A 56753-nucleotide genomic window follows, 5' to 3' on the forward strand; every position below is an offset into this window, starting at 1 on the left:
GACCGCTCAGCGTACAAAACTCTCTCCAGCGTGAAGGCCGTGTGCAAATCGATCACGATCACCGGAATGACCGGTCACGTTCGCCGGAATACGCACCACTGCCAGGAATGGGGTCGCCAACTTCAGGATTAGCTGCCAACCAGGCGAAAAATGCACTTCGCTCCTCCTCGGTCCAGATCTTTCTGGCATCCGCTTCGAATGTAAGGGTTTCGATGTTGTAAACATGAAAACAACTATACGTCATTGACGGAGTTTTGCAAGGTGAATGAGTGAAAGGGGTAACGCCGCCAGCACGCGCGGCGTTGTAGTGGAGGCGTAGCTGCAACGGAAAAGCCGTCGCCGTGCCCGGCCTTGATACTCATTGAGCCTTCTCCCCCAGCTCAGCCTGTTTGGCTAAGCTGAAAAGGCGACCAAACCTAACAGGAGAAGACTCAATGAATTTTTACAATAGCACTCATCGTCACTACATTTGATGAACAACGCTTTTTAACGAGTTAGTCACGCAGCAGGATGATGATCAACGTCTAACTGGATCATCATGGAGTGTGCTGAAACAGGGTGTCTGCTGACTGATCTTGAGATCTGAAACCCGACTTCTACACCCAACTCGAAGCCCGTCGCTTTGATTATCCATCCTGCTGGCGTGCATCAACACCCTGAGCGAGTGGGCTTACACCGGCGCTGAACCTGAAACTAACTGGGACTATAAAGTAACCCGCTGTTTGAATAGGACAGATGCTGGTTAACCGATGAATGTCTAGTGCCCCAGACTAACCTGCAAGGAGCAACCCGGTTTGGCAGTGGTGAACCACCACGTTAGAGAGCCTCAATAGGTGTTTGCTGTAAGCCACCAACAGCCAACGATGACAGATGAAGTAGGATCCCTGGCTCAAGGCCTTGATATTGGCCGATCACGCGGCCAATAAAAAACACTGCGGTCTATTGACAGAGAGAAGGCTCATAGGTGTTAGATTCATTTAAAATATACTGTATAGCGTCTCGACACCCAGCCTTGCTCAAGCGCTCCATCAATCTCCACTTCGACTAAAAGCCATGAACGGTGGGACTTATCTATTACCTCAAGCAACGAACCAATTGGCAAAGTCGTTATTATTTCAGATTTCATACTGGGGCCTTCTCTAAAATTAAGAGATTGTACTGTTGTGACACGAAACCTTTTTAACGAAGATCGCTCAAAATTATGATTAGGTGCGCGAGTAAATTGCCTGACCTCGGCAGGTGTAGATATCGACTCTAGCTCTTTTCTTGCTTCTATTGCGTTGGCCATCATGTAAGCAGATAAGCAGCTGAGTAAAATCGGCAAAAAATAATAGTGATATAAATAGAGTAAGATGCTCTTAGTTTTGTCAGATAGCGCATTAAAGTCTGTTTGTGAATATATCTCTGCGCTTAATTGAGCATCTATCTCTTTAAGAGATTCATCTATTATGTCGGTGTTACTCATTTCCGATGCGAAGGCCAAGACTGCACTTTGAGGAAATGGGCTGTTATCTAGACTAGCCAAAGCTTTAAATGACGCCAAGTTACTAATCTGAGATATTTGTTTAAATGCTTCAGATTGCTGCAAGGCAATTGATGCAAGCTGGCTTGTTTTTGCAAAACTTTGCAGCTGCTTCGCAGTTTCAGACTGCTGAAACGCTAGAGAGGATAGTCGAACCGATTCAGCTACAGCCTTAAAAGACCTCATAGCATCCGATTCTTGTATAGCTAACGTTGCCAGCCGACTTGATTCTGTCAAATGCCTAATAGACTTCATGGCATCCGATTCGTGGAAGGCAAGCGAAGCGAGTCTGCTACTGTCGGCTGCAATCCGAGCGGATTTCATTAATTCTGACTGGTTAAAAGCCAAGGATGCCAGCCTTGTGGTCTCACTGAGCTTTCTTATTGTTCGCAGTGTTTCAGGTTCCTGAAACACCGAAGCAGCAAGACTAAATTGCTTTTCCATCTTCCTTATTGACTCCAGCCAAGACGGATTGATGATATTTTCGATACTTTTATCCATGGTTCTATATGATCTTCCGTCTTAGCAGGAGCCTAGAAATCTAACGCCCGCAATAAACGGAGCGAGGAACGAGCGTCCGGCGACCGCAGGGAGCGAATTTAATTGCATTGTTAGTTCATTCACGACGAGCCAGTAAAAGCCCAACCCCAGCACTACCAAGTAGTCCAGCACAAATTCTATTGAATAGGCGACGCATAGAAGGGCGGGAGAACCAATGGCGCAGCGCTTTGCCAAAAAATGCATACCCGGCTATTGCTACCCACTCAAGCATTAAAAACAGCACACCTAATATCAAGAACTGGAATCCAACAGAGCCTGTAGGGTCAACAAACTGAGGCAGGAAAGCTGTAAAAATCAAAATAGCCTTGGGGTTCCCTGCCGCCAGAAAGAATTCTTGCCTTGCCAGTTGGAAAAGGCTTTTTCCACCCAGAGCTTCGTTCCCATCGTCGGTTGGGTCTGCAGTCCACAACTGAAAGGCCAGCCAAAGTAGATAGAGCCCTCCTACTACTTTTATAGCGAGAAATAATTTTTCAGACGTATACAGCACTGTTGCTAGCCCTGTAGCAGCAAGCGTGATCATGCCCACAAATGCGACCAAACGGCCTAAGCCAGCATAACAGGCGGCCTTAATGCCGTAGCGCTTTGCGTTCGCCATCGAAAGCAGGTTATTGGGACCAGGTGCCATGTTCAAAGCAAAACATGCTGGTATGAATAACAGGATGGTCATTAAAGTCACAACTGATTCTCCTTTAACGCTGCCAACACGCGCAGCTTTGTAGTGAAGGCGAAGCCACAACGAAAAAGCTGTCGCCGTGCTTGGCCTTGATACTCATTGAGCCTTCTCCCCCCAGCTCAGCCTGTTTGGCTAAGCTGAAAAGGCGACCAAACCTAACAGGAGAAGACTCAATGAACTTTTACAATAGCACTCATCGTCACTACTGTGGCATTGATCTGCATGCCCGTAGCCTGTATGTCTGCATCCTGGATCAGCAGGGCGAAACCCTTCTGCATAAAGAGATTCCAGCTAAACCAGAACCTCTGCTTCATCTGATCGAACCCTACCTGGACGATCTGATCATCGGCGTCGAATGCATGCACTGCTGGTACTGGATCGCCGATTTCTGTGAAGACCAGGGCATTGCTTTCATTCTCGGCCATGCCCTTTATATGAAGGCCATTCATGGCGGTAAAACCAAGAATGACCGCGTGGATTCTTACAAAATTGCGGCGCTTATTCGAGGCGGTAATTTTCCCCTCGCTTATGCCTACCCACGCAGCATGCGAGCTACCCGTGACCTACTTCGCCGCCGAACTGGGCTCGTTCGCCACGGCGCTGATCTCAAAGCCCATGTTGTCAACACAACGAGTCAGTACAACCTGCCACCCAACAAAGTCAATTTGAAAAATGTCAGTGCCAGAGAACAATTGGGCAGAACCTTTGATGACCCGCTCGTTCAGCGCAATATCGATCTAGATATGGCCGTTTTAGAGTGCTACCACCGGGAACTAAGCCAGGTGGAATGGCTATTGGAAAAGCAGGCCAAAAAGCATCAGCCGACCTACTACCACTTATTAATAACCATTCCCGGCGTTGGCCGTATTCTGGCCCTCACCATTCTGTATGAAGTGGGTGATATTCGACGTTTTGAATCTGTCCAGAAGTTTGCCTCCTATTCCCGACTGATCAAGTGCAAAGCCGAATCAGCCGGTAAGACCTATGGCACCCAGGGCAACAAGATTGGTAATGCCCATCTGAAGTGGGCTTTTTCTGAGGCTGCGGTGCTTTATCTGCGCGGCAATCCAGGTGCACAAAAGCTGTTGCAACGTTTACAGAAACGCATGAGTAAAGCCAAAGCTTTATCGGCTCTGGCCCACAAGCTGGGGCGTGCGGTCTATTTCATGTTAAAGCACGAAAAGGTATTTGATGAACAACGCTTTTTAACGAGTTAGTCACGCAGCAGGATGATGATCAACGTCTAACGGGATCATCATGAAGTGTGCTGAAACAGGGTGTCTGCTGACTGATCTTGAGATCTGAAACCCGACTTCTACACCCAACTCGAAGCCCGTCGCTTTGATTATCCATCCTGCTGGCGTGCATCAACACCCTGAGCGAGTGGGTTTACACCGGCGCTGAACCTGAAACTAACTGGGACTATAAAGTAACCCGCTGTTTGAATAGGACAGATGCTGGTTAACCGATGAATGTCTAGTGCCCCAGACCCACCTGCAAGGAGCAACCCGGTTTGGCAGTGGTGAACCACCACGTTAGAGAGCCTCAATAGGTGTTTGCTGTAAGCCACCAACAGCCAACGATGACAGATGAAGTAGGATCACTGGCTCAGGGACTTGATATTGGCCGCTCACGCGGCCAATAAAAACACTGCGGTCTATTGACAGAGAGAAGGCTCATAGGGGTTATGCATTTTGGACCGCGATGAACCACTTGGGATGCATCTCATTAAAGTCCGTTCGAATATTTGATGGCAGGTAACTTGCTGAGTCCAGCACATAATCCTTACCACCTACACGCTTGAAAACGACCCAGTGCCAGAAATTTTTCCCATCTTCTTGATGATGCTTGATAGAAAGCAATGCCAAGTCGGGTAATGCACCCCAAGACTCAAAAGGAGTTTCATCGGGAGACGTCTCGACTCCAGCATGAGACAGCATTTTCCTTACATATTGGGTATCAGACCAAAGCGATTTGTCTTCCGCTTGGATGCCCATAGCATTTGCTGTGGCTTTCATTTCCAAATAGGTCTTGCTCAGAATGTTGGCAACCGACGCGATTCCGCATCCTGTAGTTTCTTCCTGTATTACGGAATTCAGCACCTTGCCCTCCTTATGCATAACAGTGATTACACATCCAGTCGCATAACCTCAATGAACGAGACGACGCGTTCATTGAGGTTATGCGGCTAACCATATCGACCTTACCCATTGATTCCCTTGATAGCAAAGCCAATTTTGGCCACTTACCCAAAAGTCGCAGCTTGCGCGATTGACCATTTCCAATCATGACCTCTTGCATCTCCCCCACCCGCCTCCTACACTCCACCAACGAACAGCTTGACGGGGTGCCGGTGATATCCGGCTGAGATGGCGCAGGGTGGGCTTTTGGCTCCCAAGCGCTGGTCCCGCTGAACCTGATCCGGCTAATGCGTTGCTCATATAACGAGCGGCGCAGGTACCGGCGTAGGGATCAAGCGATGGCCATGGCTAGCTCTCTCTTATGATCGCACGCCACCTTCAGGGCCATTTCCTCGATCTTTTATACGCCTGCCCTCCGGATCATTATCACCGGAGGCATCATGGGCTACCGCTTTACTGATCTCACCACCGCCTGCCAGCAGGATTGGCGCGCCTATATTGCGCACGATTTTGTGCGTCAGCTAGGCACCGCCACACTGCCTGAAGCGTCGTTTCGCCACTACCTGAAGCAGGATTACCTGTTCTTGATTCACTTCGCCCGCGCCTATGCGTTGGCTGCCTATAAAAGCCCCACCCTCGCCGATCTTCGCCAGGCCCACGAAGGCCTAAAAGCCATTGTGGATGTGGAGTTGGGCCTGCACGTGGGCTTTTGTCAGGAGTGGGGGATTTCAGAACAAGAATTGGCAGAGCTTCCCGAAGCCAGGGCCACGCTGGCTTATACACGCTATGTGTTGGATACCGGCAACCGTGGCGACCTGCTGGATTTGCATGTGGCGCTGGCCCCCTGCCTAGTCGGCTATGGCGAAATCGCCAACTGGCTGAACGCCCAGCCTTCTACCCTGCGCGGTACACAAAACCCTTTTGATGCCTGGATTGCCATGTACGAAGGCGAGGAGTTTCAGGCCGCCATGCAGGCGGAGCTTGAATGGCTCAACGCTCGCCTTGCCGATGTGTCGTCCGCCCGCTTTGCTGAACTGAGCAAAATTTTCCGCGATGCCACCCGGCTGGAAATCGACTTCTGGCAGATGGGCCTCGACCTTACGACGTAATTCCCAACAACCATAAGGAAGCTAACCATGAGTAAAACCAGTCACTTTTTAGCCGAAACCGCCCAGGTCGATGCCGCCGCCATTCAGCCGCTGCCCGGCTCGCGGAAGGTGTATATCGAAGGCTCGCAGCCAGATATCCGCGTGCCGTTTCGGGAGATCACTCTGTCGCCGACCAAAACCACCGGCATTGATGAGGAGAACCCGCCGCTACTGGTGTACGACACCTCCGGCCCTTACACCGACCCCGATGCCCAGATTGATCTACGCCGGGGTCTGCCAGCACTGCGCCGCGCCTGGATTGAAGCGCGGGACGACACCGAGTTTCTATCAGGCCCCACGTCTGATTACGGCAACCGCCGCGCCAACGATCCGACCCTTGCCCAGCTACGCTTTGATTTAACCCGCACGCCACGCCGGGCGAAAGCGGGCAAAAACGTGACCCAACTGCACTACGCCCGCCTGGGCATCATCACGCCGGAAATGGAGTTTATTGCCATTCGCGAAAACCAGCGCCGCCAGGCGCTAGGTACCGCAGAAGTAGAGCGTATTCTGGGCCACCAGCATCCTGGCCAGAACTTTGGTGCCAGCCTGCCGGAAGAGATCACGCCGGAGTTTGTGCGCGACGAGGTAGCACGTGGGCGGGCAATTATTCCCAACAACATCAACCATCCGGAAAGCGAGCCGATGATTATTGGCCGTAACTTCCTGGTGAAGATCAACGGCAACCTGGGCAACTCGGCGGTCACCTCTTCCATTGAGGAAGAAGTGGACAAGATGACCTGGGGCATCCGCTGGGGCGCGGATACCATCATGGATCTCTCCACCGGCCAGAATATCCATGAAACCCGCGAGTGGATACTGCGCAACTCGCCGGTGCCGATTGGCACGGTGCCTATCTATCAGGCGCTGGAAAAGGTCAAAGGCGTGGCCGAAGACCTCACCTGGGAAGTGTTCCGCGATACACTGATCGAGCAGGCCGAACAAGGCGTGGACTACTTCACCATTCACGCGGGCGTGCTGCTGCGCTATGTGCCGCTCACCGCCAAGCGGGTCACCGGCATTGTCAGCCGCGGCGGCTCGATTATGGCCAAGTGGTGTTTGTACCATCACCAGGAGAGCTTCCTGTACACCCACTTCGAGGAGATCTGCGAGATCTGCAAGCAGTACGACGTGGCGTTCTCACTCGGCGATGGCCTGCGCCCCGGCTCAGTGGCGGATGCCAACGATGAAGCGCAAATGGCGGAGCTTAAAACCCTCGGTGAGCTTACCCATATCGCCTGGAAGCACGATGTACAGGTAATGATTGAAGGCCCCGGCCATGTGCCCATGCATCTGGTAAAAGAGAATATGGATAAGCAGCTGGAGTACTGCGACGAAGCACCCTTCTACACCCTCGGCCCGTTGGTGACGGATATCGCCCCCGGCTACGACCACATCACCTCAGGCATTGGGGCGGCGATGATCGGCTGGTTTGGCTGCGCGATGCTCTGCTATGTCACCCCCAAAGAACACCTGGGCTTGCCGAATAAAGACGACGTTAAAACCGGCATTATCACTTACAAGATTGCTGCACACGCAGCGGATTTAGCCAAAGGCCACCCGGCGGCACAACGGCGCGATAACGCACTCTCCAAGGCGCGCTTCGAGTTCCGCTGGGAAGACCAGTTCAACCTGGGCCTAGACCCGGATACCGCCCGTGAATACCACGACGAAACCCTGCCGAAGGACTCCGCCAAGGTGGCGCACTTCTGCTCGATGTGCGGGCCGAAGTTCTGCTCCATGAAGATCAGCCAAGAGGTGCGAGACTATGCAAATGAGCACGGCCTAAACGGCGATCAGGAAGCAGTAATGAAAGGCATGGAAGAGCAGGCGGAGAAGTTTCGCCAGAAAGGCAGCGAGCTATACCAGGAGGTGTAGCCCGCTGTCTGGGGTGGTTAAGAGACTTCAAGCGCCACTTTCAATACGCCATCGCGCTGGTGGGAGAAGAGGTCGTAGGCCTCGACGATATTCTCCAGCGCGTAGCGATGGGTAACCATGGGGCCAAGATCCAACCGGCCGGCGGCAATGATGCTCATCAGCCTGCGCATGCGCTCTTTGCCGCCGGGGCACAGCGAAGTAATGATCTTGTGGTCACCCAGGCCCGCACAGAAAGCACCCAGCGGAATCGTTAGGTCTTGGGAGTAAACACCAAGGCTAGATAGCGTTCCGCCGGGTTTTAGTACCCGCAAAGCGGACTCAAAGGTCTGCTGTAGGCCGAGCGCTTCAATGGCGCAATCGACACCACGCCCACCAGTCAGCTTGAGGATTTCCTCGACCACATCAACCTTGCGAAAATCCAGCATTACATCCGCGCCCATCTGCTTGGCCATGGTCAGACGCTCATCAACGCCGTCTACCGCAATAATCATCCCTGCCCCGCGCAGCTTTGCCCCTGCGGTCGCGCATAAACCAATCGGGCCTTGGGCAAATACCACGACGATATCGCCGATTTTGATACCAGCAGCTTCGGCACCGGCAAAGCCCGTCGACATAATATCTGGGCACATCAGCACTTGTTCGTCGGTTAGGCCGTCTGGCACTGGCGAGAGGTTGGCCTGGGCATCGGGCACCAAAAGGTATTCCGCCTGGGCGCCGTCAATGGTATTGCCAAAGCGCCAGCCGCCCATCGGTTTGTAACCGTGGCCGTGGTGGCCGCCATCTTGCGAGCAGCAGTCATCCTGGCAGGCGTAGGAGGTAAAACTGGGGCAGATCGCACCGGCGATGACCCGCTGCCCCTCTTGGTAACCCTTAACGTTGGCACCTAGTTTTTCAATAACGCCCACCGGCTCGTGGCCGATGGTTAAGCCGCGCTCTACTGGGTATTCGCCTTTTAGGATATGGATATCGGTGCCGCAGATCGTTGTCGTGGTCACGCGCATCAGGGCATCGTTGGGGCCGATCTCGGGAATGGGTTTGTCGTCAATCTCGATACGGCCGGGTTCAACGAAGATGGCCGCTTTCATCATGGTAGGCATGGGACGCTTCCTCGGTGAGGGGAGTCATGACACATCACCATTAAGGCATAGCTGATAACGGGGAAGATTGCGCTAAATCAAGCTTTCGATAGGCAGGAAAAGCCTGCCCTTCAATTTATTGATATCAGCTCGCCAGCACTTTTAGATATTGAGCTCGCGGGGGATTGATCTGCTCACTTTGTTGAACAGCAAGGCTATATCGCCCAGTGGGTTGATGGTGAAGATACTGTTGAGTGGCGAGTTAACACAATCACTGCGCTTAACCGAACCATACTCGATGGATGGCCATTGGAACGATCCGCGCCCTCGTATCGATTGGCGGGAGATAACATCGTCGTAACAGATCCAGCAACAGAAACACTGCATTTCGTAAATACAGAGCTTTGAGAAAGTTGATCAGATGGCGCTGGAAGGAAAACCGTTCAATATTGTCGCCGTTGGCGGTAGCGGCATGACTCATGATCACTGATGGCTAAGCCACTGGCTCTACCTGCACAAACGTTATCATCGAATTGCGTTATAGATTAGGAAGGCTACAACGCATACAGGAGCCCAAAGGCCCCTGTATTACCGCTAACAAAACTAGATTACTTTTTCTTCAGTTGTTCTTTGGCTTCACCTTTGCCTTTCTGCAGTTCGCCTTTCGCCTGCTGGGCTTTACCGTTAGCTTCTGTTTTAGTGCTGCCAGTCGCTTTGCCTGCAGCTTCTTTTACTTTGCCAGATGCTTTGTTAGCTGTACCTTTTGCTTTATCAGTTTTGCTATCAGTCATGACGAACACCTCTAATCCGTTAGTAGGGAAAACGTCGTGTATGAAAGTGTGCGTTGCACTACGAATCACACGTCGACACTCACTCAGAGTAGCTTTTATTCAAAAAGTTGCGCTAATTTTTTATAAAAGGTTTATTTTTAATAGCGCGTAGGCGCCCAAAGATTCAAGAATACATGCAGGCAAGCTATCACCAGCAGTGTGAGCGTCAAGGCCACACTCATGGATGAAAAACGATACAGCGCGCTGTAAACCAGGTCTTGCTGCGGTCCTAGCGACTGCCCAAACAGAATCCCCAACGTCGTCAGGCCACCAAACCCCACGCCAGACCCAGCGCCTTCATATACATGCTCCCGGGCGAAGAGCATCAAGCCCAGCCAGTAAAGCCATATCACCAGTAAGAAGTGGTGGCTCTGGGTATAGAGTAATAGCTGCATCAGTAGCGCTAAATTACACCCTAATAGTGTTCCTATGGCACGCTTAGTAGCGGAGATTTTTGCGCCGGAGTAGCCCAACGCGAAAAGCACAAGGATGGTCGCCATCTGCGCAGAAAGTGAGCCTTGCAAGTCAAATACCTGAAACACGACAAAAGAGAGCGTGGCGGTTATGCCACCCATCAGGGTTTCATGGCGAATTTGTGCCAATGACTTGCTCGGCCTTGGTGGTGGCTTACGTGCTTCAACGTCGGGAAAGAGCGTATGCATCAGCATGGCGATAAACACTGCCAAACCGCTGGCCGCGAGGTTGCTGGCCAATAAATCACTTAAGTCCACATTCGGGTAACTAGCAAAGTGGAGCAGAATGCTTAACGTCAGCACGCCATTGGCACCAAATAAAAACAGCGCCCCTTTTGCCATCAAGTTAAAGCGGAACAAGAAAATACCCAGCACCACCAGTGTCATCACCACCGGCATATGCTTGAGCAGCCCAACCACCAGGCTAACTTCAAGCACGTTCAGCGAAACGTTAGCTAAAAACTGGCGAATAATACTACCATTAAGAATCGGCACCATACCCAGTAAGAACATGGGGAAAACGGTAAAAAACACCCCATAGTTCCAGCCCATTAGCTGGCTAACAATAAATCCCAGTGCCCCGCCCCCTGCTACGCGCAGGCACTGCCGCAAGCCATTTTGGGTCAACGCTGAGCGTGAAGCCCGCTGAGTGTTTGGCACCACCCGCGGCCCTCTGCCACTTTTAATCAACATATTAAGAAACATATTAATAGACATATTAATAGACATAGTGCAGCAGGCTGATCAGGTGGGCCTGCAGCCATACAAACGGCTTGGCCAAGGCGGCATCGCCGGGGTGAAGCTGAACCGTGGCGCGTGCGCCACTGGGTAGTAAGTGGGCAGTCGGCTCTGTTAGCGCTACATGGACACGCAACCGTTGAGCATCGCGTACCCAGCGATCAGTGGTGGGAATGTCAGCCAGTTGTCCATCTGCCTCCAACTGCCCTTCGCGCACCCCGGCATCCATAGCCACCACCCGTGCATCAAATACGCGGCCTGGCCAGGCATCGAACACAATTCGCGCCACGTCTCCCGGGGCAACATGGCGCAGACTCTTTTCACGAAAATCGGCAATGATGTCTATCTCATCTGCCACCAACGCGACGGCTGGTTGGCCCGCCTGTACGTAGTCGCCTACTTCCAGTTGTAGATTAGCAACACTTCCCGCTTGGGCAGCGCGCACCTGAGTATGAGCCAAATCCAACTGTGCCTGGGCTAGCGCATTGTCCGCTTGGCGCAGCCGCAGGTTCGTCTCACCTGCGTCACCCAACTGCACTTCCAGGCTGACTATTTTTGCTCTGGCCGCCGCCACACTAGCCTGTGCGGTGCGCTCAGTAGCAACCTGCTGCTCATACTGCTGGCGGGATACACTCTGTCGCGCCATCAATGTTTCCGCGCGGCGAAGCTCCCCCTGGCGTTCGGTAGCCGTCGCTTGAGCGGAAGCCAGTTCAGCCTGAGCGGAGGTTAGCTCAGCTTCCAAGCGCGCATTCTCACGCTCTGCCTGCTCCCGGTTCAGCTGCGCTTGGTCAACGGCAAGTTGAAAAGGGGCTGGGTCTAACTGAAACAGCACATCGCCTTGTTCGACATGCTGGTGATCACTCACCAACACGGCACTCACCGGGCCGCTGAGTTCCGGCGCAATGCGCGTAACCGGGCGCATCACCCTGGCCTCCGGGGTCATGGGCATAAAGCTGTCAGCAAGTAAAAAATAGATAAATAGCAGCACGAAAGCGGCAATCGCCACCTTCACCCAGCGGGCAAATGTTTGATCAGGGGTCATGCGAAGCTCACTTGTTAGGCACAGATCAATGCATAGACGTTAGTCTAACGATTAATTAGCGTGCTAACAATGTTACTGTGAAATTGTCTGCTTTTTATAATTGCGCTAACGCTTACCAGCGAGACCAGGGTTAAGCTGGGAAGCCGCAATATTTCGCGAGATGAACCCGGTGGGTATATTTTCCAGCTTCTAAGGTAAAGGCTGTCGTCTTCAGGGCTGCCGGTGGGTGTGGGATTTCATTGCCCATAGAAAACGCCCTCGTTGCATATCACGACGCTTTAACCATGCGCCACCTATTGAATTTCATCAAGCGCTGCGTCAATAGCACGCTTAGGATCGCTAGTAATTACATCCTGGGGCAACTCTCCGCCGAGGAAACTATTATGAGCTTTCCCACGGCCTTCGTGATCATGCCAATATTGCCTGCTAACTGCTCGAAATCTTCAGGCGCGTAATGATCAGCTTGCGCCACAAATAAATTTTCAGCGGTGGAATTGTTGAGCTGATTCATAACGTCTTGACGGCTACAGTGAAGCATTGTCAACTCATTAGCGTCTATAACAGCACTCATGGTCAATCCTCTTACGGTGATACAGGTTATTAAAGTAATATCACCACCTTTATCACCGTAAAGAGAGGTGTGCCTTGGCGACAGTTCATTAACTGTTTAATTAATAGGCTAATGGCATTGACATAAAAAACCCTCATGGCTTTTGGGCCATAAGGGTTCTGCATTTAGGGTTTTATTTAGGCAGTAATATCAGAACCGGTAGCGCAAACCAACGCTGGCAGCATCAAAGGTGTAAGCAGATTTATCCAGGTAGCGCATGTAATCCGCACCTAATGATAGGTTAGGAGCTACATCGAACTCTGCGCCGCCGCCATAAGAGAAGCCACTCTCGCGGGAACGGTCAAAATCTACTTCCGTGAAGCCCGCCAAGCCATAGAGGCGCACTTCCGGCGCGACGGGGATAATACCCTTGGCATAGGCACCTGCTAAGTAATCCAGCTCAGCGTCACCGTCGGAGCCGCCGGTACCTAGGTGGCCTTCCACAGCGAAGAATTCATTAAATTGGGCGCCACCACGTAGACGTAAACCTACATCATCGCGGGAAGAGCCTCTGTCTGGATCAAGACTCCAGAACATCGCGTCACCGCCTACATATCCTTGTGGGTAGGTGAAGGATTGTTGTGCTTGAGCAGACGTTGCAAACGCGCCTGCGCCAACCAGGAGCGCCGCCGATGTGAGTGATAATACGGACATCTTCATAGGTTGTACCTCAGTTAAAAAACAGTGTTTCCTTACTCAGATGTATTGTGGTTCATTCCTATGGATAACGCAAATATTACCGACCTTTGGATAAACTGAGCACTACTATTCCGCCCACCACCACGGCGCCGCCCACTAGCTGGCCGGGGCTAAGCATTTGTCCTAGCACGAAATAACCAAGCACCAAAGAAGCCACTGGTTCTATATTCATCACCGGCGCGTTGCGCGCCATATCAAGCCGGGGCACAAAAATAAACAGCGTCGAAAAAGCCGAACCATATAGCAACCCGAGCAGCGCGAGCCCTAACCAGCCAGCGCTATTTTCAGGCAGGCTCATGCCCCCTGGCACGACACCTGCAATACCGCCAATGATCATGACGATAAATACCGTTTGCATGGTCAGCAGGCTACGCAGCGTACTGCCTACCCCGGCCAAGCGGTGTTCGGTGATCCAAAGCGCACAGGCAAACACAAAAGCGGCCATTAATCCAAAACCAATACCCGCTATCCAGCCCGGCCCCATGCCATCGGCACTGGCAACCCACGAAGGAATATCCAGCACCACCAGCAACCCAATTAAAATAGTGCCCATAATCAGGCAGCTACGCAGCGTTGGCCGGGGGCCGCCTAATGCCCAACTAAGCAGCGCCAGCTGAATAGGAAAGGTATTAACTAATAGCAGCGCAATCACCACTGGCAGCCTCGCCACGGCCGAGTAAAGGCTAACGCTTTGAACTGCAATCAGTAGCCCCACGATTAGCTGCCACGGCCAAGTACCGGCAGGCAGCCATAGGCGCTTTCTTTGAACGATAACCAGCGCTACCAAAATCAGACACGCGACACCCGAACGAGTCAATACCGCTAGCAGTAGCCCTGTGCCATTATCAAACGCCAGCCGCGCTGAAACGTGATTGGCAGCGAACATAGTGGCCACGGTCATCATTAATAGAATGGCCAAATGGCGCGGTAATAAATTGGGCAAAGGGGACGCTGACATAGTTACGGAACGGCTCATTAAAGGAGTAAGTGGTGTAAAGTGAGTAGCTGGCGTAACGCCCGTGAGACCACAGCATGCCTGGCTTTTACATAGAAGGCTAACGAAATGCAGACACTGCTTTTCCGCACTGCAGCATGTTAAACTAAAGTCTATCTCTTTGCTCTCTAACCTTCTAGCGAAAAGGTCTTTATGAACGCTCCGGTGCTGGTAATTAACTGTGGTTCTTCATCAATTAAATACGCGTTGATTGATTCAGACCCCGAGGCACCGCGCCTGGCTGGCCTAGCCGAACGCTTGGGCAGCCCGGATGCGCGCTTAAAAGGCAACAACAGCGCGGGGGAAAGCTTCACTCAGCCCCTGCCGGATGCCGATCACACTCAGGCACTTAACGCGATTCTTGAGCGCATGGAAGGTCGAGTTCCCAGTGCGGTTGGCCATCGCATCGTACATGGAGGTGAACACTTCACCCAGGCAGCGTTAATTGATGATAGCGTTATTAATGCTATCGAAACCACCGCCGCCCTGGCGCCACTCCATAACCCAGCCAATTTGGCCGGTGTTGCGGCAACCCAAAGCGTTTTTCCTACGCTGCCTCAAGTAGCGGTATTTGATACTGCCTTTCACCAAACCATGCCGCCCCGTGCCTATCGCTACGCGCTGCCGGAAAGTCTTTACGCTGAGCATGGCATTCGCCGTTATGGTTTTCACGGCACCAGCCATGCCTTTGTTAGCCAGCGCGCGGGGGAATTAAGCACCCGCGGTGCCGGTGGTTGGCTAACCGCTCACTTAGGCAACGGCTGCTCAACCAGCGCGGTATGCAATAACCAGAGCCAGGATACCAGCATGGGCCTTACCCCACTGGAAGGTTTGGTAATGGGCACCCGCAGCGGCGATGTGGACCCAGGCCTGCACGCTCACCTGCACCGCCAATTGGGCTGGTCGTTGGACAAAATTGACAACGTGCTTAACAAAGAGAGCGGCTTGCTGGGGCTGTCAGGTTTGACCAACGACATGCGCGAAATTGAAGAAGCCGCCGAGCAGGGCCACCCCACCGCACAGCTGGCTATGGAGGTGTTCTGCTACCGTATCGCTAAATCACTAGCCGCGCTCTCCTGCGCGCTGCCTCAGTTGGATGGAGTGATTTTTACCGGTGGCATCGGCGAAAACTCGCCTGTCGTGCGTCGTAATGTGCTTGCCCTGCTGCCTCATTTTGGGTTTGCATTAGATGTCAGCGCTAACGAAACCACCATTCGTGGCAAAGAGGGCTGCCTGGATAGCGCTGGCCACCAAGGCCCGCAGGTGTGGGTCATTCCTACCGATGAAGAGGGCCGCATTGCCATGGAAACCCGCCACTGCTTAGAGGCACGCGTATGACCCCACATCCCGATCAACCACAGGCTATTCTGTTAGTACCGACCAGCGTGGGCGCTGGCCTTACTTCCGCCTGCCTGGGGTTAATTCAAGCGCTAGATACCATCGGCCTGAAAGCCGGTTTTCTAAAGCCGTTTATGCAGAACGAGCTGAACGGCCCGGGCCTGGATCGCTCCACCGCTTTGGTCTCACGGGCACTTAATCAGCGCCCGCCCTCGCCTATTTCCCAGGCGCGCTTGGAGCGCCTGCTGCGCGATGATCAAACCGATGAGCTGATGGAAAACGTGGTGGAGCTTTTTGAACAGCTCACCCATCAAGCTCAGCGCGATGGTGGCACCCTAGATTTAGTCGTCGTAGAAGGCGTAGTACCCACCCAGCACACTACCTACGCTACGCAAATTAACGCCCAGTTGGCCAACGCGCTTAATGCGCGAATTATTCTTGTCGGCACCGGTGACTTGAACGAGCCCGAGGCCCTGGCCGACCAGTTGGACATGCACGCGCGCAGCTTTGGTGGCATCAGTTCCAGCCGAACGCTGGGCGGCATTTTGATGCGCATGAAAAACCTGCCTTACGGTCAGGAAGACGATCTTTCCGCAGCACCTGGCACTATCAAACCGCAACTTGAAGAGCCGGTTCTCGCCAAACTAAGGCAGTACTCCCCTGCTTTGGCGACCGACAAGTTCCACCTGATTGGCGTGGTGCCCTACAGCAAAACGCTCAGTGCGCCGCGAACCTTGGATGTAGCGCGAGCTCTTAACGCCAAGCTACTCAACGAAGGTGACGCTGCTAGTCGCCGGGTGCTCTCGACGAGCTTATGTGCTCGTAGCGCTGCCAATGCGCTGCATATTTTCAAGCCAGGGAGTTTAGTGGTTGCCTCTGGAGATCGCGACGATGTGGTGCTGGCTTCAGCCCTGGCCACTATGAACGGTATCCAGTTGGCGGGCGTGCTGCTAACTAACGGCTTTATCCCCAACGACAATATGATTGAGATGTGTCGTCCTGCCCTCAGAACGGGGCTGCCGGTACTGGCGGTGGAAACCGACAGTTTGACCACCGCTCAGAATCTCAGCCAGTTAAGCAGCGAAATTCCCATGGACGATTTCGAGCGCGCCGAACAGGTTGCCCGCTATGTCGCTGCCCATATGGATCTGGATTGGCTAAAAGCAAACCTGAGTAGCGGCTATACCCGCCGCCTGTCGCCTTCAGCGTTTCGCCATCAGTTGGTCAAGCTCGCTCAGCTTGCCAAAAAGCGCGTAGTGCTGCCGGAAGGTAATGAGCCGCGCACGATTGAAGCGGCGATTATCTGCCAGCGACGCGGCATTGCCGACTGTGTGCTGCTAGGTAACCGTGACGATATTGAAAACGTGGCGCGTAACCGGGGCTTAAAGCTGCCGAAAGCGCTGACCATTATTGACCCCGAAAGTACCCGCGCGAACTACATTGGCCCGATGGTGGAGCGTCGCCGCGGCAAGCTTAATGAACTCACCGCGGAAGCGCAGCTACAAGACAACGTTGTGCTCGGCACTATGATGCTACAGCTGGATGAAGTAGACGGTCTGGTATCAGGCGCTGTGCACACCACCGCCAACACCGTACGGCCCGCGTTTCAGCTGATTAAAACTGCCCCGGAGTATAACCAGGTCTCGTCGATTTTCTTCATGCTGCTGCCGGAACAGGTGGTGGTCTACGGTGACTGCGCGGTGAATCCCGACCCTGATGCCGAAACCCTGGCGGAGATCGCGCTGCAAAGTGCTCGCTCCGCTGCGGCGTTTGGTATCGAACCACGGGTCGCCATGATCAGCTACTCCACCGGCGACTCCGGCACCGGTGCCGATGTGGATAAAGTGCGCGAAGCCACCCGCATTGCCAAAGAGCGTGCACCGCACTTGGCGATTGATGGCCCGCTCCAGTACGACGCCGCAGCGATTGAAAGTGTGGGCAAACAGAAAGCGCCCGACTCCCCAGTGGCGGGCAAAGCGACGGTATTTGTATTCCCCGATCTCAATACCGGCAATACCACCTATAAAGCCGTACAGCGTAGCGCCCGCGTAGTCAGTGTTGGCCCCATGCTGCAAGGCCTAAACAAACCGGTGAATGACCTATCCCGCGGCGCACTGGTCGACGATATCGTCTACACCATCGCGCTAACTGCCATTCAGGCCAGCCAGCGGGAAGGCTAAGCACTAACGTTACACCTACACAACAAAACGCCCCGAGCAGATAACTATTCGGGGCGTTTTTATTGACGGTTTAACAGTGCGAGTGAATCAAACCCACATGGGCACCATCGATTCCAGCACCATCACTAAGCTCATCGCGGTGATGGTAAGGATGGAGACACCAAACACTTTCTTGGCCCAGCGCACATCATCGTCTAAACGATAGCCGCGTAGCGCCAGGTAGAGCCAGTAGCCCCCCATGATGAGCGCCACACACAGATAGCCCATCCCCGCTTGGCTGGCTAACACCAGCGCCAGCGAGGCAGGAATGAATGCCACGATATAGCCCAGGATATGGTGCTTCGCCATTTTAATACCGCGCACTACCGGCAACACCGGAATTGATGCCCGACGATAATCCGCATAGCGAAAAATCGCAATCGCGTAGGAGTGCGGCATCTGCCACAGGCAGAAAATCACCAGCAGCATAAACGCGCCGCTGTCGAATTGCCCTGTCACCGCACAATAGCCCACCACCGGTGGCATGGCACCGGAAAGGCTGCCCACCAAGGTGCCGTATTCAGAGCGGCGCTTCATGTAGAGACTATAAATCCCCACATAAACGCCCCAGCCAATCACCGCTAACGCGACGGTTAACCCGTTTGTACCTAGCGCCAAACACACCACGCCGGTCACACCTAAGAGCGCCGAAACACCTAGCGCTTGGGTAATGGAAATGCTGCCTCTTACCAGGGGGCGGTGGCGCGTACGCGCCATCAATGCATCAATATCGCGGTCAATAACGTTGTTACACGCACAGCCTGACGCGATGATTAACGCAATACCCACCATGACCGAGACAAAGCTGAGCCACTCGAATTGCCCCTGGGCGGCAAGAAAATAACCGCCCAACGTCGCAATCAAGTTACCCCCGATAATGCCGGGTTTAGTCAGCTCAAACAGATCCCGCCAGCGGCTAGGCGCTGAAATCAGCCGATCATCATGTTGAGATGCAGATGCTGCATGATCCACAGCGAGCCTCCTACCACTAAGACGAGAATCGTCAGTGTGAAGACGAAGGACATGAGATTCCAGCCTTCGTCAGCTTTAGTATTCATATGCATAAACATGACCAATTGCACCAATATTTGCAGTACAGCGGTCACGGCCACCACTATAACAGTGGTGAGCACGCTTAGCGCGCCACTCATCACCACCGCGAAGGGGATAATGGTCAGTATTAGCGACAATACCAGTCCTGTCACATAAGACTTTAAGCTGCCATGGGCATTCGCTGGGCCAGAGGAAGAATGACTCATCTCACAACACTCCCATCAGATAGACGAACGAGAAGACGCAGATCCAGACAATATCCAGAAAATGCCAGAACAGGCTCAGGCACAAAATCCTTGGCCGGGTCATATCGTTCAGTCCTTTGGTAGAGAGCTGCACCAGCATGGCCACAATCCAGATCAAACCAAAGGTGACGTGCAGGCCGTGGGTTCCCACTAAGGTAAAGAACGACGAAAGAAACGCACTTTGATCTGGCCCATAGCCTTGGTGGATCAAGTGCTGAAACTCGTAGATCTCCATGCCCACGAAGGCTGCACCCAGTACAAACGTGACCGCTAGCCACGCCTTCACCTGATTGATGCGGTTGGCATTCATCGCCAGCACGCCCAACCCAAAGGTAAAGCTGCTCACCAGCAGTAAGAAGGTTTCCACCAGTACAAACGGCAGTTCGAAAATATCCGCCGCCGTTGGCCCACCCGCCGTGCCCTTCATCAGCACGGCGTAGGTAGCGAACAGTGATCCGAAGATCACCAAATCACTCATTAGGTAAACCCAAAAACCAAATAGCTTCGTGCCCGCCGCATCGTGATGCTCGTGGGACTCGGCCGATCCGTCGTGATGTAATGTATCCGTTGCCATTACGCTTTCACCTCCCCGTAGTGGTGATGCTTACCTTCGCGTCCTTCAACCTCAGCAGAGGATTTGTAGGGATCGGAGTTTTTCACGCGTTTCTGGTGTGCACGCTCAATGCGCTCAACTTCAGCGGCAGAAACGTAGTAGTCGATATCGTCGTTAAACACCCGCGCCATAAAGCTGGCGAAGACACCCACGGCACCTACAGCGGCTAACCACCAGATATGCCATACCAGAGCAAAGCCAATCACTAACGCGAATAGGCTTATCACCGGGCCTGCAACCGTATTACGCGGCATATGAATATCGGTGTAAGGCGCCTCTTCCTGCTGCTCATTGCTACGCTGTTTCTGGGACCAGAAACTGTCGATATCGCCCACTACGGGTAGGTGGGCAAAGTTGTAAAACGGCGCAGGCGAGGAAGTCGACCACTCCAACGTGCGGCCATTCCAGGGGTCGCCTGTCACATCAGCATTCAGCTTGCGGTCGCGGATACTCACCCAGAACTGAATAATGGTGCAGACGATACCCAACATAATGATGACCGCGCCTACCCAGGCCAGGATCATCCACGGCTGCCATTCAGGGTTGGTGTAAGACTGCATGCGGCGCACGGCACCGAAGAAGCTGAGTACGTAAAGCGGCATAAAGGCGACATAGAAGCCGATAAACCAGCACCAGAACGAACGCTTGCCCCACTTTTCGCTTAGCGTGAAGCCGAACGCTTTGGGGAACCAGAAGGTAAGACCGGCCATCATGCCGAACACCACACCGCCGATAATCACGTTGTGGAAGTGGGCTATCACAAACAGGCTGTTGTGCAGCACAAAATTCGCCGCAGGCACCGCCAGCATCACGCCGGTCATGCCGCCTAGGGTGAAGGTGATAATAAAGCCCAGGGTCCAGAGTACCGGTGAGGTTAGCTCTAAGCTTCCGCGGTAAATGGTGAACAGCCAGTTGAAGACTTTCACCCCGGTAGGAATGGCGATAATCATCGTCATGATGCCGAAGAAGGCATTGACGTTGGCGCCTGCGCCCATAGTGAAAAAGTGGTGCAGCCAGACAATAAACGATAGTAAGGTGATGGCGATGGTCGCCCACACCATGGTCATATAACCAAACAGCCGTTTACGGGCGAAGGTTGAGATGACTTCAGAGAACACGCCAAACGCTGGCAGAATCAGAATATAGACTTCCGGGTGGCCCCAGGCCCAGATGAGGTTGACGTACATCATCATGTTGCCGCCAAAATCATTGGTGAAGAAGTGCATCCCGAAGTAGCGATCCAGCGTTAGTAACGCGATGGTCGCGGTCAGAATCGGGAAGGAGGCAATGATCAAAATGTTGGCGCACAGCGAGGTCCAGGTGAAGATCGGCATGCGGAATAGCGTCATGCCCTTGGTGCGCATTTTTAGTATGGTCACGAAGAAGTTAATACCGGTAAGCGTCGTGCCTATCCCGGATATTTGTAGCGCCCATATCCAGTAATCGACCCCTACCCCGGGACTAAACTCGATCCCCGATAAGGGCGCGTAGGCAAGCCAACCGGTTTTGGCGAATTCGCCCACCACCAGCGAGATATTGACCAATATCGCGGCGACAGCAAACAGCCAGAAGCTTAAGTTATTCAGGAAGGGAAAAGCGACATCGCGAGCGCCAATTTGCAGTGGCACCACCAGATTCATCAGACCGATGACCATGGGCATCGCAACAAAGAAGATCATGATCACGCCGTGGGCGGTGAATATCTGATCGTAGTGTTCGGGGGGTAAATACCCCGCTGCGCCTCCGGCGGCCATCGCCAGTTGGGTGCGCATCATAATCGCATCCGAGAAGCCGCGTAGCAGCATTACCAAGGCGACGATAAAGTACATGATACCGAGCTTTTTGTGGTCAACGGAGGTAAACCACTCGTTCCACAGCCAGCCCCACTTGCGGTAGTAAGTTAGTGCGCCTACCAGCGCGATACCACCAATGGCCATAAAGGCCGCCACGATCATGATGATCGGTTCGTGGTAGGGAATTGCCTCTAACGTGAGCTTTCCAAACATGGCTTAACCCCCTGCTTCAACGCTAGTGGGATGGCTGCGCATGGCATGCTCCCCACTGGCATGGTTATTAATATGATGGCCAGTCGCGGCCTGATGCTGCGAGCTATGAACACTTTCGCCATCGTGGGAATCAGCATGGTCACTGCCCATCTGATGGTCGCTTCCCGCCTGATGGCCGCCTCCTCCATGGTGCTCACCACCAGTGTGAAAGCTGGTCAAAATGCTTTCATAAAGCGCAGGGGAAATAGCTGAAAAGTGCTCCACGGGGTGGTATTCGCTGGGCTCAGCGAGCGTTTCATAGCGCTCTGGGTAGGTCAGTGTCTCGGAGGCACTGCGAACGCCTTCGACCCAAGCATCAAAATCGTCAGGCGTAGTGGCTTTTGCTTCAAAGGTCATGCCCGAAAAACCGGCACCGCTGTAGTTAGTGGAACGGCCGGGATAGCTGCCAACTTCATCAGCAATCAGATGGACATCGTTATCCATGCCCGCCATGGCGTAAATCTGGCTGCCCAGGTGAGGAATAAAGAAAGCGTTCATTACCGAGCCAGAGCTGACCCGAAAGCGCACCGGGGTATCTACTGGGAAGGCCACTTCATTAACGCTGGCGATACCCTGTTCGGGGTAGATGAACAGCCACTTCCAATCCAGCGCCACCGCCTGTATCTCTATTGGTGCAACATCGCTTTCAAGCGGTTTATGAGGATCAAGGCTATGGGAGGTTTTCCAGGTTAACAGGGCTAAAACAGCGATAATCGCGCAGGGGACGACCCAAATCACCGCTTCAATCGCGTTAGAGTGCGCCCAGTCAGGCAGATATTTAGCTAACGCATTGCTACGCCGATAGCGCCAGCCGAACAGCAGCGTCATCGCGATAACAGGAATAACTACGATCAGCATCAGACCAAAAGAGGTCAGTATTAGCGAACGCTGTTCAACCCCAATCTGCCCTTTGGGATCTAAAAGTGCCGAACTACAGCCTGCCAGAAACAGGCACAGCGCAAGGAGCACTAAGGTGCCTCGCCTGCGCCCGAGTGAGTGTCGTTGCATGGTGTGATCTCATGAGAGGGTCAAAAGGCACTAGCCAACTAAATAGCAAGGTAAATAGCAAGCTAAGTAGCAGACTAACTATAACACCATACTTTTCCCAAAATGTTGCGTTTAAAGGCACTACTCCGGGAAAAATATGCGTCGTCGAGCGGTGAGTGACGACGAGCCCGCATGCTCAAGCACTAAAGCCAGAACAGCTAAGACTAAAGTATTTTCTATTGATCCAGATCATGAAAGAAGTGGCGCATTGACGCACCTTATAAAATGCTAGGCGACGGTAACGGCGGGTGTTTCACTCCCTTGGCCTGTTAACAGTTGCGGAGCACCCTCTTCGTCAGTGACAACCACATCGAAATCGTCTAATGCCGCGAAATAGGCAGGACGAACCACACCAAATTTGCTGGCATCCACCACTAATAGACGCTGCATAGCAGTGGCGATGGCGGCTTGTTTGGGGGCCACTTCGTGAAAGTGGAAACAGCTCACCCCACGCTCAAGGTCTACTCCCGCGGCAGAAATTAGCGCTTTATTGATGCCTAAGCGCTCAATAGAGGCGGCAATATTATCGCTGCCAAATGACTGCGAGGCGGCATAAAACAGTCCGCCCAATAATACTAGGCGTACGTTTGGAAGCACGGCGACGGCATTGGCAACATTGAGCGCATAGGTGACTACCGTTAGCTCGCGGAAATGACTTAGCTGGCTCAACAGGGGAATTAGCGTCGAGCCGCAGTCAATAAACAGCGTATCGCCCTCTTCAATAAACGCTAGCGCACGCTGACAGAGACGGTACTTTGCTTGGTAGTGGCTTGCTTGCTGCTCAGTTAAATCGTAAATCGGCGTTACACCTGGATAATTCGCCATGACTAAACGTCCGCCCAGCAGGCTAATAGCTGAGGGATGGGTGGTCAGATCACGGCGAATGGTCATTTCTGAGACATCACACATCTCTGCGGCATCGCGCAGATGAAGAGTCCCGCCGCTGGCAAGCGCTTCCTGAAGTTTGGCAAGGCGCAGAGCGCTACGGCCATTCATGGTGGGCATCTCCTAGCAAACCCCCTCTTGTTGTGGTTTTCAATACTGTGGTTTTCAATACTGTGGTCTTCAATTCTATGCTGAGCGAGCGACGACAGAATTGCCACCGCTGTAATGACTTTTAATGCACATCCAGTCAACGACGAGAGCCTTATCACATTTAAATAGCGTTGATGTGACAACGCTTGCAAATCAACGTTAGAAAAATAACACTAAATGTTATAATTTTAACATTAACGCCAGCCCGCACGATTAACCCCCCGGATAGCTAGTGCCAAATAGCTACCCTCAAATGGCACCGCGACAACCTTTGTTGAGGCTCACATGACTGCTCGTACACTCTCGCGTACCCCACTTCGTACGCTGACTCGCACTTCGTCTTTAGTCACGCTTGGCGCTGGCGTTTTGATGGCAGGTGCGGCTACCACGGCCAATGCGGATACCTTTCAGCCCATCTGGTCCTTCGGTAACGTTTCCTTAAACTATTTAGATTGGTCAAGCGGCACTGAGTCGCGCACATCGACTAACGCCGCTAAAAGCGACTTTATGTTTGTCGAAATTGAAGGCGGTGCAGGCTTTAGCTGGGGGGAGTTCTACGGCTTCTTTGATTTTGAGAACCCCACTAACAGCCAGTTTGATGAGTCCAGCGGCGGTAAAGACAACTTTCGCACCGCAGGTAAAGTGACTTCACACATTTACCTGGGCGACAGCCCACTATCGCTTTATGCCCACGTTTACGATTTCCGCGACTACGGTTTTAACGGCCGCGAACAAGACCAGATTCTTGGCCTTGGCTACCGTACCACCTTCGATAACGGCCTATGGTTTAAACCGTTTATTGGCGCAGCGCGGGTACAAAGCGATGGCTACACTGGGATGAACGGCTATATGGCGGGCTGGGTTGCGGGCTATGATTTCTCGGCAATTAACCAGAACTTCAGCGTCACCAATTGGCACGAGCAAACCTTTGGTCGTGATGACGAGTACTTGGAACAGAACTTCGTTGGCGATACCGCAGGCAGTGTAGGGACCAATGGCGCACTCAGCTTTTGGTGGCACCCCAGCGATCTAATCACCACCGGCATTCAGTATCGTTATTCTGACAACAAGCTGGGCACCCCCAATGATTATCAGAATGCGATGATCTATTCCGTCAAGCTCAACCTACTATAAAACGAGTTTAACCCTTGCGGACTCGAAGGATCTCCCTATGACACTCCTTATGAGCTTGGTGGGTATGGTCACACTGGTGGCCATTGCCCTGATTTTCTCCTATGACCGTAAGTCGATTCGGCTACGTACGGTACTAGGTGCTTTTGCTATTCAAGCGGGTATTGGCGCCTTTGTGCTCTATGTGCCGTTTGGCCAAGCGGTGCTGCAAGCCATTTCATCAGGCGTAAGCCAAATATTGGTGTATGCCAACGACGGGATCGGCTTTCTGTTCGGCGGCTTAGCCGATGTAGAAAACGTTGGCTTTGTATTTGCGATCAAGGTACTGCCCGTCATTATCTTCTTCTCATCACTGATCGCCGTGCTTTACTACATCGGCATTATGCAGTGGGTGATTCGCATTCTGGGTGGCGCGTTGCAGAAAGCCCTGGGCACCTCGCGTACCGAATCGCTTTCAGCGACAGCGAATATTTTCGTCGGCCAAACCGAAGCGCCGTTGGTGGTGCGTCCGTTTATCGCCCGCATGACGCCCTCGCAGCTGTTTGCCGTTATGTGTGGTGGTTTGGCATCGGTCGCCGGTTCAGTATTGGCGGGCTATGCCGCCCTGGGTATTCCCATGGAGTACTTGGTGGCAGCGTCATTTATGGCGGCACCTGGCGGGTTGCTGTTCGCCAAACTGATCATGCCTGAAACCCAAGACGTTACCGACAGCGACAGCGTTTCCAAGGTGGAAGAAGAGATTGAAGCCCAAGAAGACAAGCCTGCCAACGTACTGGATGCCGCCGCTTCGGGTGCTACCTCAGGCCTAATGTTGGCCGCCAATGTGGGCGCCATGCTGCTGGCCTTCATCGCCCTGATTGCCTTGGTCAATGGTATTTTAGGCGGCGTTGGCGGATGGTTTGGTTTTGGTGCGTTAAGCCTTGAGATGATTCTAGGTTGGCTGTTTGCCCCGCTAGCCTTCTTATTAGGTGTACCCTGGGAAGAAGCTACCCTGGCAGGTTCATTTATTGGTCAAAAGTTAGTGGTCAATGAATTTGTCGCCTATATCAACCTTGCGCCCTACATTGAAGGGGAACAAGTTGTCGCGGCTACGGGTCAGTTAATGACACCGCATACCATGGCGATTCTCTCTTTTGCGCTGTGTGGCTTTGCCAACCTCTCCTCTATCGCGATTCTGCTCGGTGGCTTAGGAAGCATCGCGCCGACTCGCCGTAAAGAGATTGCTCGTTTTGGTGTCAAAGCCGTATTGGCCGGTACGCTATCTAACTTAATGTCAGCCTCTATCGCTGGCTTCTTTATCGCCCTAAGTAACGCCACTGGATAACGCAGCCGGAATTACTGGGGTGGCGGGCGCTGCGGTTTCATCTGCAGTGCCCGTTTTATCTTTTACTGATTTGCGAGAACACCATGACCGCTTCTGCTTCTACCGATATCACCTACGCGGCCCGTCAGGCGCTAGCGTTGATGGATCTAACAAGCCTGAATGACAGTGACACTGATGCCACTATCGAAGCTCTCTGTCAGCAGGTGAAAACGCCCTTTGGCACCCCTGCCGCGGTCTGCGTCTACCCACAGTTTATTGTCACCGCACAACGTTCGCTCACTGCCCACACACTGAATGACCAGGTGAAGATTGCCACGGTCACCAATTTCCCCAACGGCGGCGACATTATGGGCGCCGCCCGTGAAACCCGCGATGCCGTTGCCTCCGGTGCCCATGAGGTCGATGTGGTATTCCCCTACCGCGCACTGATGGCAGGCGATGAAGAGACCGGTCTTGAGCTGGTTGAAATGTGCAAAGCCGCCTGCGCTGGCCAAGCACTACTTAAAGTGATTATTGAGTCGGGTGAGCTTAAAGAGCCTGCACTAATCAAACGCGCCAGCGAAATCGCTATCGAGGGCGGCGCCGATTTCATCAAAACATCGACGGGCAAGGTAGCCATTAACGCTACCCTTGAAGCCGCCGAGATTATGCTCAAGGCAATTAAAGCCAGCGGCAAGGATGTTGGATTCAAAGCAGCAGGGGGCGTTAAAACCGCCGAGGACGCAGCGGAATATTTGGCCCTTGCCAATGACATTATGGGCCCGGGCTGGGTAACCCCCGCGCACTTCCGCTTTGGTGCCTCTAGCCTGCTGGGGAATCTGCTGGATACGTTAGCCGGCAACACCAACGCTGCCACTACTGACGGAGGTTATTAATGTCTGCCAACGCCACTAAACACACCCTGCTCCCTCAGGAATTGATTCGCCTTAAGCGTGATAATCAGCCACTGCCCGCGGAAGAGATCAAGGCGTTTGTGCAAGGCATTGCCGATGATCGCATCAGCGACGCTCAGATTGGCGCCTTCACCATGGCGGTGTTTCTCAATGGCATGAGCCGTGAAGAAGTGGTCGCGCTCACCACCGCCACCCGCGACTCCGGCCATGTGATGCAGTGGAGCGATCTCAACCTGCCGGGCCCTATTGTCGATAAGCACTCGACTGGCGGCGTGGGTGACTTGGTTTCGCTGGTACTCGGCCCCTGGGTGGCTGCCTGCGGCGCTTTTGTACCGATGATCTCCGGACGCGGCCTGGGCCATACCGGTGGCACGCTGGACAAGCTCGAATCGATCCCCGGTTACGACCCCTATCCCGCGCCAGCACGCTTCCGCGAGGTGGTGAAATCCACCGGTGTGGCGATTATCGGCCAGACCGGCGACCTTGCCCCCGCCGATAAGCGCATCTACGGCGTGCGTGACGTGACCGCCACCGTGGAATCGATTCCGCTGATCACGGCCTCGATTCTGGGTAAAAAGCTGGCCTCTGGCCTGGACGCCCTGGTAATGGACGTCAAAGTGGGCAGCGGCGCGTTCATGCCCACCCCGGAAAAATCCCGCGAGCTGGCGAAAAGTATCGCCAACGTAGCCACTCAAGCGGGCACGCCCACCACCGCCCTGCTTACCGACATGAGCCAGCCTCTGGCCCCGTGTGCCGGTAACGCGGTAGAAATCGTCGAAACCCTGGCGCTGCTGCGCGGCGAGCGAGCCAACAGCCGCGTGATGCAGGTCACCCGCGAACTGGCCGTTGAGATGCTGATTGCGGGCAAACTGGTGGCCAACCGCGAAGAAGCCCTCGCCAAGCTGGACAACGCGCTCACCTCCGGCGCAGCAGCCGAAGTGTTTGCCCGTATGGTGCGCGAACTGGGCGGCCCCGCCGACTTCATGGAGCGCTCGGACAGCTACCTGGCCACCGCCCCGATCGTTCAAGCGGTCTACCCCGAGCAGAGCGGTATCGTGCAGCGTTTCGATACCCGCGCCGTGGGCATGAGCGTGGTAGAGCTGGGCGGCGGCCGCCTGCGTAACGATGCCAGCGTCGATCACAGCGTGGGCTTTAGCGACATCGTCGAAATCGGCGACCGCGTCGACAGCCAGCGCCCGCTGGCCATCGTCCACGCCCGCACAGAAGAGGCCGCGGCCCGTGCCGCTGCTCAGCTCCGTGCGGCGGTCACCATTGGCGATGCCGACGCCACCGCCGACACCCTGTTGCAAGAGACCTTCCGAGGAGAAGCCTGATGCGCCGCGCCATCGTCCTGGTACTCGACTCTTTCGGGATCGGTAGCGCCCCCGATGCCGCCACCTTTGGCGACCAGGGGTCAGATACTCTGGGCCACATCGCCGCCGCTTGTGCCCGTGGCGAAGCCGACACCGCCGAGCGTTCCGGCCCACTGTCGCTGCCCAACATGGCCGCGCTAGGCCTGTTCCACGCCCACCGCGACGCCACTGGCAGCGTGGCGGAAGGCGTCAGTTTGCCCGACCAACTGACGGGCGCTTACGCCCACGCCAAAGAGATCTCCAGCGGCAAGGACACCCCTTCCGGCCACTGGGAAATTGCCGGTGTGCCGGTACGTTTCGACTGGGGCTACTTCCTCGATAAAACCGACAGTTTCCCACTCGAACTGCTGGACGCCATCATTCGTGACGCCGAGCTGACCGGCGTGATCGGCAACTGCCACGCCTCAGGCACCGAGATCATCGCTCGCCTGGGCGAAGAGCATATCGCCACCGGCAAGCCGATCGTGTACACCTCGGCCGACTCCGTGTTCCAGATTGCCGCCCACGAAGAGCACTTCGGCCTGGAGCGCCTCTATGCGCTGTGCGAAACCGTCCGCGAGCTGCTGGAGCCCTACAACATTGGCCGCGTCATCGCCCGGCCGTTCATTGGCGAAGACCGCGCAAGCTTTGCGCGCACCGGCAACCGCCGCGACTACAGCGTCGAGCCGCCCAGCCCCACCGTGCTGCAAAAGCTCGCCGATGCCGGGGGCGAAGTGGTGTCGATTGGCAAGATCGCCGACATCTACGCCCACTGCGGCATTACCCACAAGGTCAAGGCCAGCGGCCACGATGCCCTGATGGATGCCACCTTGGCGGAAGTCGCGCGCACCGCCAACGAGACCAGCGACCGCCCGACCATGATCATGACCAACTTCGTGGATTTCGATTCGGTCTACGGCCATCGCAGGGACGTACCGGGCTACGCCGCCGCGCTGGAGCACTTCGACGCCCGCCTGCCGGAGCTGCTGGCAGCCCTCGATGACGACGACCTGCTGCTGCTCACCGCCGACCACGGCTGCGACCCCAGTTGGGAAGGCACCGAGCATACCCGCGAATACGTGCCGATCATGGTACGCGGCGCAGGCTTCGCCCCCGGCCCGCTGGGCGAGCGCGGCACCTTTGCCGACATTGGCCAAACCCTTGCGGCGTTCTTCGCCGTAGACGCCATGGCCGACGGCGAGAGCTTTTTACCTGACGCGGCCTAGGCGCCGATAACGCATCACTGGCACGTCAACGTGCACGGCCTGAACCCCGCACGGCGGGGTTCAGGCTCCCTTTTTCAGAGAGGAGAGTTTCATGGCTACCCCGCATATCAACGCCGAAATGGGCGATTTCGCTGATACCGTCCTGATGCCTGGCGACCCGCTGCGCGCCAAGTACATCGCCGACACCTACCTGGAGAACGTGCGCCAGGTCAACGACGTGCGCAGCATGTTCGGCTACACCGGCACCTACAAAGGCCGCGAGATTTCCGTGATGGGCCACGGCATGGGCATCCCCTCCGTGTCGATCTATGCCAAAGAGCTGATTACCGATTACGGCGTGAAGTCGATCATCCGCGTGGGCTCCTGCGGCGCGGTACGTGACGATGTCAACGTGCGCGACGTGGTGATTGGGCTGGGTGCCAGCACCGACTCCAAGGTGAACCGCATGCGCTTCAATGACCACGACCTGGCCGCCATTGCCGACTTCGAGCTGGCCAGCCACGCCGTGGCGGCCGCCAAAGCGCAGAACGTCGCCGTGAAAGTCGGCAACATTTTCTCGGCGGACCTGTTCTACAACCCGCAGACCGACATGGCCGAGCTGATGAAGCGTTACGGCATCGTCGGCGTCGAGATGGAAGCCGCAGGCCTGTATGGCGTGGCCGCCGAGTTCGGTGCCCGTGCACTGACCATCTGCACCGTCTCCGACCACATTCTGAAAGGTGACTCGCTCTCCAGTGCCGACCGCCAAACCACCTTCAACGACATGATGGTGATTGCCCTCGACACCGTTCTGCGCGATGACGCCGCCAAGGCGTAATGCCCGGCGTCTTGAGCCCATAGACATCCTGAACACAGAGAGAGAATAGCGCCATGAGCCACGCGGATCAGGCATTGGTCGACACGCTGCTGAGCACCCTGGGCAACGCCTACGCGCCCTACTCCAACCACCCCGTGGCGGCGGTGATGGAGTGCCCCGACGGCCAGCAGTTTGCCGGTAGCAACGTGGAAGTCGCCCACTACAAAGGGCTGTGTGCCGAAGCCTCGGCGATTTCTGCCATGATTACCGCTGGCCAGCGCGAGCTGGCCAAGGTCTACGTGATGGGCCCCGGCGAGCACCTCTGCACGCCCTGCGGCGACTGCCGCCAGCGCATCCGCGAATTCGCCACCCCCAGCACGCAGATCATGGTGCTCTCCAAACAGGGCGAGGTGTTGAAAACCTACACCATGGACAGCCTGCTGCCCGACGCTTTTGGGCCGGAGCAGCTGCCGGGGCGGTGATGCGCAAGCACTTGTAAATAAACGGGCAAATAGTTGCCCGTTTATTTGGTACTAATATATTTTGATATTAAAATTAGAGCACAGATTAGGCTATCGGAGCTTCGCTTCTCATAACAATAACCTACTTATCAACAAACTAATCTTTTTTAACATCCTCCCTACTAAAGCTGGTTTTTATAGACAGCTCCATCTTTCATAATTAATAAGAGCTGAGAATCTGGATCCGTAAGCACAGTAATATCTTCGAGAGGGTTATCTTTGAGTACTATGACATCTCCCCTCGCGCCTGGAATGATTTCTCCGAAATCACCGGTGTGGCCATAAGCATCAGCAGCATGGCTAGTTGCTGCACGAATCAACTCATCTGTTGGAACCACGTCTTTGCGCAAATTAAATTCATTAAGCTGATGGCGCTGCATCCGGCCAAGCAGATCAGAGCCATATAGCATCTTCACACCATAGCGCTGCGCCATTTCCAAAGCTTTTCCGCCAGCATCGAGGACATCATAAACTTTCCGCTGAAGATGCTCTGCCATGCCAGCTTCTACTCCCTCTTTCGCCAAGGCATCATAAGTGCAAAGAGTAGGCGTAAGATAAGCATCGTACTCAAGGAATAGACGACAGCTCTCCTCGTCCATTAAGTTGCCATGCTCAATGGTCTTAACACCTCGCGGGATAAGCCGGTTGATAGCGCGCGCCGTATAAGCATGGGCCATGGTGTGAATATTGGCGGCGGTGGCTTCTTCCACGATGGCATCAATTTCCTCAAGCGAAAACTGAGTGCTGTCGATACGGTCGGTAGGTGAAGAGACGCCACCAGACGCCATAATTTTGATCTGGGTGGCCCCTTTTCTAATCTCGTCCCGGGCGGCCCGGCGTACTTCACTTACACCATCGCAAACACGACCTAAACCAGCACAGCAGAAGCAGCCTTCAAAGGTTTGCTGACCTGGGCCACGCATATCGGCGTGGCCGCCGGTCTGGGAGAGTGCATTCCCTGCGTACATAATACGCGGACCGACCAGAGCGCCTTCATCGACAGCCTTGGCTAGCCCGTAATCTGCACCGCCAGCGTCACGCACTGTAGTGAATCCGCGCATCAACATGGCTTCAAGCAGCTCGCTTGATTTAGCACCGACATAGAAAGGTGAAAGCGTCTCAAGAAGAGCAAAATTGGGCGTGATAGCGGTGACGTGGACATGCGAATCAACCAGACCAGGCATCAGGAAGTGGCCCTGAATATCGATGACGTGATCATCACTGCCCTCTAGCGGCGAATCGCTCACATCGACGATCCGGCCATCCTGGATGCGCACCTGCTGGTTGGAGAGTACCCTTCCGTTGCGAGTATCAATGACGTTGGCATTAATAAAACGTGTTGTTGTCATGAGTGTTCCTTGTGGATTTTCCATGTGAGATTGGCGTTAAAACATTTTTTGAGGGAGGTAGAGCGAAAGTGCCGGGATAAGCACAATCAACAGCAGGGCAACAATATCCATGACGATGAACCAGGCGACGCCCTTAAAGACTTCAGACAGAGTGACGCTATTGCCCAGGGCACCTTTAATGACATAAACATTGAGCCCGATAGGCGGGGTAACCAGCCCCACTTCAAGCAGCTTGACGACAATGATGCCGAACCAGATCAAGTTGAGGTCTGCGCCTTCTACTAAGGGCAGAATTAACGGCAGAGTGAGTAGTAGTAAGCCAATGGAGTCGATAAACATACCCAACACAAGATAGATCACTGCCACAGCGAGAATGATCCACCAGGTCTCAGTACTGACGCCGAGAATTATTTCGGAGAAAGCAGCGGGTACGCCACTCATAGCTAAGAAACGGGTAAAAAACAGCGAACCGATAAGAATAATAAAGATGCTTGCCGTGCTTACCGCCGTGCGAATCAGCGCTTCCCGAATGGCTGAAAAAGTTAGTGTGCGACGTGCCAAGGCAATCAGAGCGGCAATTGAGGTACCCACTGCTCCCGCTTCAGTAGGTGAAAAAACACCCAGAAAAATCCCTCCAAGGACTGAGCCAATCAGTAGCGGCAAAGGCCAGATATTTTTAAAGGCATCCCACTTCTCGTCCCAGCCAGAGCGTACATCGGTGTTGCCCGCCAGACTGGGATTCAGCTTGGTGCGCACCATAATCATGGCGATGTAAAGCAGTGCAGATAGCACACCGGGAATGAATCCCGCCATAAACAGCTGGCCCACCGACACCTGGGCGTAAACACCATAGAGCACCAGTAGAACGCTAGGGGGAATCAGCGAGCCAAGTGTTCCTGATGCGGCAACGGTACCGGTTGCTAAACCCTTGTCGTAGTTATGCTTGAGCATTTCGGGCACGGCAATACGCGACATGGCCGCCGAAGTTGCGACGCTAGAGCCGGATGCTGCGGCAAAGAAGGCAGAGGCCATGACACTAGAAACAGCCAAGCCGCCTGGCAAGCGTGCCAGATAAAGCCGCATGGCATGAAACAGGCCTTGGGTCATATTAGTGCTGGTACACAAATAGCCCATGAACAGAAACATAGGCGCAGCGGTCAGTTCCCAGGTGCCTGCGAAGTCAAACGGAGTGGCCGAAATCATGCCCCAGGCCACGCGCATGCTGGTCATTTCACCAATGCCGATGATCGACACCAAGCCTAGTGCAACGCCGATTGGCACGCGCAGGGCGATAAGGGCCAAGGCGATGGCAATGCCTGCCACGCCTATCTCGATATTACTCATTAGGAAACTCCTACAGGGCTTGGCGTTGTTGCAGCGCCTTAATCATGTTGGCTAGGATGGCCAGGCACATAGCCGCGAAGCCAACCGGTAACGCCCAGCGGCTGGGCCATAAATAGAAGGTAAAATTAGCCATGGCCGTTTCCATTCGAACCGTAGCGCGTACGGCATCTAGATAGCTCTGGTAGCAGAGCATGCCGAAATAGAGGAGCCCAAGGGTGCTGGCAAATAGGTAAAGCGTTAGTTGGGCAATAGGCGGAAGCCTTCCCACCAGCACATCCACGCTGATGTGTTCCCGCTGAAGCTCCACATAGGCGAGGGGCAGAAAGACGACGGCGACCATGTAGTAAAAAGAGACAAACTCCAGGGTGCCGGTAAATGACTTTCCGAATAAGTAGCGCAGGACTACATCAAGTGAGACATGCAGCGCCATAAGCACCAGGAACAGTGCCGCCAGCACCATGGCACTTTTGGCGATCCACTGGCTCAGTGATTCGACGTGTCTGGCCATCATGCGGGCTCACTCCTCTTCGCATCTGAGGCAGAAAAACCCAGCTCCAAAAGCGTCTCTTTCCAGAACAGCAGCATATCGCGGTAGAGTTCAGGGTCATCACGCCAAATGCTTTGCGCCCCCATACCCCGCATCATGCACAAGGTGGCATTCAGGGCGACGCGATTCTGATGTGGCGTGTGGTTGGCGCTGGCAACCAGTTGCTCCCAAATCTGCTCCAAAGAGTCATTGAAATTGGCTGCCAGCGGCACTAACACTTTCATTATGTCGGGGTCGGTACGCGCGTTAGTGAGGTATTCGAGGGTCACCATATAAAGATCACCCTTGAAGTGCTCATGCAATGCTTTCAGTAAGTTGTCAAAGTTAAGCTCGCCTGCTTTAACCTTCACGGCCATCTCTCTTACGCTTTCGACTTCGCGACTCAGCAAGTCCTCAAGCGCCGCCTGCATCAATAACGTCTTGGAAGGATAATGGTGAACTAAAGCACCACGGGAAACGCCCGCTAGACGTGCGACATCCACCGTTGAAGTGGCACGAATACCCTTCTCGAGAATGCACTCGATAGTCGCTTGCGTCACCCGAGCTTGAGTTTGGCGTGAGCGTTCTTCTTGATTCTGTCGCTTCGTCATAGCGAACCCTTATTTGGCCTAGGCCGCCTCAATATGACGGCCTAAGTGTTGCAGCGTTAATAGATTCCGTAGTCGACAGGAAGCTTATTGTAAATTTCTTGGATGGCCAGTTCGGCCAGTGCCTCTTCGTCTTCGCGATCAACTTCGCTGATTAAGGCAACCCACTTGTCGTAGGTAGCGATGAAATCATCAATCAACGCTTCTGGGTCTTCAACGCCATACTCATCGCGGGCCTTATCGTAGACGTTTGCCAAGGCTTCTCTGCGGAAATCTTCCACGGAAGCCATCAGATCCTCTTCGGGCTCGTAGATGTTGTTCCCGTGAGAAGCGGCTTCTTCCAGTGCGGCTTCAGAAGTACCCAGGTACTGGACGATCATGCGGGTCATTGCTTTGGCAGTCGCTTCCTTGAAGACATCGCGCTCTTCATCGCTGAGGCTAGCCCAAAAGCCCGAGTTGAAACCCCACTGAGGGCCAGACCAATACATACCGGTCGGCAACAGCGTCGTGTGCTCGGCAACCTCCCACAATGAGCGGTCAATCAAGTCATTAGCTGCATTAGAGGCGCAGTCCAGCGAGCCACGATCGAGGCCACTGTACATCTCACTGGAAGGCACATTGACGGGCGTTCCACCGGCTTGCTCGACCCAGGCAGAAACAGTAGAGCCTGCGGTACGAATACGCTTACCGCGCAGCTCTTCTAAATTGCGGACTGGCTCGCGGCAGAACAGCACATAGGAAGGCGTGTTATAGGCACCCAGGTAGACAATATCCAGCTCTTCCCACTCAGCTAGCTGGGTGGGATTGTTAAGGCTGAAGTCTGTCACTGCCAGTATGCCAATCAGCGGGTCATCATAGTTAAACCCTAACTCCTGAACGGCATTCGCGACTGGCATTTCAGAAGGCGTATAGATAGCTGCATGATGAGCAACCTGAACCACGTTATCTTGGATACCCTGCAGGTTAGCCCGGGGTGCCAACAGTACGGTGCCAGTATAAACCTCGGGCTGCAGTTCGCCGTTCGAGAGTTCCTTGACCATTTCTGCCCACTCGATGTAACCGTAATGGGAGTGTGGATGTTGCTGGTCGTAGAATGAATTGGCAATAAAGGAAGTTGCTGCATGAGCCGAAGAAGCAACAACAGGCAAGACCAGCGCTCCAACGGCGAGTGTCAGCGTATTACGAGTGAAGTTCATATAGTTCCCCAGGCCGATTTAAACGGCTGTTTTTTTCTGTTGTACCGCTTTGTATTGTTGACACGTCACCGGATGTGGCGCGTACACATAATTCAATCTAGACTTCAAATAATAAAAAAACAAGCAGGCCTGTTTGTTTTTGACATAGCTATTTTTGCGGAGAACGATTAAGCAATGAAACTAAAGGAAAATTCCTCTCGACTTGATACAGCAGGCACCTTGAGAGGGATTCGTATGATGCTGCCTTTAGCAGTTTTTACGGTCGCTTTTGGATTAGCGTTTGGAGTTGCCGCAGTGCACCAAGGGCTAGCGGATTGGGAAGCGATGTTAATGAGTCTATTTGTATTCGCAGCGCCATCGCAATTTGCCGCTCTGGAGATGTGGCATCCGCCTTTACCACTACTTGCTTTGGCGGCGGTCACACTCGCGATCCATACTCGGCATATGCTAATGAGCGCAGCGCTCTATCCTTGGCTCCGGTCATTACCTAGGAGCCAACAATTCGCAATGGTGATTCTGCTGACCGACTCAAACTGGGCGATGGCACTGAAAGAGTATCAGCGTGGTGAGCGAAACCTGGGCATTCTTCTAGGTGGAGGGATAGCGCTATGGGGGGCCTGGGTCTTGGGGACAGCAATAGGGCTAGCCTTTGGTGGAGGAATTGCCCAGCCTGAACGCTTTGGTCTTGATGTAATTATGCTGTGCTTTCTGCTTATGATTGTTGTCGGTGGCAACCCCAAAGTAGCAATGGCTCTACCCTGGCTGGCTGCAGCGGCAAGTGCATTAATGGCGTACTGGTGGTTGCCGCCTTACCTGCATGTGATGGTGGGCGCTATCATCGGTGGCATGGTGGCGGTCTTGTTACCAGGACGCTGGTTCAGGAAGAGTACCGTATGAATTTTTCGCCCGTATGGGAGTCTTTGATAGCCATCATATTAATGGTAGTCATCGCTTATGGCTCCAGAGTACTTGGGCTACTCATAATGGCGCGCGTGCCTCTAGGCCCACGGGTTCGGAGATTCATTGATGCAATGTCTAGTTCAGTGCTGATTGCCGTTATTACGCCGATCATAGTGCATGGCGACGGTGGCGTGCGTATTGCAGCTATTGCCGCAGGAACAGTGGCAATCATACTAAAAAGTCCACTGGTTTCGATTGCACTAGGTATGTTCTGCGCTGCTGGGTGGCGTTGGTTTTTTCCAGTATAAAACATATTATTAATACCGCTATTATTAAACCTTAAAGAGTTATACGGTTAATTAAAAAAACATTTTAAAATCTCAACTTATAAGTCTATGACTCAATCAAAACAATATTATTTTTTAGCGTGCTGTAACCATTCCACAGATCAGGCACAGCCATCAACATTCATGTCAGACCTGACAAAGGTAGTCACTAACCACTCTCGCGCAGCACCAGCGCCACCGGCAGCGACACGTGCCGGGGCGCTTTTCCCGCCAGCGCTTCGCTCAATAGCTCGACACTCATCGCCGCAATGGCTGCAATATCCTGACGCACCGTCGTTAATCCGGTGGCTAGGGTAGGCAAGTCGTCAAAGCCGGTAACGGCCACTTCTTCGGGCACACGAATATCGCGATCTTCCAGCGCGGCGACACAGCCGAGCGCCAGCTCGTCGGTAGCGCAGACCAGCGCATCGAACGGTAGTTGCTCAGCGCCTTCATGATTAAGAAAGCGATTGAGATGGCGATAGCTGGTCAGGGAGTCGGAGGTAAACCGATGGGGCAGGCTCAACAGCTGCTCGCTCAGCCCCGCCTCGGCCATCGCTTGCTGGTAACCGGAAAGGCGGCTGTGGGGGCGCGGCACGTCCAACTCTCCGCCCACGAAGGCAATCCGCGTTCGCCCTTGTTGAATCAGATGCTGAGTGATCTGGTATAGCCCCGAGACATCGTCCGGGGCCACCGAAAAGCTCTCCCCCGCATTGCCAATGCGCACGAACGGTATGCCTGCCGCACGCAGTACGCTTGGGCGCTCGTCTTCCCCGGTTTCCCCTAACAAAATCGCCGCGCCCGCCCGTTCGGGCAGCTCATGGGTTTGGTCGTGGTGGAAAAAGATCGGCACCATGCCCTGCTGGTGCAGCGCGACGGTCAGGTGTTGATAGAGCAGAATATAGTAAGGGCGCAGCTCGATATCCTGCCGCCCAAGGGAGATTCCTACGACAGCGGCTTTGCCGCTGATGAGCTGCCGCGCCGCCGCGCTGGGCTGGTAGGCCACTTCGCGGCTGATGGTGAGAATCTTGTCGCGCAGCGCGTCGCTGATCCCCGGCTTGCCGTTCAGCGCCCGGCTTACCGAGGCAATCGAGACCTCGGCGCGCCGGGCAATTTCACGAATGGTGGCGGTTTGTGCGCTCGGTTTGTTCTGTTTCATGCCATGCCTCAGCCAGTCGGGCCCTGATTGTACAAAAAGCGGGGCCGAAAAGCGCTGAATGCACGGACGCTAACGCCGCTCGCGCTACCAGCCACGTCGTCCCAGTCGCGCCAGCTCGCTATCCAACTGCTGCACCGCCTGCTCCGGCGTGATACTGCCGGACAGCGCATCGTGCACGCGGTTGAAGATCGCGTTGGAGACTCGCGGGTAGGCATCGCCGGTGACGCTGGCCGGACGCGGTACGCCGTTCATCACCGTTTCATACAGCTCACCGATAAACGGCTGAGCGGCCAGCACGCCTTCATCTTCATAGAGCGCTGGGCGCGTGGGGTTGCGGCCAAACTCGATGGCGTGGGCTTTTTGCTGCGCTTCGGCAGTGAGATAAGCCACCAGATCAGCGGCCGCCTGCGGCTCATCCGAGTAACGGGACACCGCCCAGTTCCAACCGCCCAGCGTTGCCACCGACTGCCCTTCTGGCCCGCTGGGCAGCGGCGCTACGCTAAACTTGTTCTGGATCGGCGTGCCGTCCGCTTGCCCCAGCGACCACACGTAGGGCCAGTTGCGCATAAACACCGCGTTGCCCGCCTGGAAAACGCCGCGCGCTTCCTCTTCCATATAGTTACGCACGCCCTCTGGGCTGATATCGCCTATCCAGGAAGCCGCCAGCGCCAGGGCTTCCACCGCTTGAGGGTTATTCACCGTCACCTGCCCCTCGGCATCCACGAAAGTACCGCCGCCGTAGCTCGCCACCCACTCCAGCGCGTTAGTGGTCAGCCCTTCGTAAGCGCGCCCTTGAAAGACGAAACCATGCATGCGCTCGTTGCCCGCTTCCCGTTCGGCGTTTTGAATGCGTCGGGCGGTGTCGGTGAGCGCTTGCCACGTCTGCGGCACGTCAGCGCCGTACTGCTCCAGCAGGTCGTGGCGGTAGTAGAGCAGCCCGGCATCGGTAAACCAGGGCAGCGCGACCAGCTTGCCCTGCACGGTGTTGTTCTCCATCAGCGAGGGAATAAATCCTTCTGCTGCGCCTTCCGGCAGGTAATCATGCAAATCCACCAGATGCTCGGCCAGCAGCCCCGGCCAGACGATATCCACCATCAGCACGTCGACATCCTGTGATTGGCTGCCCAGCAGCTGTTGATACAGCGAAAGCTTTTCCGTAGGCGAGGCTGGCGTGGTGACGATATTGACCTGATGGCCGTTGGCTTCTGCCCAGCGCTGGGCAAGCGCCGGGCAGAAATCCGCCGCCCCGCCATCGCCACAGGCCACGGTGATCTCGGCGGCCAGAGCAGGCAGTGCCACAGGCAGTAACGTCATCAGCAGCAACGGTGTTTTCAATGTTGAGCGCATCGTGGAATCCTTATCTTGTTATTGGGTGTCTTGCGGTCAGAGATGCTCGATGAAATCTGCTGATCAACTGGCAATTGCCAGGCTGCGGTCCTCCAGGCTGGAAACGAAACAGGCGTCCAGCACGGTTTGAATGGCCGCACCGCGGGCAAAGTCGGGCTGGTCGTTCTCGCCCGTGCGAATGCTCTCGATAAAGCGCTGGTAAATGCTGGGCGTGGGCGGCGCTTTAACCGTGCTCCAGCGGGCGGGATGCACGTCATCGTTCAGGCATACCTGTACGTCGTCTTTAGAGGCATCCAGATCCACACGAATCGCGCCTTTATCGCCGTGAACGCTCAGCGTTAGCGAGTTGTGGTGGCCGGTGGCCCAGCGGGTCGCCTGAATCGTTCCCATGGCGCCGTTGGCAAAGCGCACGCGCATCAGCGCCGTGTCGTTGGCATCCAGCACGTAGTCGCCAATGCGGTTATCCGGCGCTTTGTCGAAGCAGGTCAGCTCGCAGTTCACCCGGGTGATATCGCCCACCGGGAAGCTGGCGAAATCGACGATATGCACGCCCACATCGCCTAGCACCCCTTTGCTGCCGTGGGCTTCCGAGAGCCGCCAGAGCCACTGGCTATCCTCATCCCAGCGCCCCCAGGCGTTGCTTACCAGCCAGCTCTGGCGATAGCTGGCATCCACGTGGCGAACGGTGCCGATGGCGCCGCCGGTAATCAGCGCTCGGGCGTGCTGAATGGCGGGGGCGTCACGGTAGCTCAGATTGACCATGTTGATGACCTTGGCGGCCTGGGCGGCAGCGACCATCTCGTGGGCATCCTCGGCATTGGTGGCCAGGGGCTTTTCACACAGGATGTGTTTACCCGCCGCAATGGCCGCCAGCGACGTGGCCTTGTGCACGCCATCCGGAGTGACATTGCTCACCGCGTGAATATCGTCGCGGGCCAGCATGTCGTCCAGCGACTGGTACACATCGGCAATGCCATGGCGCTCGGCGAAGGCCTGCGCCTTGGTGAAATCACGGTCGCATACGGCAACTACTTCGACGCCTTCGAGTCGGCCATAGTGCTTGGCGTGCTCCCCCGCCATGCTGCCCGCGCCAATAATTGCAATACGGATCATTTGAAGCCCTCCTCACCGGGTTTGTGCAGGCTTTCGCCCTTGATCTCGACCGGGTTGGGCGCCTGGTCGGCGGGGACGTTGGGGCAGCTGTCGATCCACCGGGAGCCTTCCGGCTGTGCCCAGACCACGGCGTTCTTGAGCACCCGCTTTACCTGCTCGTCGTAGTAGATCGGGTAGGTTTCGTGGCCGGGACGGAAGTAGAAAATCTTGCCGTTACCGCGCTTGTAGGTCAGGCCGGAGCGGAACACTTCGCCGCCTTCGAAGGCACTGATGAAAATCACCTCGTCCGGGTTGGGCACCGCAAAGGGTTCGCCGTACATTTCGGTATGGGGCAGTTCGATGTAATCTCCGAGCCCTTGCACGATGGGGTGGCCAGGATTCACCACCCAGAGCCGCTCACGCTCGCCGGCTTCCCGCCATTTCAGTGAACAGGTAGTGCCCATCAAGCGTTTGAAGATTTTCGAGTAGTGGCCGGAGTGCAGCACGATCAAGCCCATGCCCTGCAGCACGCGCGTTTGCACGCGGTCGACGGTCTCTTCCAGCACGTCGCCGTGGGCGGCGTGGCCCCACCACAGCAGCACGTCGGTATTCTCCAGCGTCTCTTCGCTGAGCCCTTGTTCTGGGTCTTGCAGCGTGACGGCGGTAGCGGACAGCGCCTCTGACTCATTCAAACCGTCGGCGATGCACTGGTGCATCCCGGTAGGATAAATGCGCGCTACCACCTCGTTGGTTTGCTCGTGGACGTTCTCGCCCCACACGGTGACGTTAAGGGTCATCTGTTCTCCTTATACAGCTCTGGCAGTTGAATCAAAAGGGCATTAATTAGAGCCTCGATCGTTAAAGTAAACGTTTACGGCCAATGCGTAAACGTTTACTCAGATGCAACTTTAGTCATATCCATGCGTATACCCTAGTGATGAACACTATTGGCATCGCGGCGAGGTTATCCGTATTCTGAGACGTAACCACGCGCTTTAGAGTGACTAACTAACTGTTCTAACAGTAGGAGAACGCCATGGCTGGTTTACTGCCGAACGTCGATCCCGACGGCTTGCTTGAGTACTCAGTGGTCTACACGGACCGCTCCTTGAATCACATGTCACAACAGTTTCAAACGGTGATGCGCGATATTTCTGCCACGTTGAAAGAGGTGTATAACGCGCACGCGGCGGTGATCGTGCCCGGTAGCGGTACCTTTGGTATGGAAGCAGTGGCGCGTCAGTTTGCTCTTGACCAAAAAACGCTGGTCATTCGCAACGGCTGGTTTAGCTATCGCTGGACACAAATTATTGAAATGGGTCGCTTAACTGACCAGCACACCGTACTTAAAGCACGACGCCTGAATGCCGATGAGCCACGCTCCTCCTTTCAGCCTGTGCCCATGGACGAGGCCGTTGCACGGATTCACAGCGAGCAACCCGCGGTAGTATTTGCGCCTCAGGTCGAAACCTCCGCAGGTTTGCTGCTTCCAGATGACTATATTCAGGCGCTAGCGCAGGCAACTCACGCGGTAGGCGGCCTGTTCGTATTGGATGCCATTGCTGCTGGTACCCTATGGGTGGATATGCAGGCACTGGGCATTGATGTGGTAGTGAGTGCGCCGCAGAAAGGGTGGAGTGGCCCCCCCTGCTGCGCCATGGTGATGCTCTCAGAGCGTGCCACCCAGCGCTTGAACGAGACCCAGAGCAATAGCTTCGCCTGTGACCTGGGCAAGTGGCATAGCATCATGCAGGCCTATGAGAACGGTGGGCACGCTTATCATGCCACTATGCCCACAGATGCCTTGCGAACACTGCGCGATATCATGCAAGAGACACGCGACTACGGTTTTGCCAAAGTTAAAGAGGAGCAGCAGGCGATTGGACGTGAAGTACGCGCCATGCTGAAAGGCCACGGATTTGTAAGCGTTGCTGCACCAGGCTTTGAAGCACCCGGCGTAGTGGTGTGCTATAGCGAGGATAGCGGCCTGGTGGGCAAGCTTGCCCAGGCGGGTGTGCAAGTGGCAGGCGGTGTACCGCTGATGTGCGATGAGGGCGACAACTTCCAAACTTTCCGCATAGGCCTGTTTGGGCTGGATAAGCTGCACCATACGGAGCGCAGCGTGGAGAACCTGGAACAAGCAATCAAGGCAGTCTCATAAGGTAGAAAATGCCCGCTAGTGCATAGCTGCATAGCTGCATAGCTGCATAGCTGCATAGCGGGCACGATCATTGAGACTATTGTGATCTAACGCAGTTTATTGCCATTTTGTTCAGCGCTGCTCTCCGCGACTCTTTCCACCGCGACGATGCCAGAGCGGCTGACCACGACCTTCCAGCGCGCCAAATAAGGCGTATCTTCACTGCCCGTTTCACGGATTACCAAGTTGAATAGATGACGCCGCTCCACACTCTCGCGCACCACCTGACCATCTTTGAGCCGGTAGATGTGATGTTTCTCTTTGCTCATTAGGCGGGTCAGCATCGAGAGGTCGATATGCAGCGTTTCGCGGGTGTGTTCATAACCACTGAGAAAGCGCGTTGGCGACATGCGCGAGCTGGAGCGATAGTGCATCACCACCTCGTCACGCTGGGCCACGGTGCGCCGCCGCATCTGCTGAATATCGTCATCCAGAGCGGAATAGCGCTTGTAGTCGAACCACTCAAGTTGCCGCCCTACCAGGGCGTTGCGGGTGGGGTCGATGTATTGGCGACGCCATTTGGGGCGGCCACGGCGCAGCCAGCGCCATAGCGTGTTACGCAGGTCATCTTTGAAGACTTCCCGCAGCGCATAGAGCAGCGCCATGGCCAGCACAAACAGTGCGGTAATATCCCCCAAGGCGTTGCGTAGCTGCAGAACACCCAGCGACACAAACGCCATCACCACCGCCGTGGCCAGCGCTTTGACCGCCTTTTGTTCACCGCTACCCAGCTCCAGGGTACGCTGCTTGAGGGTGATCGGTTGCTCAATCAAGAGCCGCAGCAGGCGCATTTTATTCGACATGCGAGTCGGATCTTCCATGACCCGTTCGGCGTTGTACTCCTGGGCCTGACGGTACTCCCCTTCGCGCTGGCAAATGGTAATAAAGCGCCGCTTGATATCACTAAACGGCCCGCCCCGTGGCATATGCGCGACTAGAGCTAATAGCTGCTGCTCGGTGAACCAGGAGAGGTAGTTGTCGATATTGGCAAAGTATTTATAAAGACGCTCGTCGCTGGGCGGGTTGCGCCGCAGGCGTTTGAGAATGCCGTCACTCAGGTCACTCATTTCCGCGAGCCGTTCGGTCAGTGCGTTGGCCTTCTCATTCCAGGCGTCTGGCTCATCGGTTGGCTCGCGACGCAGCTTACGGGCGTCAGCCAGCAAGGCTTGGGTGGTGCGCTCCAAGGCCCCCACGTATTGATAGGCGTAAAGGCTGAGGCTCAAGCGGTAAGAGTCGCTACCCAACTGGTTACGGCTAGCCAATCGGCTATGCACCAGCGGCAAGTGATACTCGTCGCTGTAGTAAGTGCGCGAGACACTGATCGCACCATGATAAAATGCCTCTTCGGAAATGACGTGAGTGCTCAACCCAAGCTCTTTGGGCACGAACAAATACACATCGAGCGTATGCGAGGTTTCTTCTTTTAGCCGCCGCGATAGGCGCAGTTGGAAGCTATTTTTACGCTCAACGTTGATCACCTCACGAATCTCCTACTTCATTGCCAAACACGATGATATACCATGGTGAGCTCGCCATAGTGGTCTGCTAAACAGAGGCTACGGTTTACTACTTCGCCTTGGAGCTAGGGAATGTCCACCGCCCGTTTTTCACCCTTTGAGCTGCTGCTGCTCAAAAGCCGCAGCCAAGTGGATACGGCCACACTACTACTGCTGGGCTGGGTGCTGGTGCACCGCCAGCACGTCTCGGAAGGCCAGCGGCGTCGCCGCTTGGCCCAGGTGACATCGCAGTTTCGCCACGGACACGAACTGGGGCCGGTGATGAGTATTGCCCACAGCCAAGACCTGCACGCCATTCAGCTGGCCGCCGAGGTGGTACGCAAAGAGTGTTCTAAAGAGCGTAGCCTGAGTGTGATGCACCAAGCGATTACCGTGGCCACGGACGACGGCGATATCTCGCTTGCCAACCATTATATCCTGCGTTTTTTAGCCGATTTGCTAAACGTAGCGCCGGCCACCTTGGGCACGCTTTTTCAGGAACTGACTGGCCAGCCGCTGCGCCAGCCGGAAGACCCGAGCCGCGACGCCTATTGGCAAGCTCACGACCCGGACTACTATGCCCGCAAAGCGCGGGAAGAAGCCGAGGCTGCACAACGCGCCAAGGCATCGCAGGCCGAGCAAGAACAGCAGCAGCGGGCCAAAGCGGATAAACAGCAGGAAAAGAAGCAGAAGCAGCAGGAAAAAAAGCAGCAAAAAGAGGACGCCCGCCGTGCCAAAGCGCGGGCGGAGCAGTCCAGCGCCGAACAGAAAGCGGAGAAGGCCAGAGCCGAGCAAGCGCGTCAGGAGCAGGCACGCCAAGAGCGAGCACGCCAGGAGCAGGCGCGGCAAGAGGAGTCACGACAACGCCAGCAACGTAGCAGCCCACCGCCTCCCGATCGCACCACTCGCGCCCTCGCTGTCCTGGGGCTGACGCCAGGGGCGAGCAAAACCGATGTACGCCGCGCCTATCGCCGCATGGCCCAGCTTCACCACCCAGATCGCTTCTACTCCGATAGCGAGCACCAGGTCGCTCTAGCGTCGGCGCGTTTTCAACGCATCAAAAATGCCTATGATTATTTGATGCAAACCTACTAATCACTACGCTTGGAAAGAGACTTCCTGGATTATGCGCGACCTGTACCAACGCCTCGCCCTGACGCCGGATGCCAACAACCAGCAGATTAAGAGCGCCCTGGCCCGCTGCCCCAATAGCGCACTACGCCAGGATGCTACCTCCGTGTTCGCCGTTGCCCCACACCGGGAAACCTACGACACCCTTCACCACACCCTGAGCGACATTGGGCGCCTGCGCGCCCGGTTGGGCCTAACCCACGGTGCCCATTGGCAGGGCGATGTGGCCAATGATTTTTCGCTGCCGCCGGATAACGCGATCTCCCGCCACGATGAGCTAGTTGACCGCGTCAGTCACGCGGTCTCGCTCTATAACCGCTGGCGTCGCCTGCGGGGGCCATGGTTACTCATCGCCGTTTTCACCGTGGGGGCGGGCATAGGCCTCGCTTTGGGGTTTGCCTTGAGCTTGGGGCTTGGCTTGGGCTGACGTGCCGTGGCGCTCCCGCTCGTCTTGACGGATTTCCGCCTGAGTGGGGCGTGGTGCGGGCTTCGGGGGCGCGGGCTTTTTATGTGGCTCTTCATTGGAAGAAGAATGGCTCTCCTCGCCCCGCTCCATGCTTAAATCGGTGCCGGAGGTGTCTTCCATACGCGACTCAGAGCGTGCTTCCATACTGACACTGAGGCGCGGTACGCCCAGATCAATCTCTTGAGCTTCCATGCGCTGCTTCAGCAACAGATTAAACGCCCTTGATATATCCCACTGCATTTCCGGCGCGGTGCGAAAGCGCATACGCAAAATAGGACAGCCATCCTCGAAGCCTTGCACTCCCTGCATTTCCAATGGCGACCAGATGTAGTGACGCATCATTGGGTCTTTACGCAACTCTTGGGCGGTCTCCTGCATTAGCGTAATCGCATCGTCGATTTTCATATCGTACGGAATGCGGATACGCATCAGCGCGATGCCGAACTGGCGGGACATGTTGTGAATTGACTCAATGCGGCTAAAGGTAATGATATGCACCACACCATCCAAGTCGCGCAGACGCACGGTGCGCAGGGTAAGCCCTTCTACCGTGCCCATATGCCCATTGATCAGCACAAAATCATCGACGGCCAGTGAGTCTTCGATGAGGATAAATATCCCGGTTATCAAGTCTTGCACGAGGGTTTGCGCACCAAAACCAATCGCCAGACCAATGACACCAGCGCCCGCGAGTAGCGGTGTTACGTTAACGCCTAGATTTGCCAACCCAGCAATCACTGCAATAATCAGAATCGCCACGAAGATGACGTTGCGAATCATCGGCGTAATGGTTTGCGCCCGCGCTTGATTCACCCGCCGCCCACGGGAACGTGCAGTGGATGTCAGCGCCCGCTGAATCGCGGTATCGGCAAAAATCCATACCAGCCACGCCAACAGCACGGTAGCGCCCAGGCTTATCAGCGCTTGACCGATACGCGCGCTAGCCACGGCTTGCTGTCCCAGACCAAAAAATGAGCTGCCCCACACCTGCATCGAGAGTTCAGCAAATACCATCCACGTACTGATGTGCGCTAGCACAAAGCCAAAACGCTCTAAACGTTTACGGTATTGGCTGTAGCGATGACGGTGGCGACGCTTGCCCATCCGCTCCGCTTGGCGGCGCAGCAGTCCGACAATCACCAGCGTAAGCACTAATAAGCTAGCTGAAATTATCGAGCGCGCCAGTGCGGTACCCACATCACCGACGGTAATAAAAATCGCCAGCAACGAACCGCTTACCAGCAGCAGGGCGGGTATATGCCAAAGCCCACCTAGCGAGCGAATCATTTCAACGGCCGTGCTGGCTTCACGGCGCTGCTTGAACGGCCGGTTGCAGATCAAGTGGCGTACGGGCCGTTTGAATTTAAGAATAAAGCGTGCCGAGAGTAGCGCTGCAAGCATGTTAGCAAGCATCGAGACTAGGCTTGAGAGTTCGCTACCCAGCATTTCGACCAAGCGGGTAGAGTTGACCGCATCACCAAGTGCAATGAGCGCACCAATCACAAACAGCCCGCGTAAGGCGCTCTGCTGAAGTAGCTGTACGGCAGTAAACCGGTGGCCACGGCTAAAGAACGCGATCACGGTTTCAAATACCACGGAGAGCGCACGCCCGCATAGGCAAATATACGCAACCACCAGCACTAGGATACGCCCTGGGCTATCGGGCAGTACCTGAGCAATCCCTAGCGTAACGGCAAACGCCAGCACCCACGGCAACATGCGGCGTAAAAAGTGCACCACCAGCAGCCAGCCTTTTGGGTCGCGGGGTAGATCCAGCGGCCATTCCCGCCGGGTGGCTACTAATCGGCCAAAGGCCACCATCACCACCAACAGCACTGTCCAAATGATGGCCAGCACAGCACCATCTGCCACCGCCCGAAGTGCTTCGCCCTGGTCCGCATCAGCGTTAAGCGCACGTAAATCTTCAGCACCTTGCGCTAATTGGCGTGACCACTCATCAATGGGAGAGCCGCCCGCTTGAGCCTGCTCGCCAAGATCACTCAGCGTATCCGCAAGCGCCCCGAGTAAGCCTTGACGCACGATGCTCTCATCTTCAGTTGCAGCGTCTGCAGTGACCTGCAGTTCGCGCAGCGACTCAAGCAATTGGGTGCGCTGCTCTTCGCTTTCAAGCATGCCGATGACGTCATTTAGCGAGCTCTGAAAATCTGCCCCACTCACCTCAGTCGATTCTTGCTCAGAGCCGCCGCCTAAGCTTGGCAATGAAACTATCTGAGCGTGTGCTTGGCTTACCGTTATACTCGTCAGCACAAAGAAGACGATGCTTATTACCGTATTGATTAACCAGTGCTGTCGCACATTTTACTCCCGAAAATTAGCGTAAATAGCGCCCTATTTATTGTTTGCTACCGCTATAGTTTAGCGCCCTTAATGCGCTCAGTCTTAACGCTTGACTATGATAGGCTGGTCGCTTAAACGTTCACCTCCAGGATGTTGAGATGACGCTACAAGCTCCGCCTAATCGCTTAAACAGTAACGGGGAAACCCGGCATGTCGGCGTAGAAGTTGAATTTGCTGGCCTGCCACCCCGCGATACTGCATTAATCGTGCGCGACTTGTTTGGCGGGGAGCTTAACGTGGTAAGCCCCCATCGGCTACTGGTAGAGAATACACGCTGGGGAGAATTTGGGATTGAGCTCGACACCCAATATGCACATCCCGATAAATCACTGGTCGACGACTCCCACGCCGAAGACGGCGAGTGGGCACGCTACCAGCACCAACGGCGTGTAGAGTTCCATCAAAAAACCCGTGAATTAATCGGCGACATGGTCACCGGTTTAGTACCTACCGAAATTGTTTGTCCGCCCATCCCGTGGGACGAGCTAGAAGCGCTAGACGTACTATTTGAAGCACTCCGCGTGCATGGTGCGAAGGGCACTGATGCCAGTTTGATGTATGGCTTTGGCTTACACCTCAACCCTGAAGTGGAAGGCTTTGACGTCGACTATTTACTCGCTATGCTGCGCGCCTATTTACTGCTCGCTGGGTGGCTGCGCGACGAAATAAAAGTCGATATCACCCGTGAAATGTTGCCCCATGCCAATCCATTTCCCAAAGATTACACGCTAAAGGTACTGGATAGCCGCTACGCCCCCGATCTCGGTACGTTGATTGACGACTACTTGCACCACAATCCAACGCGCAATCGCGAGCTGGATATGTTGCCGTTATTTACCTATTTACGCCCCGACCATTCTCATAAGCTGTTACATGAGAAGCTCACCAAGCCGCGCCCCACTTTTCACTACCGACTGCCTAACGCGCAGCTTTCGCAGCCTGGGTGGGGGTCGGTGGTGGAGTGGAACCGGTGGGTTGAAGTTGAGAAACTTGCGGTTAATACCGAGGTGCTGCGTGCTCGCTGTGCAGAGTATATTGCCTACCATAACCGGCCACTACTAACCCGGGTGAAAGAGAAATTATCTCGTTGTTCTGCAAAACTGGGGGGCTGGCTGCAGCGTAAGCGCTAAGTCACTCCCTTTTTTGAAGCTATTCGTTTTTATCTAACAATTTATTTTCTCTAACAGTGAGTAATTATCTGCATGTCACGCCCGCTTATCGGTATTACGACCTCTGACCAGAAAAGCCATTTAGCATGGTGGTTCGATTGGTTTGCCGTTTGGCGACACGGTGGTAAACCGCTGCGCCTATCTCCTTCACGGCCACAGCCGGAAAGCTTGGATGGGTTGATCATTGGCGGTGGTGACGATATTCAGGCCCATCTTTACGGCGGCGAGGTGCAGCTGAATGTGCGCCTTGACCCTGCCAGGGATGAGCTGGAGCTTGCGCTGCTTGAACGGTTTATTCCGCTGCATACGCCCGTACTCGGCATTTGCCGGGGTGCGCAGTTAATTAATGTCCACTTAGGCGGTACTCTTGACCCGGATATTTACACCACCCATGAGGGGTTAAAACGACGCCGCACGGTGCTACCGCGTAAAACCGTCGATATTGTCGGGGCTAGCAAGCTGCATCGCCTACTGGGCGTCACATGGTGCCGAGTAAATAGCCTGCATCACCAGGCTGTTTATCAAGCGGGAAGAGGCATTGAGATTGTCGCCCGGGATCGGGATGGCTTAGTGCAGGGCATTGAGTCCCGTGAGCACGACTTTTTAATTGGCGTGCAGTGGCACCCGGAGTGGCTAATTTTCAACCGCCCCCAGCAGCGCTTGATTCGCGCGCTGGTGACGGCATCACAACGTCATGCTAGAAAACGCTCGCAGTTAGCTCAAGACTGCTAACGCGGCCTCGTAATCCGGCTCGTTTTTCAGCTCACTCACCAACTCGCTGTGCAACACGCGGTTGTCGGCATCCAGTACTACCACTGCGCGAGCGCACAAACCTTGCATCGGGCTATTGCACAGTGCCACACCCCACGCTTCAAGGAACTCTGGGTGACGGAAGGTAGACAGCGTTTCCACGTTATCCAGCCCTTCTGCCCCACAAAAGCGCTTGGCGGCAAACGGTAAATCCGCTGACACCACCAATACCACTGTATCGGTAAGCTTAGAGGCCAGTTCGTTAAAGCGCCGTGTAGACATTGCGCAGGTAGGCGTATCAACGCTGGGGATAATATTGAGCACTTTTCGCTTGCCTGCATACGTCTCAAGCGAGACGTCTTGCAGGTCGCTGTTGGTCAGCGCCATTGCAGGCGCCGCTTGGCCTGTTGCTGGCAGCAAGCCAGCGACGTCCATGGGTTCGCCTGCGCGGGTGATCTGTTGCATGATCGACTCCTTATATCGTTAATAATTAACGCGTTCTTACCATTTGAAAAGCCATGGTAGGCTATCTTCATGCCTTTGCGGACTTGTCGCGAAGGACATTGTTCAACGTTTTCGTTTCATTTCACTGAGGTGGTGACATGGCAAGTCTCTTAATAGTTAAAACCGGCGACGCCTTTCCTGAAGTGGTCGACCAGCACGGTGATTTTGAAACACTCTTTGTCAATCAGCTAAGCAGCTCTTTACCCGCGCATTTAGATCTGCAGGTGTGGGATGCCCAGCGCTATTCTGAAGCCCCTGAACTGGAGTCATTAGCGGGCATAGTGATTACCGGTTCGCATAGCATGGTCAGCCACGCTGAACCCTGGAGCGAGGCGCTCAAGCCATGGCTGCAAGCAGCACTGGCTAATGATATTCCCATGCTGGGCGTTTGCTACGGCCACCAGTTAATGGCCGCCGCTTTTGGCGGGGTCAGTGACTATCACCCTGCCGGTCGCGAGTCTGGCACTCGCACCGTAAGATTGACACAGGCAGGCCAACAAGACCCACTATTTAGCCAACTTCCGGAAAGCTTTGCTGCCCACCTTTCCCATGCGCAATCCGTCATGCAAGCCCCTCACGGCACTACCGTGCTGGCCCACAATAGCCATGATGCTCACCAGGCTCTGCGCTACGGCCCTCGCCAGTGGAGCGTACAGTTCCACCCTGAATTCAATGTCCCCGTGATGCGCGCTTACATTGAACGCCAAGGGGCCGCACTGCGCGATCAAGGCGAAGACCCGATCACCCTATCCGCTGAAGTGACGGACTCTCCTGAAGCAACCAGCTTGCTGCAGCGCTTTTTGACGTTTGTATAGCCCTTAGTAATAGCCGCTCACTTACGCTGGTCACGACGCGAGGCTAAGCGATCTGCCAAGCGCGTCGGCTCAGGCAGTTTGGTACGCCCCAGGCAGCGCATCACCCATTCAAGGGATGTTTCAAGGGTGATGCGATGCCCTGGCGACACATACACCGGTTTGACCTTGGCGCGTGAGCGCAGCACCACACCGATCGTCTCGCTGCCCGCATAAAGCGGTGTCACATCACCCCTTTGCTCGCCTACCTCAGCGTGTTTGCCATACAGGCGTGACTTGGCAATGCCGATAGTCGGCAAATCCAGCCACAAGCCTAAATGAGCGGCCACACCTAGCCTGCGCGGGTGGGCAATGCCCTGACCATCGACCATTACTAGTTCCGGCATGTCGCTTAGCTTTTCAAATGCGCCCAGCGCCGCGGGAATTTCACGAAACGATAGCAAGCCAGGAATATACGGCATCCGGGTGGGCTCGCGGTGAACCACTTGCTCCACCACGCTTAAGTCTGGTGCACTGGATGGGTCCCATTTCAATACGACCACCGCCGCCCGGGTTATTTCGCCGCCGTCTTCAAAGCCAATATCCACCCCAGCAATATGCTCAACCGGCGCTAAGCGATCGGAAAGCTCCAAGCGTTTCGCCAACTCTGTTTGTAGTGACCTCGCCTCTCGGGGCGCCAAATTCCATTCATGCAATGGTGCAGGCATATCATCTTCCTTGATTTGGTGAATGGTAAATAAGGTAGCAAAAAAACGCCCCCGCACCAGTAAAGGTGCGGGGGCGTTGAGATGGCCTCAGTTGCCGCTTGGCGGCAGCTGATTAATCCTTATGCGCGTTCGCGACGACGAACCGGCGCATCGCCTTCGTCACGACGGCGGCGCGGTGCGCGCTCAGCCGGGGCGCTGTCTTCGCTAATTTCTAGCGGACGACCGGCCACACGGGCACGGGCCATCTTGGCTAGAATTGTCGAAGGCAAGCCGCTCGGCAGTTCTACGACAGAGAAAGCGTTGCGAATATCGATACGACCGATACGCGCGCCTTCAATGCCGCCTTCATTGGCAAGGGCACCGACTAGCTGACCTGGCTTGACGCCGTCTTTATGGCCAACGGATACGCGGTAGCGCGTCATGCCTTCTGTCGGGCCGCTGCTAGGACGTTCACGACGAGCGCCCGGCTTACCGGCAGGTGCGCCGTCACGCGAGGGCTTCTCTTTACGCGGTGCTTGCAGACGGCCAATCGGAGCTTCGTCAGCACGTGCCATAGCGGCAAATGCACAGGTCAGCTCGATCGGGTCATGGCCTTCTTCAATCAGGCGCTCAATCAAAGCACGCTGCTCTTCTGCGCCTTTGGTTAAGGAAGCGATAACCCGTTTATGGAAGACGTCATCGCGATGGGCGCGAATGGCCGCTTCATCAGGCAATGGCATTTCAGTCATTTTCTGACCGGTTGCCTGCTCCATCCAGCCTACTTTGCGGCCTTCACGGAAACCAGCAAAGGTAATCGCGATGCCGCTACGACCAGCACGACCCGTACGACCAATGCGGTGCGTATACGCTTCCGCGTCTTGGGGCAGGTCGTAGTTGATAACGTGAGTGATACGCGACACGTCAAGACCACGCGCTGCCACATCAGTCGCAATCAATACATCAACTTTGCCACGCTTCAAGCGCGTAATAGTACGCTCACGCAAGCTCTGGTCCAGATCACCCGACAGGCCTGCAGCGTTAACGCCACGTGCAGTCAGTTGCTCAACCAGCGTAGTACAGGCCGCACGAGTACGTACGAAGACGATAGCACCGTCAACCGGCTCGACTTCAAGAATACGCGAAAGAGCTTCCAGCTTAGCGCCGCCATCAACGCGCACAATGCGCTGTTCGATGTTTTCGCCAGTGGTGGTGCCAGACTCAATCGCCACCTTCACTGGGTTAACCAAGTAACGGTTAACAATGCGCTCAATTTCAGTCGGCAAAGTGGCCGAGAAGAACACACGCTGAGCATCTTTAGGGGTATCGGCAACCACGCGTTTTACGTCATCGATAAAGCCCATGCGCAGCATTTCATCAGCTTCGTCCAGCACTAGGGCAGACAAGCCATCAAGCTTCAGGCTACCGCGATCCAGGTGATCAATAATACGGCCTGGCGTACCCACAATTACCTGAGCGCCACGCTTCAATGCGCCTAACTGCTCACGGTACTCTTGACCGCCACAAAGGATCGCAACTTCTAGCCCTTTGAGGTTTTGGCCATACTTACTGAACGAGGCAGCGACCTGCTGCGCAAGCTCGCGGGTCGGAGCCATGACAAGCACTTGCGGTTCGCGACGCTGGAGTTCCAGACGTGACAGCAAAGGCAGTGCGAAGGCAGCGGTTTTACCGGTACCTGTCTGGGCCTGGCCCAGCATATCGCGGCCTTCAAGCAGCGCAGGAATCGTTTGTGCCTGAATCGGCGAGGGTACTAAATAGCCCTGTGATTCAACAGCAGACAGAACAGCAGGCAATAGAGCAAGATCGCCGAAGCTCGGCGAAGCGACAGAAGTCGAGGTCATTAATCACACCTTGGTAGGCCGGCAAGTACCGGCAAAAAACATCATAAGCGTCTCTGACTCTGTCATCGTACAACGACATAAAATGTGGTCATCGTCGATAACAGGCACCGCCCTAGCGGTCAAAGCCATCAATGGAGTCGGAGACGCCGGTCGCACCTAGCATCCGGTTGGCAAACACCGCGTTAACGGGCCAACCGTTGTGGCGACCTGCTGCGCCGATTTCACCCGTGTGGTGAAATACTGGAGGCGCGCCATCTTCACAGCAATGAACATCTAGCAATTGGCGAGATGTTCCCGCAAGCACAACTACAAATAACTATTCACAAAAAATAACTAATATGTAGATCGATGCTTACCGTCATGATGGAGGGGTCAACACATGCGAGGAAGGCGCATACTAACACCGCCTTTAGTTTATGACCAGTTTTTTAACGTCCTTCACCATACCCTGCCTTGCACCATACTGAATCACCCACTTGCACATGTGCTCATTTCGTCTAACCTGATAGACGCCTAATAAAGTTCACTATTCTCAAGGAGCGATGCGATGAACTGGGATCAGATTGAGGGCAAATGGAAAGAGATGAAAGGTAAAGCCCGCTCTAACTGGGGGGAACTAACTGATGATGAGCTAGATCAGATTGGTGGTAAGAAAGATCAGCTTATCGGCAAATTGCAGCAAAAGTATGGCCTTGAGCGTGAAGAGGCCGAGCGCAGAGCCGATGAATGGGCCGACAAGCAGTAGTTACCCATCTGTTATCTATTTAACGTAGCCACAAGGAGAGATGCTATGCGTAAGACAATCCTCACAACCGTTATCGGTACCGCCCTGATGGGCAGTGTTGCTATGAGTGCACATGCTCAGAATGAGCCCCAAGGCATGTACTCTGCCGATGACATTTTAGACGCGGAAGTCTATTTCGCTGGTGGTTCCGGTGAAGAGATTGGCGATGTCGATGACATCCTATTTGATGAAGACATGCGTATTACCGCGCTAGTTATTGAGAGCGGCTCCGTCCTTGGCTTAGGTGGACGTGAAATTGTCGTGAGCACCGACTACTTCACTCTGGAAACCCATACAGAAGGCGATGGCGATACAGAGCATCGTATTATGGTCGAAGCCACCGCTGAAGAAGTCGAAGCTTTCCCTGCCTACGATAACGATTGGTGGGAACAGACCAAAGCTAACGCACGTGATGCTTGGCAAACGACTCAAGAGGGTGCCGAAAGCGCTTGGCAGCGTACACGCGAAGCCGTTAACGCTGACGACTAAGTTCCAAGGTAATGCGATTAGGGCCGCCCATATGGGTGGCCCTTTTTGATTCAAACACGACTCATCCACTATCTGCTTATTTGCGGCGCACGCCCTGCCCTGGTAACCGCTCACGGTCGTGAGACTGTTCAAAATCAAGCAGCGGCCCAGCAGGCACAATACGCGTTGGATTGATCGTATCGTGACTGTAATAGTAGTGACGTTGGATATGATCCATATTGACCGTTTCAGCCACACCCGGCCATTGATAGATCTCTCGTACGTAATTCGAAAGATTGGGATAGTCTTCAATGCGCTTTAAATTACATTTAAAGTGGCCGTAGTAAACCGCATCAAAGCGCACCAACGTGGTGAATAGACGAATATCGGCCTCGGTGAACCATTCGCCTGCCAAATAACGCTGCTGACCCAGCCGCGCTTCCATTCGCTCTAATGCGTCAAATAGCGCCTTAACGTGCTTCTCATAGACCGACTGCTCGGTGGCAAAGCCCGATTTATACACACCGTTATTGATGTTGTCGTAGACATCAGCATTTACTGCGTCAATCACCTCGCGCAGGTCTTCCGGATAGAAGTCCAGGTCATTACCCGTTAGCTCGTCAAACGCCTGGTTGAGCATGCGCAGCAGATCAGCGGACTCATTATTAACAATCGCGCTACGCTGCTTATCCCATAACACGGGCACCGTCACTCGGCCGGTATAGTTCGGGTCTGTCTTGGTATATAGCTGATGATGAAAATCGACACCGTTAATGGGGTCGCCACTGGCGCCCTCGTCTTCCCGATACGTCCAGCCCTGGTCAAGCATCAAGGGACTAACATGGGAAGCGCCTATCAGCGGCTCCAACCCCTTCAGCTTGCGCATAATCAAGGTACGATGGGCCCAAGGGCAGGCAAGCGACACATAGAGGTGGTATCGCCCCTTCTCTGCAGGGTAGCAAGCGCCGTCGGTTTCCGGTTGGTTGCCAACCCAGTCTCT

Annotated in this window: 55 protein-coding genes and 1 riboswitch (1 of these 56 running past the window's edge); of the genes, 22 read left to right on the forward strand and 33 right to left on the reverse strand. The window is 54.8% G+C overall.

What is annotated here, in order from left to right; translation table 11 throughout:
• Positions 1-6: 6 nt before the first annotated feature.
• From ACQKE4_RS12545 to ACQKE4_RS12555, 3 genes are all read right to left on the reverse strand, one after another.
• Positions 7-156, reverse strand: a complete 150-nt coding sequence (locus tag ACQKE4_RS12545) for a hypothetical protein (RefSeq protein ID WP_427388711.1) — start codon at positions 154-156, stop codon at positions 7-9.
• A gap of 817 nt (positions 157-973) precedes the next feature.
• Entirely contained in the window at positions 974-2023 is a 1050-nt protein-coding gene (locus ACQKE4_RS12550) for an SH3 domain-containing protein (protein ID WP_427388712.1), read from the reverse strand.
• Positions 2024-2138: 115 nt separating this feature from the next.
• Complete coding sequence (locus ACQKE4_RS12555; protein WP_427388714.1) at positions 2139-2759, reverse strand: LysE family translocator; 621 nt, start codon at positions 2757-2759, stop codon at positions 2139-2141.
• Positions 2760-2929: 170 nt separating this feature from the next.
• Here ACQKE4_RS12555 and ACQKE4_RS12560 point away from each other — a divergent pair, with 170 nt between their 5' ends.
• Positions 2930-3973, forward strand: a complete 1044-nt coding sequence (locus ACQKE4_RS12560; protein ID WP_427388715.1) for an IS110 family transposase — start codon at positions 2930-2932, stop codon at positions 3971-3973.
• Between the two features lie 468 nt (positions 3974-4441).
• Here the strand turns inward: ACQKE4_RS12560 and ACQKE4_RS12565 are convergent, their stop codons facing one another.
• Positions 4442-4858: a hypothetical protein gene (locus ACQKE4_RS12565; protein ID WP_427388717.1), complete on the reverse strand. Its 417-nt coding sequence runs from the start codon at positions 4856-4858 to the stop codon at positions 4442-4444.
• A gap of 231 nt (positions 4859-5089) precedes the next feature.
• A riboswitch (TPP riboswitch) is annotated at positions 5090-5245 on the forward strand.
• 92 nt (positions 5246-5337) lie between these two features.
• Here ACQKE4_RS12565 and tenA point away from each other — a divergent pair.
• Both tenA and thiC read left to right on the forward strand, forming a co-directional pair.
• Positions 5338-6006 (forward strand): thiaminase II, encoded by a 669-nt coding sequence (gene tenA / locus ACQKE4_RS12570; RefSeq protein WP_427388718.1) that lies wholly within the window; start codon positions 5338-5340, stop codon positions 6004-6006.
• A gap of 27 nt (positions 6007-6033) precedes the next feature.
• Positions 6034-7923 carry a phosphomethylpyrimidine synthase ThiC gene (gene thiC, locus ACQKE4_RS12575; RefSeq protein ID WP_427388719.1) on the forward strand — a complete coding sequence of 630 codons (1890 nt, stop codon included), beginning with the start codon at positions 6034-6036 and terminating at the stop codon, positions 7921-7923.
• Between the two features lie 17 nt (positions 7924-7940).
• Here thiC and ACQKE4_RS12580 read toward each other — a convergent pair whose 3' ends face one another.
• The 7 genes from ACQKE4_RS12580 to ACQKE4_RS12610 form a co-directional block, all read right to left on the reverse strand.
• Positions 7941-9020 (reverse strand): NAD(P)-dependent alcohol dehydrogenase, encoded by a 1080-nt coding sequence (locus tag ACQKE4_RS12580; protein WP_427388720.1) that lies wholly within the window; start codon positions 9018-9020, stop codon positions 7941-7943.
• Positions 9021-9607: 587 nt separating this feature from the next.
• Positions 9608-9790 (reverse strand): CsbD family protein, encoded by a 183-nt coding sequence (locus ACQKE4_RS12585; protein ID WP_427388721.1) that lies wholly within the window; start codon positions 9788-9790, stop codon positions 9608-9610.
• Between the two features lie 137 nt (positions 9791-9927).
• Positions 9928-10995 (reverse strand): DUF2955 domain-containing protein, encoded by a 1068-nt coding sequence (locus ACQKE4_RS12590; protein WP_427388722.1) that lies wholly within the window; start codon positions 10993-10995, stop codon positions 9928-9930.
• Between the two features lie 25 nt (positions 10996-11020).
• A complete protein-coding gene (locus ACQKE4_RS12595) occupies positions 11021-12082 on the reverse strand; it encodes an HlyD family secretion protein (protein ID WP_427388724.1) in 1062 nt (353 codons plus the stop codon).
• Between the two features lie 346 nt (positions 12083-12428).
• On the reverse strand, positions 12429-12653 hold the full coding sequence (locus ACQKE4_RS12600) for a hypothetical protein (RefSeq protein ID WP_427388725.1): 225 nt from the start codon (positions 12651-12653) through the stop codon (positions 12429-12431).
• Between the two features lie 189 nt (positions 12654-12842).
• Entirely contained in the window at positions 12843-13352 is a 510-nt protein-coding gene (locus ACQKE4_RS12605) for a porin family protein (RefSeq protein WP_427388726.1), read from the reverse strand.
• A 76-nt stretch (positions 13353-13428) separates the two neighbouring features.
• Entirely contained in the window at positions 13429-14349 is a 921-nt protein-coding gene (locus ACQKE4_RS12610; protein ID WP_427388727.1) for an EamA family transporter, read from the reverse strand.
• Positions 14350-14538: 189 nt separating this feature from the next.
• Here ACQKE4_RS12610 and ACQKE4_RS12615 point away from each other — a divergent pair, with 189 nt between their 5' ends.
• Together ACQKE4_RS12615 and pta are read left to right on the forward strand one after the other, a co-directional pair.
• Positions 14539-15723 carry an acetate/propionate family kinase gene (locus ACQKE4_RS12615; RefSeq protein ID WP_427388728.1) on the forward strand — a complete coding sequence of 395 codons (1185 nt, stop codon included), beginning with the start codon at positions 14539-14541 and terminating at the stop codon, positions 15721-15723.
• The gene (gene pta / locus ACQKE4_RS12620; protein WP_427388729.1) at positions 15720-17903 is read left to right on the forward strand and encodes a phosphate acetyltransferase; all 2184 of its coding nucleotides are present in this window, start codon (positions 15720-15722) and stop codon (positions 17901-17903) included. Before ACQKE4_RS12615 ends, pta begins: the two co-directional genes overlap by 4 nt.
• An 87-nt stretch (positions 17904-17990) precedes the next feature.
• On the opposite strand, the gene cyoE is transcribed toward pta, so the two are convergent.
• The 6 genes from cyoE to ACQKE4_RS12650 form a co-directional block, all read right to left on the reverse strand.
• Positions 17991-18914, reverse strand: a complete 924-nt coding sequence (cyoE, locus tag ACQKE4_RS12625; RefSeq protein ID WP_427388730.1) for a heme o synthase — start codon at positions 18912-18914, stop codon at positions 17991-17993.
• Complete coding sequence (gene cyoD / locus ACQKE4_RS12630) at positions 18872-19201, reverse strand: cytochrome o ubiquinol oxidase subunit IV (protein WP_427388731.1); 330 nt, start codon at positions 19199-19201, stop codon at positions 18872-18874. The genes cyoE and cyoD overlap by 43 nt, the downstream gene beginning before the upstream one ends.
• Position 19202: 1 nt before the next feature.
• On the reverse strand, positions 19203-19814 hold the full coding sequence (cyoC, locus tag ACQKE4_RS12635) for a cytochrome o ubiquinol oxidase subunit III (RefSeq protein ID WP_427388732.1): 612 nt from the start codon (positions 19812-19814) through the stop codon (positions 19203-19205).
• Positions 19814-21859: a cytochrome o ubiquinol oxidase subunit I gene (gene cyoB / locus ACQKE4_RS12640; RefSeq protein ID WP_427388734.1), complete on the reverse strand. Its 2046-nt coding sequence runs from the start codon at positions 21857-21859 to the stop codon at positions 19814-19816. The genes cyoC and cyoB overlap by 1 nt, the downstream gene beginning before the upstream one ends.
• Positions 21860-21862: 3 nt before the next feature.
• Complete coding sequence (cyoA, locus tag ACQKE4_RS12645; RefSeq protein ID WP_427388735.1) at positions 21863-22906, reverse strand: ubiquinol oxidase subunit II; 1044 nt, start codon at positions 22904-22906, stop codon at positions 21863-21865.
• Between the two features lie 267 nt (positions 22907-23173).
• A complete protein-coding gene (locus ACQKE4_RS12650; RefSeq protein WP_427388736.1) occupies positions 23174-23941 on the reverse strand; it encodes a DeoR/GlpR family DNA-binding transcription regulator in 768 nt (255 codons plus the stop codon).
• A gap of 324 nt (positions 23942-24265) precedes the next feature.
• Between ACQKE4_RS12650 and ACQKE4_RS12655 the strand changes: the two genes are divergently transcribed.
• The 7 genes from ACQKE4_RS12655 (at position 24266) to cdd (ending at position 31184) form a co-directional block, all read left to right on the forward strand.
• Complete coding sequence (locus ACQKE4_RS12655) at positions 24266-25114, forward strand: outer membrane protein OmpK (RefSeq protein WP_427388738.1); 849 nt, start codon at positions 24266-24268, stop codon at positions 25112-25114.
• Positions 25115-25151: 37 nt separating this feature from the next.
• Positions 25152-26435 carry a NupC/NupG family nucleoside CNT transporter gene (locus tag ACQKE4_RS12660; protein ID WP_427388739.1) on the forward strand — a complete coding sequence of 428 codons (1284 nt, stop codon included), beginning with the start codon at positions 25152-25154 and terminating at the stop codon, positions 26433-26435.
• 83 nt (positions 26436-26518) lie between these two features.
• On the forward strand, positions 26519-27310 hold the full coding sequence (gene deoC / locus ACQKE4_RS12665) for a deoxyribose-phosphate aldolase (protein WP_427388740.1): 792 nt from the start codon (positions 26519-26521) through the stop codon (positions 27308-27310).
• Positions 27310-28662, forward strand: coding sequence for a thymidine phosphorylase (gene deoA, locus ACQKE4_RS12670; protein ID WP_427388741.1), 1353 nt, complete (start codon positions 27310-27312; stop codon positions 28660-28662). The genes deoC and deoA overlap by 1 nt, the downstream gene beginning before the upstream one ends.
• Positions 28662-29906 (forward strand): phosphopentomutase, encoded by a 1245-nt coding sequence (locus tag ACQKE4_RS12675; RefSeq protein WP_081137720.1) that lies wholly within the window; start codon positions 28662-28664, stop codon positions 29904-29906. Before deoA ends, ACQKE4_RS12675 begins: the two co-directional genes overlap by 1 nt.
• Positions 29907-29997: 91 nt before the next feature.
• Entirely contained in the window at positions 29998-30723 is a 726-nt protein-coding gene (deoD, locus tag ACQKE4_RS12680; protein ID WP_016914679.1) for a purine-nucleoside phosphorylase, read from the forward strand.
• A 53-nt stretch (positions 30724-30776) separates the two neighbouring features.
• Positions 30777-31184 (forward strand): cytidine deaminase, encoded by a 408-nt coding sequence (gene cdd, locus ACQKE4_RS12685; RefSeq protein ID WP_427388743.1) that lies wholly within the window; start codon positions 30777-30779, stop codon positions 31182-31184.
• Between the two features lie 161 nt (positions 31185-31345).
• On the opposite strand, the gene ACQKE4_RS12690 is transcribed toward cdd, so the two are convergent.
• From ACQKE4_RS12690 to ACQKE4_RS12710, 5 genes are read right to left on the reverse strand one after another with little or no spacing between them, the layout of a single operon-like run.
• Entirely contained in the window at positions 31346-32572 is a 1227-nt protein-coding gene (locus ACQKE4_RS12690; protein WP_427388744.1) for an amidohydrolase family protein, read from the reverse strand.
• A 36-nt stretch (positions 32573-32608) separates the two neighbouring features.
• Complete coding sequence (locus ACQKE4_RS12695) at positions 32609-33916, reverse strand: TRAP transporter large permease (RefSeq protein WP_427388746.1); 1308 nt, start codon at positions 33914-33916, stop codon at positions 32609-32611.
• Positions 33917-33926: 10 nt separating this feature from the next.
• Positions 33927-34427 (reverse strand): TRAP transporter small permease subunit, encoded by a 501-nt coding sequence (locus ACQKE4_RS12700; protein WP_427388747.1) that lies wholly within the window; start codon positions 34425-34427, stop codon positions 33927-33929.
• A complete protein-coding gene (locus ACQKE4_RS12705) occupies positions 34424-35053 on the reverse strand; it encodes a TetR/AcrR family transcriptional regulator (protein WP_427388749.1) in 630 nt (209 codons plus the stop codon). Before ACQKE4_RS12705 ends, ACQKE4_RS12700 begins: the two co-directional genes overlap by 4 nt.
• A 56-nt stretch (positions 35054-35109) precedes the next feature.
• Positions 35110-36246 carry a C4-dicarboxylate TRAP transporter substrate-binding protein gene (locus tag ACQKE4_RS12710; RefSeq protein ID WP_427388751.1) on the reverse strand — a complete coding sequence of 379 codons (1137 nt, stop codon included), beginning with the start codon at positions 36244-36246 and terminating at the stop codon, positions 35110-35112.
• A 234-nt stretch (positions 36247-36480) separates the two neighbouring features.
• Here ACQKE4_RS12710 and ACQKE4_RS12715 point away from each other — a divergent pair, with 234 nt between their 5' ends.
• Both ACQKE4_RS12715 and ACQKE4_RS12720 read left to right on the forward strand, forming a co-directional pair.
• Complete coding sequence (locus ACQKE4_RS12715) at positions 36481-37143, forward strand: AzlC family ABC transporter permease (RefSeq protein ID WP_427388752.1); 663 nt, start codon at positions 36481-36483, stop codon at positions 37141-37143.
• Entirely contained in the window at positions 37140-37454 is a 315-nt protein-coding gene (locus tag ACQKE4_RS12720; protein ID WP_427388754.1) for an AzlD family protein, read from the forward strand. The genes ACQKE4_RS12715 and ACQKE4_RS12720 overlap by 4 nt, the downstream gene beginning before the upstream one ends.
• 187 nt (positions 37455-37641) lie before the next feature.
• Here ACQKE4_RS12720 and ACQKE4_RS12725 read toward each other — a convergent pair whose 3' ends face one another.
• The 4 genes from ACQKE4_RS12725 to ACQKE4_RS12740 form a co-directional block, all read right to left on the reverse strand.
• On the reverse strand, positions 37642-38631 hold the full coding sequence (locus tag ACQKE4_RS12725) for a LacI family DNA-binding transcriptional regulator (RefSeq protein ID WP_427388756.1): 990 nt from the start codon (positions 38629-38631) through the stop codon (positions 37642-37644).
• An 84-nt stretch (positions 38632-38715) separates the two neighbouring features.
• Positions 38716-39978 (reverse strand): ABC transporter substrate-binding protein, encoded by a 1263-nt coding sequence (locus ACQKE4_RS12730; RefSeq protein WP_427388757.1) that lies wholly within the window; start codon positions 39976-39978, stop codon positions 38716-38718.
• A 63-nt stretch (positions 39979-40041) separates the two neighbouring features.
• Positions 40042-41091, reverse strand: coding sequence for a Gfo/Idh/MocA family protein (locus ACQKE4_RS12735; protein WP_427388758.1), 1050 nt, complete (start codon positions 41089-41091; stop codon positions 40042-40044).
• On the reverse strand, positions 41088-41867 hold the full coding sequence (locus tag ACQKE4_RS12740) for a ThuA domain-containing protein (RefSeq protein ID WP_427388759.1): 780 nt from the start codon (positions 41865-41867) through the stop codon (positions 41088-41090). Before ACQKE4_RS12740 ends, ACQKE4_RS12735 begins: the two co-directional genes overlap by 4 nt.
• A gap of 239 nt (positions 41868-42106) precedes the next feature.
• On the opposite strand from ACQKE4_RS12740, the gene ACQKE4_RS12745 reads away from it, so the two are divergent.
• Positions 42107-43231, forward strand: coding sequence for an aminotransferase class V-fold PLP-dependent enzyme (locus ACQKE4_RS12745; protein WP_427388760.1), 1125 nt, complete (start codon positions 42107-42109; stop codon positions 43229-43231).
• An 86-nt stretch (positions 43232-43317) separates the two neighbouring features.
• Here the strand turns inward: ACQKE4_RS12745 and ACQKE4_RS12750 are convergent, their stop codons facing one another.
• The gene (locus ACQKE4_RS12750; RefSeq protein ID WP_062361411.1) at positions 43318-44748 is read right to left on the reverse strand and encodes a hypothetical protein; all 1431 of its coding nucleotides are present in this window, start codon (positions 44746-44748) and stop codon (positions 43318-43320) included.
• A gap of 111 nt (positions 44749-44859) precedes the next feature.
• On the opposite strand from ACQKE4_RS12750, the gene ACQKE4_RS12755 reads away from it, so the two are divergent.
• A complete protein-coding gene (locus ACQKE4_RS12755; RefSeq protein WP_230834333.1) occupies positions 44860-45861 on the forward strand; it encodes a DnaJ domain-containing protein in 1002 nt (333 codons plus the stop codon).
• A 31-nt stretch (positions 45862-45892) separates the two neighbouring features.
• The gene (locus tag ACQKE4_RS12760; RefSeq protein ID WP_427388761.1) at positions 45893-46324 is read left to right on the forward strand and encodes a hypothetical protein; all 432 of its coding nucleotides are present in this window, start codon (positions 45893-45895) and stop codon (positions 46322-46324) included.
• On the opposite strand, the gene ACQKE4_RS12765 is transcribed toward ACQKE4_RS12760, so the two are convergent.
• Positions 46241-48679, reverse strand: a complete 2439-nt coding sequence (locus tag ACQKE4_RS12765; RefSeq protein WP_427388762.1) for a mechanosensitive ion channel domain-containing protein — start codon at positions 48677-48679, stop codon at positions 46241-46243. The genes ACQKE4_RS12760 and ACQKE4_RS12765 overlap by 84 nt on opposite strands.
• Positions 48680-48819: 140 nt before the next feature.
• Here ACQKE4_RS12765 and ACQKE4_RS12770 point away from each other — a divergent pair, with 140 nt between their 5' ends.
• Together ACQKE4_RS12770 and ACQKE4_RS12775 are read left to right on the forward strand one after the other, a co-directional pair.
• Positions 48820-49851: an amidoligase family protein gene (locus ACQKE4_RS12770; RefSeq protein ID WP_427388763.1), complete on the forward strand. Its 1032-nt coding sequence runs from the start codon at positions 48820-48822 to the stop codon at positions 49849-49851.
• A gap of 72 nt (positions 49852-49923) precedes the next feature.
• A complete protein-coding gene (locus ACQKE4_RS12775; RefSeq protein ID WP_427388764.1) occupies positions 49924-50622 on the forward strand; it encodes a gamma-glutamyl-gamma-aminobutyrate hydrolase family protein in 699 nt (232 codons plus the stop codon).
• Here ACQKE4_RS12775 and tpx read toward each other — a convergent pair.
• Positions 50605-51105, reverse strand: a complete 501-nt coding sequence (gene tpx, locus ACQKE4_RS12780; RefSeq protein ID WP_427388765.1) for a thiol peroxidase — start codon at positions 51103-51105, stop codon at positions 50605-50607. The genes ACQKE4_RS12775 and tpx overlap by 18 nt on opposite strands.
• Before the next feature lie 137 nt (positions 51106-51242).
• Between tpx and ACQKE4_RS12785 the strand changes: the two genes are divergently transcribed.
• The gene (locus tag ACQKE4_RS12785) at positions 51243-51959 is read left to right on the forward strand and encodes a glutamine amidotransferase (RefSeq protein WP_427388766.1); all 717 of its coding nucleotides are present in this window, start codon (positions 51243-51245) and stop codon (positions 51957-51959) included.
• 17 nt (positions 51960-51976) lie between these two features.
• On the opposite strand, the gene nfi is transcribed toward ACQKE4_RS12785, so the two are convergent.
• The 3 genes from nfi to ACQKE4_RS12800 all read right to left on the reverse strand — a co-directional run bounded on the left by nfi (position 51977) and on the right by ACQKE4_RS12800 (position 54781).
• A complete protein-coding gene (nfi, locus tag ACQKE4_RS12790; protein WP_427388767.1) occupies positions 51977-52663 on the reverse strand; it encodes a deoxyribonuclease V in 687 nt (228 codons plus the stop codon).
• Between the two features lie 119 nt (positions 52664-52782).
• Positions 52783-54501 carry a DEAD/DEAH box helicase gene (locus tag ACQKE4_RS12795; protein ID WP_427388768.1) on the reverse strand — a complete coding sequence of 573 codons (1719 nt, stop codon included), beginning with the start codon at positions 54499-54501 and terminating at the stop codon, positions 52783-52785.
• A 112-nt stretch (positions 54502-54613) separates the two neighbouring features.
• A complete protein-coding gene (locus ACQKE4_RS12800; protein ID WP_427388769.1) occupies positions 54614-54781 on the reverse strand; it encodes a hypothetical protein in 168 nt (55 codons plus the stop codon).
• Positions 54782-55048: 267 nt separating this feature from the next.
• On the opposite strand from ACQKE4_RS12800, the gene ACQKE4_RS12805 reads away from it, so the two are divergent.
• Together ACQKE4_RS12805 and ACQKE4_RS12810 are read left to right on the forward strand one after the other, a co-directional pair.
• Entirely contained in the window at positions 55049-55246 is a 198-nt protein-coding gene (locus ACQKE4_RS12805) for a CsbD family protein (protein ID WP_427388770.1), read from the forward strand.
• A gap of 45 nt (positions 55247-55291) precedes the next feature.
• Complete coding sequence (locus tag ACQKE4_RS12810; RefSeq protein WP_427388772.1) at positions 55292-55774, forward strand: PRC-barrel domain-containing protein; 483 nt, start codon at positions 55292-55294, stop codon at positions 55772-55774.
• A gap of 76 nt (positions 55775-55850) precedes the next feature.
• On the opposite strand, the gene ACQKE4_RS12815 is transcribed toward ACQKE4_RS12810, so the two are convergent.
• A protein-coding gene (locus ACQKE4_RS12815) for a glutathione S-transferase family protein (protein WP_427388773.1) crosses the window boundary here: on the reverse strand, positions 55851-56753 show its 3' portion. It continues 90 nt past the right edge of the window; 903 of the gene's 993 nt are visible here — the last part of the coding sequence; the start codon falls outside the window, past its right edge; the stop codon is at positions 55851-55853.

Origin of the sequence: Halomonas sp. NPDC076908, from assembly GCF_050269715.1 — a bacterium.
Lineage (GTDB): Bacteria > Pseudomonadota > Gammaproteobacteria > Pseudomonadales > Halomonadaceae > Vreelandella.

What these genes read in the sequence shown, in the direction of transcription:
- ACQKE4_RS12705 (WP_427388749.1), bottom strand. Translation starts at nt 35,053, where the DNA reads ATGACGAAGCGACAGAATCAAGAAGAACGCTCACGCCAAACTCAAGCT.
- cyoB (WP_427388734.1), bottom strand. Translation starts at nt 21,859, where the DNA reads ATGTTTGGAAAGCTCACGTTAGAGGCAATTCCCTACCACGAACCGATC.
- ACQKE4_RS12585 (WP_427388721.1), bottom strand. Translation starts at nt 9,790, where the DNA reads ATGACTGATAGCAAAACTGATAAAGCAAAAGGTACAGCTAACAAAGCA.
- ACQKE4_RS12710 (WP_427388751.1), bottom strand. Translation starts at nt 36,246, where the DNA reads ATGAACTTCACTCGTAATACGCTGACACTCGCCGTTGGAGCGCTGGTC.
- ACQKE4_RS12700 (WP_427388747.1), bottom strand. Translation starts at nt 34,427, where the DNA reads ATGATGGCCAGACACGTCGAATCACTGAGCCAGTGGATCGCCAAAAGT.
- ACQKE4_RS12610 (WP_427388727.1), bottom strand. Translation starts at nt 14,349, where the DNA reads ATGTCAGCGTCCCCTTTGCCCAATTTATTACCGCGCCATTTGGCCATT.
- thiC (WP_427388719.1), top strand. Translation starts at nt 6,034, where the DNA reads ATGAGTAAAACCAGTCACTTTTTAGCCGAAACCGCCCAGGTCGATGCC.
- ACQKE4_RS12660 (WP_427388739.1), top strand. Translation starts at nt 25,152, where the DNA reads ATGACACTCCTTATGAGCTTGGTGGGTATGGTCACACTGGTGGCCATT.
- ACQKE4_RS12650 (WP_427388736.1), bottom strand. Translation starts at nt 23,941, where the DNA reads ATGAATGGCCGTAGCGCTCTGCGCCTTGCCAAACTTCAGGAAGCGCTT.
- ACQKE4_RS12740 (WP_427388759.1), bottom strand. Translation starts at nt 41,867, where the DNA reads ATGACCCTTAACGTCACCGTGTGGGGCGAGAACGTCCACGAGCAAACC.
- cdd (WP_427388743.1), top strand. Translation starts at nt 30,777, where the DNA reads ATGAGCCACGCGGATCAGGCATTGGTCGACACGCTGCTGAGCACCCTG.
- ACQKE4_RS12715 (WP_427388752.1), top strand. Translation starts at nt 36,481, where the DNA reads ATGATGCTGCCTTTAGCAGTTTTTACGGTCGCTTTTGGATTAGCGTTT.
- ACQKE4_RS12755 (WP_230834333.1), top strand. Translation starts at nt 44,860, where the DNA reads ATGTCCACCGCCCGTTTTTCACCCTTTGAGCTGCTGCTGCTCAAAAGC.
- nfi (WP_427388767.1), bottom strand. Translation starts at nt 52,663, where the DNA reads ATGCCTGCACCATTGCATGAATGGAATTTGGCGCCCCGAGAGGCGAGG.
- ACQKE4_RS12595 (WP_427388724.1), bottom strand. Translation starts at nt 12,082, where the DNA reads ATGACCCCTGATCAAACATTTGCCCGCTGGGTGAAGGTGGCGATTGCC.
- cyoD (WP_427388731.1), bottom strand. Translation starts at nt 19,201, where the DNA reads ATGAGTCATTCTTCCTCTGGCCCAGCGAATGCCCATGGCAGCTTAAAG.
- ACQKE4_RS12805 (WP_427388770.1), top strand. Translation starts at nt 55,049, where the DNA reads ATGAACTGGGATCAGATTGAGGGCAAATGGAAAGAGATGAAAGGTAAA.
- ACQKE4_RS12730 (WP_427388757.1), bottom strand. Translation starts at nt 39,978, where the DNA reads ATGCGCTCAACATTGAAAACACCGTTGCTGCTGATGACGTTACTGCCT.
- ACQKE4_RS12550 (WP_427388712.1), bottom strand. Translation starts at nt 2,023, where the DNA reads ATGGATAAAAGTATCGAAAATATCATCAATCCGTCTTGGCTGGAGTCA.
- pta (WP_427388729.1), top strand. Translation starts at nt 15,720, where the DNA reads ATGACCCCACATCCCGATCAACCACAGGCTATTCTGTTAGTACCGACC.
- ACQKE4_RS12580 (WP_427388720.1), bottom strand. Translation starts at nt 9,020, where the DNA reads ATGCCTACCATGATGAAAGCGGCCATCTTCGTTGAACCCGGCCGTATC.
- ACQKE4_RS12675 (WP_081137720.1), top strand. Translation starts at nt 28,662, where the DNA reads ATGCGCCGCGCCATCGTCCTGGTACTCGACTCTTTCGGGATCGGTAGC.
- ACQKE4_RS12770 (WP_427388763.1), top strand. Translation starts at nt 48,820, where the DNA reads ATGACGCTACAAGCTCCGCCTAATCGCTTAAACAGTAACGGGGAAACC.
- ACQKE4_RS12810 (WP_427388772.1), top strand. Translation starts at nt 55,292, where the DNA reads ATGCGTAAGACAATCCTCACAACCGTTATCGGTACCGCCCTGATGGGC.
- ACQKE4_RS12795 (WP_427388768.1), bottom strand. Translation starts at nt 54,501, where the DNA reads ATGACCTCGACTTCTGTCGCTTCGCCGAGCTTCGGCGATCTTGCTCTA.
- ACQKE4_RS12695 (WP_427388746.1), bottom strand. Translation starts at nt 33,916, where the DNA reads ATGAGTAATATCGAGATAGGCGTGGCAGGCATTGCCATCGCCTTGGCC.
- deoD (WP_016914679.1), top strand. Translation starts at nt 29,998, where the DNA reads ATGGCTACCCCGCATATCAACGCCGAAATGGGCGATTTCGCTGATACC.
- ACQKE4_RS12615 (WP_427388728.1), top strand. Translation starts at nt 14,539, where the DNA reads ATGAACGCTCCGGTGCTGGTAATTAACTGTGGTTCTTCATCAATTAAA.
- ACQKE4_RS12590 (WP_427388722.1), bottom strand. Translation starts at nt 10,995, where the DNA reads ATGTTGATTAAAAGTGGCAGAGGGCCGCGGGTGGTGCCAAACACTCAG.
- cyoC (WP_427388732.1), bottom strand. Translation starts at nt 19,814, where the DNA reads ATGGCAACGGATACATTACATCACGACGGATCGGCCGAGTCCCACGAG.
- ACQKE4_RS12745 (WP_427388760.1), top strand. Translation starts at nt 42,107, where the DNA reads ATGGCTGGTTTACTGCCGAACGTCGATCCCGACGGCTTGCTTGAGTAC.
- ACQKE4_RS12760 (WP_427388761.1), top strand. Translation starts at nt 45,893, where the DNA reads ATGCGCGACCTGTACCAACGCCTCGCCCTGACGCCGGATGCCAACAAC.
- tpx (WP_427388765.1), bottom strand. Translation starts at nt 51,105, where the DNA reads ATGCAACAGATCACCCGCGCAGGCGAACCCATGGACGTCGCTGGCTTG.
- ACQKE4_RS12600 (WP_427388725.1), bottom strand. Translation starts at nt 12,653, where the DNA reads ATGAGTGCTGTTATAGACGCTAATGAGTTGACAATGCTTCACTGTAGC.
- ACQKE4_RS12775 (WP_427388764.1), top strand. Translation starts at nt 49,924, where the DNA reads ATGTCACGCCCGCTTATCGGTATTACGACCTCTGACCAGAAAAGCCAT.
- cyoA (WP_427388735.1), bottom strand. Translation starts at nt 22,906, where the DNA reads ATGCAACGACACTCACTCGGGCGCAGGCGAGGCACCTTAGTGCTCCTT.
- ACQKE4_RS12785 (WP_427388766.1), top strand. Translation starts at nt 51,243, where the DNA reads ATGGCAAGTCTCTTAATAGTTAAAACCGGCGACGCCTTTCCTGAAGTG.
- ACQKE4_RS12735 (WP_427388758.1), bottom strand. Translation starts at nt 41,091, where the DNA reads ATGATCCGTATTGCAATTATTGGCGCGGGCAGCATGGCGGGGGAGCAC.
- ACQKE4_RS12655 (WP_427388738.1), top strand. Translation starts at nt 24,266, where the DNA reads ATGACTGCTCGTACACTCTCGCGTACCCCACTTCGTACGCTGACTCGC.
- deoA (WP_427388741.1), top strand. Translation starts at nt 27,310, where the DNA reads ATGTCTGCCAACGCCACTAAACACACCCTGCTCCCTCAGGAATTGATT.
- ACQKE4_RS12560 (WP_427388715.1), top strand. Translation starts at nt 2,930, where the DNA reads ATGAACTTTTACAATAGCACTCATCGTCACTACTGTGGCATTGATCTG.
- deoC (WP_427388740.1), top strand. Translation starts at nt 26,519, where the DNA reads ATGACCGCTTCTGCTTCTACCGATATCACCTACGCGGCCCGTCAGGCG.
- tenA (WP_427388718.1), top strand. Translation starts at nt 5,338, where the DNA reads ATGGGCTACCGCTTTACTGATCTCACCACCGCCTGCCAGCAGGATTGG.
- ACQKE4_RS12690 (WP_427388744.1), bottom strand. Translation starts at nt 32,572, where the DNA reads ATGACAACAACACGTTTTATTAATGCCAACGTCATTGATACTCGCAAC.
- ACQKE4_RS12605 (WP_427388726.1), bottom strand. Translation starts at nt 13,352, where the DNA reads ATGAAGATGTCCGTATTATCACTCACATCGGCGGCGCTCCTGGTTGGC.
- ACQKE4_RS12725 (WP_427388756.1), bottom strand. Translation starts at nt 38,631, where the DNA reads ATGAAACAGAACAAACCGAGCGCACAAACCGCCACCATTCGTGAAATT.
- ACQKE4_RS12720 (WP_427388754.1), top strand. Translation starts at nt 37,140, where the DNA reads ATGAATTTTTCGCCCGTATGGGAGTCTTTGATAGCCATCATATTAATG.